The sequence below is a fragment of the Longimicrobium sp. genome, from assembly GCA_036389795.1.
Taxonomy (GTDB): domain Bacteria; phylum Gemmatimonadota; class Gemmatimonadetes; order Longimicrobiales; family Longimicrobiaceae; genus Longimicrobium.
Genome location: DASVWD010000153.1, coordinates 1 through 42,031, shown reverse-complemented (window position 1 = coordinate 42,031; position 42,031 = coordinate 1). Strand labels below are relative to the sequence as shown.

Annotated in this window: 37 protein-coding genes; 11 read left to right on the top strand and 26 right to left on the bottom strand. The window is 72.8% G+C overall.

Translation table 11 applies throughout. From position 1 onward, the window contains the following. Positions 1-255: 255 nt before the first annotated feature. Both VF746_20935 and mqnB read right to left on the bottom strand, forming a co-directional pair. Positions 256-1,113, bottom strand: a complete 858-nt coding sequence (locus VF746_20935) for a 1,4-dihydroxy-6-naphthoate synthase (protein HEX8694906.1) — start codon at positions 1,111-1,113, stop codon at positions 256-258. A 154-nt stretch (positions 1,114-1,267) separates the two neighbouring features. Next, positions 1,268-2,029, bottom strand: coding sequence for a futalosine hydrolase (mqnB, locus tag VF746_20930; protein ID HEX8694905.1), 762 nt, complete (start codon positions 2,027-2,029; stop codon positions 1,268-1,270). A 99-nt stretch (positions 2,030-2,128) separates the two neighbouring features. On the opposite strand from mqnB, the gene VF746_20925 reads away from it, so the two are divergent. Both VF746_20925 and VF746_20920 read left to right on the top strand, forming a co-directional pair. Further along, positions 2,129-2,431, top strand: coding sequence for a YciI family protein (locus tag VF746_20925; GenBank protein HEX8694904.1), 303 nt, complete (start codon positions 2,129-2,131; stop codon positions 2,429-2,431). Then, positions 2,428-3,117, top strand: a complete 690-nt coding sequence (locus tag VF746_20920; protein HEX8694903.1) for a hypothetical protein — start codon at positions 2,428-2,430, stop codon at positions 3,115-3,117. The genes VF746_20925 and VF746_20920 overlap by 4 nt, the downstream gene beginning before the upstream one ends. Before the next feature lie 509 nt (positions 3,118-3,626). Here VF746_20920 and VF746_20915 read toward each other — a convergent pair. Further along, positions 3,627-4,967 (bottom strand): metallophosphoesterase, encoded by a 1,341-nt coding sequence (locus tag VF746_20915; GenBank protein HEX8694902.1) that lies wholly within the window; start codon positions 4,965-4,967, stop codon positions 3,627-3,629. A gap of 216 nt (positions 4,968-5,183) precedes the next feature. On the opposite strand from VF746_20915, the gene zapE reads away from it, so the two are divergent. Next, positions 5,184-6,260 carry a cell division protein ZapE gene (gene zapE / locus VF746_20910; protein ID HEX8694901.1) on the top strand — a complete coding sequence of 359 codons (1,077 nt, stop codon included), beginning with the start codon at positions 5,184-5,186 and terminating at the stop codon, positions 6,258-6,260. Positions 6,261-6,695: 435 nt separating this feature from the next. Here zapE and VF746_20905 read toward each other — a convergent pair whose 3' ends face one another. The 3 genes from VF746_20905 to arfB all read right to left on the bottom strand — a co-directional run bounded on the left by VF746_20905 (position 6,696) and on the right by arfB (position 8,322). Continuing rightward, positions 6,696-7,214, bottom strand: a complete 519-nt coding sequence (locus tag VF746_20905; GenBank protein ID HEX8694900.1) for a ferritin-like domain-containing protein — start codon at positions 7,212-7,214, stop codon at positions 6,696-6,698. 42 nt (positions 7,215-7,256) lie between these two features. After that, a complete protein-coding gene (locus VF746_20900) occupies positions 7,257-7,517 on the bottom strand; it encodes a GlsB/YeaQ/YmgE family stress response membrane protein (protein HEX8694899.1) in 261 nt (86 codons plus the stop codon). A gap of 370 nt (positions 7,518-7,887) precedes the next feature. Then, a complete protein-coding gene (gene arfB / locus VF746_20895) occupies positions 7,888-8,322 on the bottom strand; it encodes an alternative ribosome rescue aminoacyl-tRNA hydrolase ArfB (GenBank protein HEX8694898.1) in 435 nt (144 codons plus the stop codon). A 191-nt stretch (positions 8,323-8,513) separates the two neighbouring features. Between arfB and mpl the strand changes: the two genes are divergently transcribed. Further along, complete coding sequence (gene mpl, locus VF746_20890) at positions 8,514-9,968, top strand: UDP-N-acetylmuramate:L-alanyl-gamma-D-glutamyl-meso-diaminopimelate ligase (protein HEX8694897.1); 1,455 nt, start codon at positions 8,514-8,516, stop codon at positions 9,966-9,968. Between the two features lie 141 nt (positions 9,969-10,109). On the opposite strand, the gene VF746_20885 is transcribed toward mpl, so the two are convergent. Beyond that, positions 10,110-11,489, bottom strand: a complete 1,380-nt coding sequence (locus tag VF746_20885) for a hypothetical protein (protein HEX8694896.1) — start codon at positions 11,487-11,489, stop codon at positions 10,110-10,112. A 279-nt stretch (positions 11,490-11,768) separates the two neighbouring features. On the opposite strand from VF746_20885, the gene VF746_20880 reads away from it, so the two are divergent. Beyond that, a complete protein-coding gene (locus VF746_20880) occupies positions 11,769-12,977 on the top strand; it encodes an SDR family oxidoreductase (GenBank protein ID HEX8694895.1) in 1,209 nt (402 codons plus the stop codon). 91 nt (positions 12,978-13,068) lie between these two features. Here the strand turns inward: VF746_20880 and VF746_20875 are convergent, their stop codons facing one another. Then, positions 13,069-13,521, bottom strand: a complete 453-nt coding sequence (locus VF746_20875; GenBank protein HEX8694894.1) for an NUDIX domain-containing protein — start codon at positions 13,519-13,521, stop codon at positions 13,069-13,071. 182 nt (positions 13,522-13,703) lie between these two features. Between VF746_20875 and VF746_20870 the strand changes: the two genes are divergently transcribed. After that, positions 13,704-15,515, top strand: coding sequence for a hypothetical protein (locus VF746_20870; protein ID HEX8694893.1), 1,812 nt, complete (start codon positions 13,704-13,706; stop codon positions 15,513-15,515). A 191-nt stretch (positions 15,516-15,706) separates the two neighbouring features. On the opposite strand, the gene VF746_20865 is transcribed toward VF746_20870, so the two are convergent. Further along, on the bottom strand, positions 15,707-16,963 hold the full coding sequence (locus VF746_20865; protein HEX8694892.1) for a hypothetical protein: 1,257 nt from the start codon (positions 16,961-16,963) through the stop codon (positions 15,707-15,709). A gap of 11 nt (positions 16,964-16,974) precedes the next feature. Continuing rightward, positions 16,975-17,856 (bottom strand): ferritin-like domain-containing protein, encoded by an 882-nt coding sequence (locus VF746_20860; protein ID HEX8694891.1) that lies wholly within the window; start codon positions 17,854-17,856, stop codon positions 16,975-16,977. 297 nt (positions 17,857-18,153) lie between these two features. Between VF746_20860 and VF746_20855 the strand changes: the two genes are divergently transcribed. Together VF746_20855 and VF746_20850 are read left to right on the top strand one after the other, a co-directional pair. Then, a complete protein-coding gene (locus tag VF746_20855; protein ID HEX8694890.1) occupies positions 18,154-18,660 on the top strand; it encodes an LEA type 2 family protein in 507 nt (168 codons plus the stop codon). A gap of 305 nt (positions 18,661-18,965) precedes the next feature. Continuing rightward, positions 18,966-20,672, top strand: coding sequence for a M20/M25/M40 family metallo-hydrolase (locus VF746_20850; GenBank protein ID HEX8694889.1), 1,707 nt, complete (start codon positions 18,966-18,968; stop codon positions 20,670-20,672). Positions 20,673-21,293: 621 nt separating this feature from the next. Here VF746_20850 and VF746_20845 read toward each other — a convergent pair. From VF746_20845 to panB, 7 genes are all read right to left on the bottom strand, one after another. After that, positions 21,294-22,469, bottom strand: coding sequence for a heparan-alpha-glucosaminide N-acetyltransferase domain-containing protein (locus VF746_20845; GenBank protein ID HEX8694888.1), 1,176 nt, complete (start codon positions 22,467-22,469; stop codon positions 21,294-21,296). Between the two features lie 432 nt (positions 22,470-22,901). Continuing rightward, the gene (locus VF746_20840; GenBank protein ID HEX8694887.1) at positions 22,902-23,387 is read right to left on the bottom strand and encodes a LytR C-terminal domain-containing protein; all 486 of its coding nucleotides are present in this window, start codon (positions 23,385-23,387) and stop codon (positions 22,902-22,904) included. After that, positions 23,371-23,961: an HD domain-containing protein gene (locus tag VF746_20835; protein ID HEX8694886.1), complete on the bottom strand. Its 591-nt coding sequence runs from the start codon at positions 23,959-23,961 to the stop codon at positions 23,371-23,373. Before VF746_20835 ends, VF746_20840 begins: the two co-directional genes overlap by 17 nt. Then, a complete protein-coding gene (locus VF746_20830; GenBank protein HEX8694885.1) occupies positions 23,939-24,769 on the bottom strand; it encodes a hypothetical protein in 831 nt (276 codons plus the stop codon). The genes VF746_20835 and VF746_20830 overlap by 23 nt, the downstream gene beginning before the upstream one ends. Before the next feature lie 3 nt (positions 24,770-24,772). Next, complete coding sequence (gene panD / locus VF746_20825; GenBank protein ID HEX8694884.1) at positions 24,773-25,147, bottom strand: aspartate 1-decarboxylase; 375 nt, start codon at positions 25,145-25,147, stop codon at positions 24,773-24,775. A gap of 33 nt (positions 25,148-25,180) precedes the next feature. Continuing rightward, complete coding sequence (panC, locus tag VF746_20820) at positions 25,181-26,080, bottom strand: pantoate--beta-alanine ligase (GenBank protein HEX8694883.1); 900 nt, start codon at positions 26,078-26,080, stop codon at positions 25,181-25,183. Continuing rightward, positions 26,077-26,862, bottom strand: a complete 786-nt coding sequence (gene panB, locus VF746_20815; GenBank protein HEX8694882.1) for a 3-methyl-2-oxobutanoate hydroxymethyltransferase — start codon at positions 26,860-26,862, stop codon at positions 26,077-26,079. The genes panC and panB overlap by 4 nt, the downstream gene beginning before the upstream one ends. Before the next feature lie 141 nt (positions 26,863-27,003). Here panB and VF746_20810 point away from each other — a divergent pair, with 141 nt between their 5' ends. The 3 genes from VF746_20810 to VF746_20800 all read left to right on the top strand — a co-directional run bounded on the left by VF746_20810 (position 27,004) and on the right by VF746_20800 (position 29,783). Then, the gene (locus tag VF746_20810; protein ID HEX8694881.1) at positions 27,004-28,686 is read left to right on the top strand and encodes an NFACT RNA binding domain-containing protein; all 1,683 of its coding nucleotides are present in this window, start codon (positions 27,004-27,006) and stop codon (positions 28,684-28,686) included. Positions 28,687-28,753: 67 nt separating this feature from the next. Then, positions 28,754-29,044, top strand: a complete 291-nt coding sequence (locus VF746_20805; GenBank protein ID HEX8694880.1) for a hypothetical protein — start codon at positions 28,754-28,756, stop codon at positions 29,042-29,044. Next, on the top strand, positions 29,037-29,783 hold the full coding sequence (locus tag VF746_20800) for a nucleotidyl transferase AbiEii/AbiGii toxin family protein (protein HEX8694879.1): 747 nt from the start codon (positions 29,037-29,039) through the stop codon (positions 29,781-29,783). The genes VF746_20805 and VF746_20800 overlap by 8 nt, the downstream gene beginning before the upstream one ends. 47 nt (positions 29,784-29,830) lie before the next feature. On the opposite strand, the gene VF746_20795 is transcribed toward VF746_20800, so the two are convergent. From VF746_20795 to trpB, 9 genes are all read right to left on the bottom strand, one after another. Next, positions 29,831-32,443 (bottom strand): ABC transporter permease, encoded by a 2,613-nt coding sequence (locus tag VF746_20795; GenBank protein HEX8694878.1) that lies wholly within the window; start codon positions 32,441-32,443, stop codon positions 29,831-29,833. Then, the gene (locus VF746_20790) at positions 32,440-32,787 is read right to left on the bottom strand and encodes a helix-turn-helix transcriptional regulator (GenBank protein ID HEX8694877.1); all 348 of its coding nucleotides are present in this window, start codon (positions 32,785-32,787) and stop codon (positions 32,440-32,442) included. The genes VF746_20795 and VF746_20790 overlap by 4 nt, the downstream gene beginning before the upstream one ends. Positions 32,788-33,181: 394 nt before the next feature. Continuing rightward, positions 33,182-33,607: an HIT family protein gene (locus tag VF746_20785; GenBank protein ID HEX8694876.1), complete on the bottom strand. Its 426-nt coding sequence runs from the start codon at positions 33,605-33,607 to the stop codon at positions 33,182-33,184. Then, the gene (locus VF746_20780) at positions 33,607-34,098 is read right to left on the bottom strand and encodes a CAP domain-containing protein (protein ID HEX8694875.1); all 492 of its coding nucleotides are present in this window, start codon (positions 34,096-34,098) and stop codon (positions 33,607-33,609) included. The genes VF746_20785 and VF746_20780 overlap by 1 nt, the downstream gene beginning before the upstream one ends. Before the next feature lie 10 nt (positions 34,099-34,108). Beyond that, positions 34,109-36,229 (bottom strand): methyl-accepting chemotaxis protein, encoded by a 2,121-nt coding sequence (locus VF746_20775; GenBank protein HEX8694874.1) that lies wholly within the window; start codon positions 36,227-36,229, stop codon positions 34,109-34,111. A gap of 44 nt (positions 36,230-36,273) precedes the next feature. Beyond that, positions 36,274-37,095, bottom strand: coding sequence for a tryptophan synthase subunit alpha (gene trpA, locus VF746_20770; GenBank protein HEX8694873.1), 822 nt, complete (start codon positions 37,093-37,095; stop codon positions 36,274-36,276). Further along, a complete protein-coding gene (locus VF746_20765; GenBank protein HEX8694872.1) occupies positions 37,073-38,557 on the bottom strand; it encodes an HD-GYP domain-containing protein in 1,485 nt (494 codons plus the stop codon). Before VF746_20765 ends, trpA begins: the two co-directional genes overlap by 23 nt. Then, on the bottom strand, positions 38,554-40,245 hold the full coding sequence (locus VF746_20760; protein HEX8694871.1) for a HEAT repeat domain-containing protein: 1,692 nt from the start codon (positions 40,243-40,245) through the stop codon (positions 38,554-38,556). The genes VF746_20765 and VF746_20760 overlap by 4 nt, the downstream gene beginning before the upstream one ends. 392 nt (positions 40,246-40,637) lie before the next feature. After that, on the bottom strand, positions 40,638-41,846 hold the full coding sequence (trpB, locus tag VF746_20755; protein ID HEX8694870.1) for a tryptophan synthase subunit beta: 1,209 nt from the start codon (positions 41,844-41,846) through the stop codon (positions 40,638-40,640). Positions 41,847-42,031 lie beyond the last annotated feature (185 nt).

Below are 42,031 nucleotides of genomic sequence, written 5' to 3'. Positions count from 1 at the left end.
AACAGATTGGCATCACACAGAGGACACGGAGGACACGGAGAGAACTTCAATCTCTCCGCTGTTCCTCTGTGTTCTCTGTGCCCTCTGTGTGAGACCTTTTCAGGGCTGATACCCGAACGATTCCCTGCGAAATGGTATGAGGCCCTCACCCGGCCGCCTCAGGGCGTCCACCCTCTCCCGACTTCGGGAGAGGGTACTTTGCGGATCGGTGCGGAGCCTGCCTTGCGCGGTGGTTATCCCCGGACGTGTCGGGGCTCAGTCCGCCAGGAACGGCGAGGGGACGTCCTCCGCGATGATGCCGGCGGCGCGGGCGCGGGCGAAGATCTCTTCGATGGCCCGCTCGCCCTCGGGGCCGACGTCGGCGGAGAAGTGGTTGACGTAGAGGTCGATGTGCTGCTGCGTGACCGCGTCGTCCAGCTCCTGCGCGTGGGCGCGGACGTAGGCGCGCGAGGCGGCGGGGTCGGCGAAGGCGTGCTCGACGGAGCGGCGGACGGCGTCGTCCACGGCGCGGATCGTCCCGGCGCCCAGGCCGCGCCGCGCCAGGATGCCGCCCAGGGGGATCGGCAGCCCCGTCGTTTGCTCCCACCACTCGCCCAGGTCGATCACCTTCGCCAGCCCGTGCGCCGGGTAGGTGAAGCGCGACTCGTGGATGATGAGCCCCGCGTCCACCTCGCCGCGCGCCACGGCGGGCATGATGTCGCTGTAGACCATCTCCACCCCGGCGGCCGCGTCCGGCGCGCAGAGCCGCAGCAGCAGGTTGGCCGTGGTGTTCCGCCCCGGGATGGCGATGCGCTTCGTCCGCAGCTCCGAGGGGTCGGCCTCCTCCCGCGCCACCACGAGTGGCCCGCACCCGCGCCCCAGCGCCCCGCCGCTGCGCAGGAGCACGTAGTCGCGTACCAGGTGCGGGATGGCGCCGTAGGACACCTTGGTGACGTCGAGCGCCGCCTCCTCCGCCAGCCGGTTCAGCGTCTCCACGTCCTCCAGCCGCGGCTCGAAGGCGAGCCCCTCCGCCCGCACCGCCCCGTGCACCAGCGCGTGGAAGATGAACGTGTCGTTCGGGCACGGCGAAAACCCGAGCGACAGCGTCCTCACCTCGTTCGTCGTCTCCACCATCTCTCGACCTGATCCCTTCGTCGGCCTGCGACGCGCCCGCTCCCGCCCCGGTCCAGGGCCCGGTTCCGCAAGCCGTTGAAGCCTCGCGCGCACCGAGTTCTCGACTGCGCCGATCCCTGTCCAGGCGAGGCTTTCTGCAGTTGTTGCCGCGGCTTCAGCCGCCCCTGGCCCCCCCGCCCTCCTCGCCCCCCCACCCTCCCACCACCACCCGCACCGCCTCCTGCGCCGCCTCCGCCGCCTCCCTGAGCCGCCAGCGCGAGAGGTCGCGGTCCTCCACCCGGTTGCTGATCGCCCGCAGCTCCAGGAACGGCACCTCGTAGATCGCCGCCACGTGCGCCAGCGCCGCGCCCTCCATCCCCTCGCACAGCGCCCCGAAGCGGCGGGCCAGCTCCGTGCCCCGCGCCGCCGTACCCGAGCAGGCGGAGACGGTGACGAACGGCCCCACGCGCACCCGGAAGCCCGCCGCCTCCAGCGCCGCCCGCGCCCGCCCGGCGAGGGCCGGGTCGAGCGCGATCTCGTTGAAGACGCGCTCGCCGCCGCGCTCCAGAAGCGGGATGCCGATCCCCTCCGTCGAGAGCCAGCCGCCCGGCGCCTCCACCCCCTCGTCGCCGTAGACGGCGCGCGAGGCGACGGCGACGTCGCCCACCTCCAGCCCCGAGCCGGGGTACGCGCCGCCCACGCCGAAGCCGAGCACCCCGCGCACCTCGCGCCTCTCCAGCAGCGCCGTCAGCCCGTGCGCGGCGTTGGTCTTGCCCATTCCCGCGGGGAAGACGATCACCGGCGCGCCGCCCAGCACCCCGCTCCACGCCGCCTTGCGGCCGACCTCGACCGGCGCGGCGTCCGCGAGCCAGCCGCGGAGCCGCTCGCACTCGAGCGGGACCGAGCAGACCAGGGCGAGCGGGGCGGGCGCGGGCAAGATCGGGGCGCGGAAGCCGGGGTCGGGTTGCGTTTCGGCCGTGCGCGCCGAATTTATCGCCTGCATCCCCCGACGGGAAACCAGACCCCCTGGACCGCGATGTCGACCGGAAACTTCGCCATCTTCTACCGCCCCACGCGCGAGCGCCTGGTGGAGACCATCACCGAGCAGGAGATCGCCACCGTGCAGCGGCACTACGACTACCTGCGCCGGGCGCTGGCCGCCGGCCGCCTCTTCCTGGCCGGCCGCTGCGAGGACGCCTCGCTGAACCTGGCGGTGATCAACGCGGCTTCCGAGGAAGAGGCACGCGCCTTCATCGACGGCGACCCGTGCGTGCGGGACGGCCTCTTCCGCGCCGACCTCAAGCCGTGGCGCACCGTCTTCACCCAGCTGGCCGCATGACGCGCCGCCTCGCCACGGCCGCGCTCGCGCTCGCGCTGGCGCTGCAGGCGGCCTGCGGGGGGCCGCCGCCGCGCCGCCCGGCGCCCGTCCCCGCGCCGCCGCCGGCCCCGCCCCCACCCCCGCCGCCCGCCTTCACCGCCACCGACGCGTGGACGCGCGAGCCGGGGCTGGTGCTCCGGAGCGACTCCGCGCCCACCACGCTTCCGCACATGTTCATGCGGCTGCAGGTGCTGCGGGCGGACTCGGCGGGGCTCCTGGTGCGCTGCATCGTCTGCCGCGGCCAGCCCACGGGGTGGGTCGACAGCGCCCGCGTGGCCTACGCCCCGCTCGCCCCCGCCGACGCCCGGCGCCTGGAGCTGGCCGACTTCGCGCTGGCCGTGCGCGACGCCGCCGTGCGGGGCGACCTCGAGGCGCTGCGGGCGGTGATGTCGCGCGACTTCGTGCACTCGCTGGAGGGGGCCGAGGGCGCGCTGGAGGCGATCGGCGCGTGGCGGGGCTACCGCGCCAACGACCTGCGGCGGCTCCCCTTCCTGCTGGACCGCGGCATCGCCGGCGTGCGCGGCACCCCCGTCTGGGCCGCCCCGCCGGAGTACGCCACGACCCCCAACTACCTCGACCTGCGCGCCGGCTTCCGCCGCGGCCCCGACGGCTGGGAGTGGATCTTCCTCGTCCGCTCCGGCCTGTAACGCCTGAGTGCGAAGTACGAAGTCCTGAGTGCGAAGTGCTGGATCGGCCAGTCCGATCTCCCGCACTTCGCACTTGCGGTTTGGGCGTGTCCCTCCGCTGCGCTCCGGGCCGGGCTGCGCGCGCGGTAAGGCAGCAAACCACGCTGCCTAACCGCGCCGGGCCACCGCCGCCACGATACCCCTGTGGCGGCGGCGTCCCGGCCCTGTCGGGCGCGCATCCCTCACGCGGGGTTTCGTCGCGCGCAGCACCGGGGGGTCTCGTAGGGGCGAGCCTGCGAGTCCGTGCGGAGGTGGCATTGGCACATTGCCCCGCCTCTCGCGCAGGGGCCGACCCCCGCCGGTCGAGGCAGGCCTCGCCCCTACGTTTTCACGCGAAATCCCAACCTCGCACACCGACCCGTAAAGTCCACCCTCTCCCGAAGTTGGGAGAGGGTTGCCGCTCTAAGGCGGCGGGTGAGGGCCCCGCGGCGGCGCCAGAGCCTGCCGTCAGCGCGCGGTCGGACCCCGTGTCACCCCGCCGCCGGGTACGTCTCGCTAAGCATCTCCTGGTACGCGCCGCCGGGCGGGACCTGGTAGTAGGTGACCGTCGCCTGCTGTGCGTCCAGCGTGAGCATCGCGAAGCCGTGGTAGTACTCGACCCCGTTGTTGCCCAGCTCGTGCGAAGGGTCCATCTGCGGCACGTCGATGCCGTCGACGCCCTGCAGCGTCGCGTCCTGCCGGTACGGGTCCTGGATCACCATCATCGGCACGGCGGCCGAGCCGATGCACCGGCCCGGCGGCACGCCCTGCCGCGGCTGGAAGACCACCGAGTTGTGCTCGTGCCCCCACAGCCACACGGGGATCTGGCCGAAGTACGGCCGCACCTGCTCGTAGAGGAGCGGGTTGATCCCCCAGCGCACCGTCTGCCCGCCCTGGTCCTGCTCGCCGACCGGGCCCGCGCCGCTGTACAGCTGGTGGTGCGTGAGCAGGATCGTCCTGCGCCCGCCGGCGCTCCCCATCACGTCCGCCAGCCACGCCACCTGGTCGTCGGTGAGCGCGGTGATGTTGCTCTCCACCGTGAACGGGTCGCGGTCGTTGTAGCCGGTGTCCAGCGCCACCACCTGCCACCCCTCGCCGCGCAGGCAGAAGTAGCTCCCCTTCTGCCGCCCCAGCTGCCCGATCAGCCAGGTGAAGCCGGTCCCGCCGGAGTAGTAGTCGTGGTTGCCGGGGATCACGTAGACGGGGAACCGGCCGGACCTGGTGCCCGGGAAGTACTGCTCGACCACGTCGAGGAAGTAGGCCTGCTGCTCGGCCTGCGTCCCCGCGTAGTAGACGTCGCCCATGTGGATCAGCAGGTGCGGAGCGAGTGCCTTCGCCTGCGCCAGGACGTTCTTCGCCAGGTCGTCGCCCGTCCCCCAGTCGGCGAGCAGGGCGATGCGGAGCGGGCTCGCGTCGACCGGGAAGGGGCCCACGTCCTCGCCGGGCTGGAGCCCCGTGTAGCTGACCCTGCCGCCCTCGCAGTGGACGAAGTCCTCGTAGGCGGTGATCGCCTCCAGCCACAGCGGGTCGCACACCGAGAACTTCAGCTCGTCGTAGAGCTGCTGCGCCTTCTGCTCGTGCCCCGCGAAGCGCGCCGCCACGTAGTCCAGGTACAGCTTCAGGCACTCGTCGGCCACCTCCTCGGTGGTGTCGGCGCCCGGGGCCGGGCTGCGCGGCCCGGTGAAGCCCCGGCCCAGCTTCACCAGCTGCTGCATCTTCTCGTGCCCCGCGCTCAGGCTGGCCGTGTCGGGGTGCCCCTGCCGGACCAGCGCGTGGTGCAGCGCGGCCTGCGCGGCGGAGACGATCGGGTTGTGGAAGGTGAAGATGGACATGGTCCAGCCCCCGGTGGAAGCGGAGGGATGAAGGAACCGCGTGGGAGAGACACAATACGACATGATTCAGCCGCCCGCATCAACTCGCGTGCACGGCCGGGGCCGACGGAAGACCACGGTTCGCCCACTCCGTTCGTCCGGCCTTGTCCCGGCGCCGGCGGCGGCTAGGTTGGGGCCGCTCCCGACCGACCGTGACACCCGGCGCACGCTTTCGTTTTGCTCGACCTGCAGACGGTTCTCCGCGAGATCCCCGCGCGCCCCGACCCGGGCGAGCTGGTGGCCGGCTTCGTCCCGCCGCCGCGCTTCGCGGACAAGCGCTTCGACGACTACCGGCCCGACCCGCGGCACCCCTCGCAGGCCGAGGCCGTCCGCCGGCTGCGGGAGGTCGCGGACGAGCTGCGGGAAGGGGCGCGGCCCGGGCTGGGCGGCCTGGTGCGCGGGCTCTTCGGCGGGAGGCGCGCGGGGAGCGGCGTGTACCTGGACGGCGGCTTCGGCGTGGGGAAGACGCACCTCCTGGCGGCGCTCTGGCACGAAGCACCCAGGCCGAGCGCGTACCTGAGCTTCGACGAACTGGTCTACACCATCGGGCTGCTGGGGGTGGAGGGCACCCGGGCGGCGCTCGGCGGGATGCACCTGGTGGCGGTGGACGAGTGGGAGCTGGACGACCCCGGCAACCTGAAGATGGCGCTGGCCTTCGTGCGCGGCACGCTGGCCGGCGGGGTGCGCGTGGCCACCACCTCGAACACCGTCCCCGACGAGCTGGGGCGCGGGCGCTTCGACCAGAAGAGCTTCACGGCCGAGATCGAGGAGTTGGCCTCGGCCTTCGAGGTGCTGGAGGTCGCGGGCGAGGACTACCGCCACCGCCGCTTCCAGGCGGACCCGGGCCGCGCGTACTTCCTGGACGACGCGGCCATGGAGCGGAGGATCGCCCGGGCGGACGCCCGCACGCTCGTCGCCGGCTTCGGCGAGCTGATGGCGGGGCTCGGGCAGGTGCACCCGATCCGCTACGCCGCCCTGGCCGGGCGGATCGGGGCGCTGCTGGTGCGGGGGATCGAGCCGTTCGCGCACCCGTACGACGCGCTGCGCTGGGTGCACCTGGTCGACAAGCTCTACGACGACTCGGTGGCCTTCGCGGCGACGTCCGAGGCCGCGCTCGGGGAGCTGTTCCCCGCCTCGTTCCTGGCCGGGCCGTTCGGGAAGAAGTTCTCGCGCTGCCTGTCGCGGATGGAGGAGATGCTGGGAGAGAGCGCGGAGGCGGACGCCGACGCGAGTGCCGACGACGCGAGCGCCTGAAGACACTCGCTGGAACCACGGAAAGCCTCGCAAACGGCGCGAGGCTTCAACCGCGATCGGTGGCGGGGTTCGAGGTGCGAGGCGGCCACGCGTGTGGCGGCGGGCGGGGCGGTCGAGGCAGGCCTCGCCCCTACGGGGGTTTCGCCGTCGGGGCCGAATTTGCGTGAGGGATGCGCGCCCGGAGGGCCGGGACGCCGCCGCCACGGGGGTATCGTGGCGGTGGCGGCCCGGCGCGGTTGGGCAGCGTTGTTTGCTGCCCTACCGCGCGCGCAGCCCGGCCCGGAGCGCAGCGGAGGGACACGCCCAGATCCGTAGTCGCAGTCGCAGCTGTCCGGTTTGTTCGGGCGGTGGCGTGCTGGTGCCGTTCGCAAAGCGGAGCCCCCGCCGGCGCTCGTCCGGCGGGGGCTCGCGTCTGGCTGAGCCAGGACCGGCGGGTCAGGCGGACTTGCCGCCGCCGCCGCCCTGCTGCGCCAGCTTCTTGAGCGAGCGGAGGGCGTTCTTCTCGAGGAACTTGGCCATGGCCTCCTCCTCGAGCAGGTTCTCCTGGAGGAGCCCCGCGCACCGGTCCTCGCCGAGCGCCGTCGCCATGGTGATGGCGGTGCGATACGCGGCGATCTCGTAGTGCTCCACCCGCAGGCCCGACCCCAGGTCGAAGGCCTCGAGCATCGGCTTGCTGGGCTTCTCCTCGGACTTGAAGGAGTCGTGCTCTTCCTTCAGCCCGATGATCCCCTCGCACTTCTCGGCCTTCGCCTTCTCGCCGATGGCCTCGAACGCCTGCTCCAGGCGCTCGATCTGGCCTTCCGTCTCGCCGTGGTGCTCCTCGATCCGCGTCTTCATCTGCGGGTCGGACACCTCCCTCGCCATGGTCTTGAGCATGGTGAGGATGCGGCGCTCGGCGTACAGCAGGTCGCCCAGCTCGTGCTTGAGGACTTCCTTCAGCTCCGTGACCGGCATGACTGCTCCGTTCGCTCAAGAAGAAGTGGTTGCCGCGCCTGGTCAGATGCGCGTGGTCCGGCGGCCGACCATCATCCGGTACAGGAAGAGCAGGATGATGGCGCCGATGATGGAGCCGATGAGGCCCGCGGTCATGTCGCCGTCGCCCACGCCCAGCATGCGGCCCAGGAACCCGCCGAGCAGCGAGCCCGCGATGCCGAGCAGGATGGTGACGATGATGCCGCCCGGGTCGCGGCCGGGCATGATCAGCTTCGCGATGGCGCCGGCGATGAGGCCGAGGATGATCATCCACAGGATCGACATGGCTTTACCTCACGGGTTGAGTTTCCGCCGCGACGTCCCCCTCGGACCGTCGTCGGGCCGTGGGGAACGCAAACTCGGTGCCGGGGCGGAGATAGTGTAGGTACGGCAGTGCGAAAGTACGGAAGTACGAGAGTACGAAAGTGCGTTAGTGCGTTAGTGCGTTAGTGCGAAGGTAGCGAGAAGCCTCGCCGCTCCGAATCCGTTCCCGCGATTCAGGTCGGCGAGGCTTCTCGTATTTCCAGCCGCGGGTTCACCCGCATTAACCCCACCCGCATTCGGCGCCCGCGTTCGCCGTACCTCGCACTTTCGCACTTTCGCACTTTCGCACTTTCGCACTTTCGCACTTTCGCACTCACGCACTCACGCACTTTCAGTCCTCCGGCAGGCTCCGGCGCAGGCGCTTGACCTCGGAGCGGCGCTTCTTGGCGTGCAGGCGGGCCTCGCGGGCGGCCTTCGAGGGGCGCGTCTTCTTGCGCGCCTTGGGCACCACCAGCGCCTGGCGCACCAGCTCGGCGAAGCGCTCGGTGACGGCCTCGCGGTTCTGGTGCTGGCTGCGGTGCTCGCTGGCGGCCAGCAGCAGCACGCCCTCGGAGTTGATGCGGTTCGCCAGCTTCTCGCGGATGCGCGCGCGCTGCTCCTCCGTCAGGCTGGGCGAGCCCTCCACGTCCCACGCCAGCTCCACGCGCGTGGACGAGGTGTTCACGTGCTGCCCGCCCGGGCCGCCGGAGCGCGTGGCCCGGTAGGTGAGCTCCGCCCGGGGCACCCAGAGCGAGTCGTTGATGGCGAGTACGCCTTCGTCGGTCATCGGCTGCGTTTGGCGCGGGAGAAAATCAGGGGATAGGTTACAGGGGACAGGGAACAGCAAGCAAACCGCATGGCCGTTGCAGGCTGTCCCCTGTTCCCTGTCCCCTGTACCCTCGCAGTTCGGGGGCATGCTCTTCGCAAGAGCCCGGCCCGACCCGGAAGCCCAGCCAACGCAGGACGTTACGGAACCCGATGACAGCCCCCCGCCCAGAGGTCCGGACCTCGCACCCGAAGCACTACCACCTGATCGGCATCGCGGGGACGGCGATGGCCTCGCTGGCGGGGCTGCTGCGCGCGGCGGGGCACCGCGTCACCGGCTCCGACGAGAACGTCTATCCCCCCATGTCCGACCAGCTCCGCGAGCTGGGGATCGACTACGCCGTCGGCTTCAGCCCCGACAACCTGCGGCCGCGCCCCGATTGGGTGATCGTGGGCAACGCCATCTCGCGCGGCAACGCGGAGCTGGAGGCGGTGCTCGACGAGCGCATCCCCTACACCTCGGCGGCCGGCACCGTGAAGGAGGAGTTCCTGCGCACCCGCAGGCCCCTGGCGGTGGCGGGGACGCACGGGAAGACCACCACCACGTCGCTGCTGGCGTGGGTGCTGGAGAGCGCGGGGCTCGAGCCCAGCTTCCTGATCGGCGGCGTGGCCGAGAACTTCGGCTCCTCGTTCCGCCTCACCGACTCGGAGTGGTTCGTGGTGGAGGCCGACGAGTACGACACGGCGTACTTCGACAAGGGCCCCAAGATGTGGCACTACCTGCCCTTCGCGGCGGTGGTGAACAACATCGAGTTCGACCACGCCGACATCTACCGCGACGAGGAGGCGTACCGCTGGGCCTTCTCGCGCTTCATCAACCTGGTCCCCCGCAGCGGCGCGCTGGTGGCCGGCTGGGACTCATCCATCGTGCGCGAGCTGGCGCCGAAGGCCTTCGCGCCGGTCGAGTCGTTCGCCTACGGGGAAGAGCTGCCCGCGGACGGCGAGCACCCGCGCTGGACGGCGGAGGGGGTGAGCTTCGGGCCCGAGGGGACGCGCTTCACGGCGCTGCGCGGCGGCGAGCCGTGGGGCGAGGTGGTGACGCCGCTCACGGGCGCCTTCAACGTGCGCAACTGCCTGGCGGTGATCGCCGTCGCCGAGTTCATCGGCGCGGACCGCGAGGGGGTGCGCGAGGGGCTGCGCACCTTCGCCAGCGTCAAGCGGCGGATGGAGGTGCGCGGCGAGGTGAACGGCGTGGTGGTGATCGACGACTTCGCCCACCACCCCACCGCCGTGCGCGAGACGATCCAGGCGGTGCGCCAGCGCTACGGGAGCCGGCCGCTGGTGGCCGTCTTCGAGCCGCGGAGCTACACGGCCCAGCGCCGCGAATTCCAGCAGCCGTACCAGGACGCCTTCGCCGATGCGGACGAGGTGATCCTGGCCGGCCTCTTCCACCCCGAGCGCTACACGGCCGAGACGGCGCTCAACCCCCTCGAGCTGGTCGCGGCCTGGCGCGCCGCGGGGAAGGAGGCGCACTTCATCCCCGCCCCCGACGACATCGTGGCGCACCTGGCGCCCCGCCTCTCCGGCGGCGAGGTGGTGCTCGTCATGTCCAACGGCGGCTTCGGCAACATCCACCAGAAGCTGCTGGACGCGCTGGCGGGGGGGTAGGCGGAAGCTCCGGATCGATCGGACGTGTAATCAGGCCTTACCTCGCTCGGAACACCGGGCGACATGCCGAAGCTTTCAACCTACCATTCAAGAAACGAGGTGGCCTGCCATAGGGCCATCATCGGTCAACAGTCGACATGGTCAGCCACCCCCGGTACCAAGCTCAACGATGAACTCTCCGGTCCGCACCGATCCTGCGGACGTCACCAGTTCGATGTTCATCAAGACATCCCCCAGAAGGCCACCTTCCTCGGATGCGATTTGAAGCTCGAAACTGACATGCCCGCGAGCGGGAATCACTGGGGTAGGGTTCTGCAGCGTCCGCCTGGCGGGTGGCGCTACCAGAATATTGCCGGCGCGGTCACGTCGAAGGCTACCCTCATCCCATCCGAACTCGGACGGAAGCGGAAGACTGGGACGGTATGCTTGCCTCGGACCCGTACCCGGCATCACCCGTATCGTGTGAGCGTACGTTGCGACGGGGAAGAGAGAGTAAGCAAACATTCCGGCCCCGGCCTCCCCTGGACTGGCGGCGATCACGTAATAACGAACGCTGGGAACCGAGACTTCGTAGCTGTTCGGATTGTACAGCGTGATCGTGAAAACAGGGAAGAAAATCCCTACGCAGCCACGCATCCAATCCAGGATCACATCGCGATCAGCAGCGTCGACGCGGTGCCAGTCGCCACCTCTCGGCATGATCTGCCTCAAAACAGGGTCGCCGCTGCTCGCGAGTGAATTCAGGCTGTTCGTCGAGGTAAGATACCGCAGCATCGCCGGGCGACCCGCCCGCTGCACGAACCGGCGGAGGCCTTCGAGAACGCGAACGTCATTGTAGAGGGTGCAAGGACCCCAGTTGTCGGGTATCGAGAAGCGACGCAAGTTGCGCAGCTCGACAGGCTCGCCCGGGTCCGAGCGATTTCGCGGCTGTCCCCGGTCACCGGGCGCTTCCTCTTCGTAAGACGTCTTGCGCTCGCTCAGGTCAAAGCTGGTGATCCGAGGAACCGCCGCTCTGCGTCCGAACAGGCTCAGGAGCGGGAGCATGCTCTGCTTGTGAAAGTTTTGCTCCAACTCAGCGGGGTAAACAGGCTCCATGCCCGTCCCTGACCCGACGGTCCTGGGGCGTGTACGCGGGCCCTGGTTTCTTACGGTGTCGGCATAGTTGATCGGAGGACCCGAGGATGTAGACGTGGAGTCACCCGGAACGGCTTGCGTGTCGACCACGAGCGCCGGAGGGTTCACGGAGTAGACGACCAGGAACAGTGCCAGCGCTCCGCTCGCGCGAAGAGTGAATTGGAGAAGCTTGCCCTCTACGTGCAAAAGGCCGGGGATGATCGCCCCGACTGCCGCCGCTGCCAGTGCGAGCGTAACGCGAAATACGAGAATCTGGAATTGAGACGGTTGGGGAAGAGCAACCGCGAGCACCAGGATCAGAACGAGGAACACGACGCCGAACACGACGGCGAGGCGCAACTGAGGTGCGAGTCGTTCGCCAGGAGGAGATGACGGTGTATCGGCCATGAGGGCTGGTTCGGTGATCGTTGGGGGCGGACTGAAGAGAGACACCAAAATGGGTACTAATTTGTTTGTCGCAAGCCCCGGATGTTTCCTCTGGGGGCGAGACGATGGCAGTGGGGCAATTCCACATGGTCGTGAGAACTTCCGATCCTGGATTTGCCGTAACCCCTGTAGATGGAAACGCAACCCCGTGCTCGGCGCTCTTCCACCGCTCCGGCCCACCCCTTGCAGCCGCCTTCCTCCCCCTGGACGACGTGGTCCAACTGCAAGGGAGAAAAAGAGATGCGCATCAAGTTGAAGCCGATCGACGAGCAGGTGATGGTGATCACCGGGGCGGACAGCGGGATCGGGCTCGCCACGGCGCGGGCGGCCGCCGAGCGGGGGGCCAAACTGGTGATCAACTCGCGCAACGAGGAGGAGCTGGCCAGCATCGCCGCCGACCTGCGCAGCGAGTTCGGCGCCCAGGTGGAGTGGCACGCCGGCGACGTGGCCGACGCCCACGCCATGCTGGAGGTGGCCGAGGTGGCGATCCGCGCCTTCGGGCGCATCGACACCTGGGTCAACAACGCGGCCGTCGCCGTCTACGGCGAGCTGGAGCGGGTGCCGGTGGACGACGCGAGGCGCCTCTTCGAGACCAACTACTGGGGCGTGGTGAACGGCTCGCTGGCGGCGCTGCCATACCTCAGGGCCCAGGGCGGGGCGCTCATCAACGTCGGCAGCATCCTCTCCGACCGCGCCATCCCGCTGCAGGGCCACTACTCGGCCACCAAGCACGCGGTGAAGGCGTTCACCGACTCCCTGCGCATGGAGCTGGAGCACGAGGGGGCGCCCGTCTCGGTGACGCTGGTCAAGCCCGGGGCCATCGACACGCCGTACCCCGAGCACGCGCGCAACTACATGGACGCCGAGCCGCGCCACCCGCAGCCCGTCTACGCCCCCGAGGTGGTGGCCGACGCCATCCTGGAGTGCGCCCAGCACCCGAAGCGCTCCATCACCGTGGGCGGCGGCGGGCGGATGATGGCGATGATGGGCGTGCTGACCCCGCGCCTGGCCGACCGGTACATGGAGGCCACGATGTACCGCCAGCAGAAGCGGAAGAAGCCGGGCTCCCTGCCGCAGGACGAGGCGCTGTGGGCGCCCTCGCCGCTCTCCGGCCGCACCCGCGGCGACCAGCCGGGGCACATCATGAAGTCGAGCCTGTACACCAAGGCCGCGCTCCACCCCGGCAGGACCGTGCTGGCGCTGGGCGCATTCGGGCTCGGCTTCGCGCTGGTGAAGACCGCCGGGCAGCTCATCGGCGAGCGCCGGGCGATGGAGGACGCGGACATCGAGGTGCAGGTGCGCGGCCCCGGCGAGGGCGTCCCGTCCACCGAGGAGCGCTACGCCCACGCCGGCCTCGACCCCGCCCCCGGCGACGGCTACCGCCCCGACGCCGGCTCCGACCCGGCCGGGAGGTACGGGAACGGCAACGGCTACGGCTTCGGGATCTGATCCCGGCCGACGCCGGATCGAACGTCGAAGGGGACCGGAAGCGACTCCGGTCCCCTTCGACTTCGACCAGCCTGGCCTGGTGCGGGGCCGACTAGCGGGCATCGACCTGGAGACCCAGCCACCGGGGAAGCCGGCTCTTCAGCTCCTCGGGATACACCGTCTCCGCCGTCCTCTCCACGTCGGCCACGCTCCACCATCGGTGCTCCTCGATCGCCTCGGGCGACGAATTCCGGACGACCGGGGACACCTCGTCGACCCGCACCAGGAAAAAAGTCTCGGCCTGCTCCACCCAGCCTTGCGGCGATTCCCACTGGAAGCGCCGCCGCCAGAGGAGAGGACCGATCGCCTGCCGAAGGCCCGTCTCCTCCCGGAGCTCGCGAGCGGCCGCGTCTTCCAGCGACTCGCCGGGCTCGACACTCCCTCCCGGCGTGGCCCAGTACCACCGGCCGCTCACCCGATGATCGCGATAACGAACGAGCAGGATCGAGCCCGCGGCATCCACCACGATCAGGCGAGCGGTCTCGCGAACGGGTAATCGCTGCATCTACGTTCTGATAAGGCGCACAGCCTCGTCGTCTCCACGAATCGCTCGCGGCAGAAGCTGCGGCAGGCGCCGACGTTCGTGCAAGCTGGAAACCGCCGGGTTGCACGCCTCCGTGCGCCGCCGCTAACCTTCCGCGCTCGCACCTCTTCCCGACCCGTCTTCCCTGCGATCCCCCGCTCCCGATGCCGCTCACGCCGCTGCGCCTGGCCGCCCTGGTGGGGGGCGTCGTCTGGCTCGCCGCGCTGGCGCTGGCGGACCGGCGGCTGGCGGGCGACCGGCGCGTCCTGTTCCGCTGCGCCGCGGGGGCGGCGACGCTCACGCTCTTCCACGCCGCGGTGCAGCGGCTCACGTTCGGCGGCAACGTCGCCATGGACACGGCGAAGGTCGCCGTCGTCGCGGCGGCGCTCGCGTGCGTGGTCTACGAGCGGCACCGCGCGCGGGCCGGGCGGCCGGTGGCGCCGCGGGTGAAGCGGCGGGTGGGGCTGGCGCTCGCGGCGGCGGCGGTGGCGGCGTACTTCTCGGGCGCCCTGTACTCGTACCGCGGCTTCTACCACGTCTGGGACCAGTACCACTACTTCGTGGGCAGCCGCTACTTCCGCGAGCTGGGCTACGACGGCCTCTACCGCTGCGCCGCCGTCGCCATGGACGAGCTGGGCGCCGTCCGCTACCCCGGCGAGCGCGGCCGCCCCGCCGTGGCCGACCTGCGGGCCGAGGTGCGCGCCCCCGGCCGGCTGATCCGCAACCTGGGCGTGGACAACACGCTCGTCCCCGCCGCCCGCGCGCTGGCGGAGCCCGCCGCCTGCCGCGCGCGCTTCACCCCCGCGCGCTGGGCCGCCTTCCGCGCCGACGTGCGCTTCTTCCGCCTGGCCGCCGGGCCGGCGGACTGGGAGCGGATGCAGCAGGACCACGGCTACAACCCGCCGCCCGCCTGGACGCTCGCGGGCGGCGCGCTCGCCGGCCTGCGCCCGGCGGGGACGCGCTGGCTGCAGGCGCTCGGCGCGCTGGACGTGGTGCTCCTGCTGGGGATGCTGGGCGCGCTCGGGTGGGCGTTCGGGTGGCGGGTGGCGGCCCTGGGCGCGGTGTTCTGGGGGTGCCAGGCGTGGTCGACCTTCTACTGGACGGGAGGCGCCTTCCTCCGGCAGGACTGGCTCTTCTTCCTGGTGCTCTCCGTCTGCCTGGCGCGCCGCCGCTGGTACGCCGCCTCGGGCGCGGCGCTGGCGTGCTCGGCGCTGCTGCGCGTCTTCCCCGTGCTCCTCCTGGCCGGCCCGGCCGCCCTGGCGCTCTGGAGCCTGGTGCGCACGCGGCGCATCCCCCGCCCCGTCCTGCGCTTCGCCGCGGGCGGGGCGCTCGCCGCGGCGGTGCTGGTCCCCGCGAGCCTCGCCGTCGTCGGGCGCGGTTCCTACGCCGGCTTCGCGCGCCACATCCGCGTGCACGAGCGCACGCCGCTCACCAACCACGTCGGGCTGCGTACGCTGCTCGCCGCCGGAGTGGGCCGGGGCCCGGGGTCCGCCCGCCTCGAGTACCTGCGCGACGAGCGGGCGCCCGACCCCGTCGCCCCATGGAAGGAGGCGCGGAGCGCGCGCCGCGAGCGCACCCGGCCCCTGTTCTGGCTCCTCGCCGCCGCCGCGGGCGCCTGGTTCCTGGTGATCCTGCGCCGCGTCCGGCGCCTGTGGGCCGCGCAGGCGCTCTCGCTCGCCTGGCTGGTGCTGCTGCCGGAGCTGACCTGCTACTACTACTCGTTCCTGGTCCTCGCCGCGCCGCTCAGCCGCCTGCGCCGCCGGCTGGAGGTCCCGCTCCTGGCTCTCGCCGCGCTCTCGCAGGTCGCCTGGAGCGCCTTCTGGTGGAACGACGACCGCTACGCCACGCTCAGCCTCCTCGCCGTCGCCTTCACCATCGTCCTCCTGGCCGCCTTCACCCCGCGTCGCCGCCACCGTCCGGCCGCCGCTTCCGAGCGCGCGCACCAGCCTCCGCTCTCCACCCCGGCGCCGCACTGATCCCAGGCCAGAAAACAGCAAGCCTCACGCAGAGGAAGCAGAGGGACCCACGAAAGCGATGAGTTCTCTGCTTCCTCTGCTTCCTCTGCGTGAAAAAAGCTGTTGTCTTCGCAGGGAATCCCAAAGAAGCGGGCGCCGGGATCTCTCCCGGCGCCCTCCCTCGAACCGCCATCGGCTTCCGCCGGCCCGGCTCACGTCGCCGGCGGGCGGCGCTCGAGGTCCACCTCCACCCGCAGCTCCTCCCCGGCCCGGGGCGCGGAGCCCATCTCGCCCTCGGTGAACGGGTAGGTGCTCCCGGGCCGCGACTCCAGGTCGACTTCCACCTCCGTGCCCGCCGCGCCCACGGGCGAGGCGTACGGGGGCGGCGAGGGGGCGGCCGTGTACGTGGGCTGCGCCGCGTACGACGCCTGCCGCTCCAGCTCCACCTCGACGTCCAGCTCCCGCGCCTCCCGGCGACGGCCGGTGACCAGCCTCGCCACCGCGGTCGCCACCACCGCCGTCAGCGCGGTGCCGACCAGGCCCATCAGCACGGGCTTGCGGCCGCGCCCCTCCTCCTCCAGGTCCACCTCCACCTGCATCTCGCCGGCATGGTGGTAGTGGTGCTCCCGCGGCGGGCCGCTGTAGTACGGGTGCGGCGTCCCGTGCGCCGGCTCCAGGTCCACCTCCACCTGCAGGTCGCCCTGCGGCTGCGCCGCGTACGACGCCCCGGCCGTCCCCTGCGCCTGGCCGCCGTACAGCGTGTCGGTCGTCCCCCGCGGCTGCTCCAGGTCGACCTCCACGTCCATCCCGCCGCCGCCCGTCAGGCGCGACACCACGCCCGCCACCGCGCCGGAGAGGCCCGCGCTCACCGCGCCGAACAGCCCGCCGCCTTCCTCCTCTTCCTCCGCGCCGCCGCGGAGGGTGCGGATCTCCTCTTCGTGGCGGAGGCTGGCCTTCTGGAGCTTGCGCGCCCGCTTCTCCCACTTCTTCGCGCGCCGCTTCCACCCGCGGTCCTCCGAGTGCTCGGTGCCGTCGTCGGTGTCCAGCCCGATCTCCATGGTGGGCACGGCGCGCCGGTGGTCCTCGTCGTCGCCGCCGCCGGTGAGCAGGCCCAGCGCCAGCCCGGCCGCGAAGGTGCCGCCCACGTACAGCCAGGGCTGCTCGCGCACCCGCTCGCGCACCGGCGCGGCGACGTCGAGCCGCTCCTCCAGGCGCTCCTTCTTGCGCAGGAGCACCTCCTCGATGGTGTCGATCGTCTCCGACATGCGGGCGCGGGTGCGCTCGATCTCGTCACGCACCACGTCGGGGTCGCTGCTGGCGGCCACCGTGCCCGGCGTGCCGCGCCCGGCGCGCTCGGGGAGCAGGTGGTCGGGGTCGGTCTCGGGCGTGCGGTTCACCCCGGCCGGCGCCGCCCCGGCGGGGAGCGTGGCGTCGGGGTCGCCCTCGTGCGAAATGCGGATCTCTGCCATGGGTCCTCCGTTTAGCGTAGCAGCCGGCCGATGATGAACCCCGCGAGGCCCGCCACCAGCAGCGTCTGCACGGGCTTCTCGCGCACCCTCTCCTCGAACGTCACCGCCGCGCCGCGCGCGCCGTCCACGCCGCCGCGCACCCGCGCGGCCGGCCCCGACAGCGGCCCCTCCTCGGTGTCGAGCAGCCCGGAGATGCGGTTCCTCACCGCCCCCGCGCCCCCCGCCACCCGCTCGCGCACCGAGCCCGCCAGGCTCGACGCTCTCTCGCCGACCGAGCCCGCCACGCCGCTCACCGCCTCGCCCACCGCGCTCGCCGCGTCGGCCACGGTCTCCTTCGCCCGGTCCACCACGCCGCCGCTCACGTTCGCCTGCTCGCGGGCCGCGTTCATGGCGTGCACCTGCGGGTCTTCGCCGTGGCCCACGCCCATGCGCTGCAGCACGTCGGCCACCCAGGCGTAGTGCCGCTCCTCGTCGAGCGCCGCGCCGTCGATCACCCGCTTCACGTCGGGCGGCCAGAGCATGGCCCGGCTGGCGTAGTGGTCGTACTTGGTGCGCACCTGCAGCTCGTTGGTGCGCCAGGCCAGCAGGAGCCCCTTGTCGCCCGCCAGGCCGCCCAGGCTCTGCATGGCCGTCTTGAAGGGCCCGGTGAGGTGCGGCTCGTTCTTCGGCGTGCCGCCCAGGCGCAGCACCAGCTCGTTCAGCTCGCGGATGTGCCGCTCGTGGTCGCGGCGGAAGCCGGCGATCTGGCTGGCGTGGTCACGGTCCTCCAGCTTCTCGATCGCCACGTCGTACGCGGCGATCGCGTCATGGTCCAGCTGGAGCAGGTCGTTCAGCCCGTCGAGCACCTCCGCGAGCGCCGGCGCCGGCTGTCCGAGGGTCGTGTCGGTATCCACCGGGTACCTCCTTGGGGCAGACTGTGGGTGCCGTCTCCTGGTCCGGTCCTGCTCGTTCCGACCGTCCTCGCGCCGGGTGGCGGAGTGTCGTCCGGCGGGGACGGGAGCCTGGGCCGGGTATGCACTATCCATTCCACCCCGGCGGCCCGGCCTTCCCGCCGCGGCGCGGAGTTTCCGGCCCCCGCCGGCCCCGGCTCCCGATTTGCATATCCGCATGCCGCGCATGGAGTTGCGCCGGCATCGGCCGCGCCTCCGCGGGGGGTATCGGGAAAGACGAGTCAGACGAGGGAGATGACGATGAAGGTGCTTCGACGCGGGGCGCTGCTCCTGGCGGTGGTGGCGCTGCCGGGGTGCGCGACGCTGGCCCAGCTGGGGATCCAGGCGCCGCAGTTCCGGGTGGACGGCGGCCAGCAGGCGCAGCTGAGGCTGCTGCCGCCGGGGCCGGGCCGTCCGTCGGGCGGCGCGGTGGTGCGGCTCTACGCGCGGGTGAGCAACCCCAACCCGGTGGGGATCACGCTGGCGCGGCTGGCGGGCGGCCTGCAGCTGCAGGGGCGCGACGCCGCCCAGGTGGACTTCCCGCTGGGGGTGCCGCTGCAGCCCGGCGGCGAGCAGATGGTGCCGCTGGACATCAGCGTGAACTTCGACGACCTCCCCACCATCGGCAGCGTGCTCCTGCGCGCCGTCACCGGCCAGTCGATCAACTACCGGCTGAACGGCACCGTGGGCGTCGACGCCGGCCTCCTGGGCCAGCCCACCTTCGGCCCCATGACGCTGCTGGAGGGCGACGTCCGCGTGTCGCGCTGAGCGGATCGGCCGATCAACAGACACGTAGGCGAGGCGGCGGAGACGATCGATCTCGCCGCCTCGGCTTTCTTCTCTCATCAAATTCCTCAAAAAGCTTTTCTCACGCAGAGGAAGCAGAGGTAGCAGAGGAAAACCGCGCCGGGGGTGGACCCGGCGGGCGGCCCGGCGGTAGAATCCCCCCTCCCGGGCCATCTCCCCGCGATCGGGCCGGCCGACCGGCCCCGGTCGCGCGCGCCTTCTCCTCGCGTCTGCCCGATGCGGCGCGGGCGACGGCGCCGAACCGCACCTCCGAAGGAAGGACCTCCGTGACCCGCAGCCGACCGATCGCGCCGCTCGCCCTGGCGCTCCTGGCCGCCGCCCCCGCCGCCGCGCAGACCGGCGAGCCGCCGCGCACCCACGCCCCGCGCCCGACGACGGCCGCGATCACCCCCGCGGACCTGATGACGCGGCTCTACGTCCTCGCCGACGACTCCATGCGCGGCCGCGAGGCGGGGAAGCGGGGGAACGCGATGGGGACCGACTACGTCGCCGCCGAGTTCCGGCGCCTGGGGCTGGAGCCCGCGGGCGAGAACGGCACCTTCTTCCAGGCGGTCCCGCTGGTGGTCAACGCGCTGGAGCCCGGCGCCGCGCTCACCGTGGACGGCGCGCCGCTCCGGCCCGGGGAGGACTTCTTCCCGGTGCCGCGCTACGGGACGATCTTCCCCTTCGGCCCCGCCTTCGCCGCCCAGGGGGCCGACGTGGTCTACGGCGGGCGGATCGGCGCGGAGATGATCGACCCCGGGCGCGCGGCGGGGAAGGTGGTGGTCTTCGCGCCGCCGCCGGGGCAGGACGGGCGGGCGAACTACCGCTTCTGGGCCGGCAACCCGGGGCTGGAGCGCTACGCCGGCGCCGCGCTCGTGGCCGTCGCCTCGCTCGACGTCTCCCCTCCCTCCCTGCTCGAGTTCTTCGGCGAGGAGCGGATGGAGATGGACCGCGGCGAGGGCGCCGGCGCGGGCGCGGCCGGCGTGCTGGTGAGCGCCGCGGCGGCCGAGCGGATGCTGGGCGTGCGGCTGGCGAACGCCCGCGTGGGCGCGGCGGGGAAGAAGGTAGGGGGCGGCTTCCGCTTCGCCGCGCGGCCCACCGAGGCGCCGGCGCGCAACGTGGTGGCCGTGCTGCGCGGGCGCGATCCCGCCGCGCGCGGGGAGTACGTGGTGGTCAGCGCGCACAACGACCACGACGGCGTGCTCCCCGAGGCGTTCGACCACGACTCGGTGCGCGCCTACAACCGGGTGATGCGGCCGCGCGGCGCCAACGACGACCCCGGCGAGCCCAGCAACGGGCAGTGGGCGCGGATCACCGCCATCCGCGACAGTCTGCGGCGGGCGCACGGCGGGGTGCGGATGGACTCGGTGATGAACGGCGCCGACGACGACGGCAGCGGCACCGTCACCCTGCTGGAGATCGCCGAAGAGCTGGCCTCGCGGGGCGAGCGGCCGCGGCGCTCGATCCTCTTCGTCTCGCACACGGCCGAGGAGAAGGGGCTCTACGGCTCGGAGTGGTTCACCGACCACCCCACGGTGCCGCGCGAGTCGATCGTGGCCGCGCTCAACATGGACATGGTGGGGCGCGGCCGCGCCGAGGACGTCCCCGGCGGGGGCCCCTGGTACCTGCAGATGATCGGCTCGCGGCGGCTCTCCACCGAGCTGGGCGAGCTGATCGACGCGCTCAACGCCGGCCGGCCGAACCCGATGCGGGTGGACTACTCGTTCGACGCGCCGGGGCACCCGCTGAACCGCTACTGCCGCAGCGACCACTTCATGTACGCGCGCTACGGCATCCCCATCACCTACTTCTCGCTCGGCTACCACGTGGACTACCACCAGGTGAGCGACGAGCCGCAGTACATCGACTACGACCACATGGCGCGCGTGGCCTCCTTCGTCCACGACGTGGCCGTGGCCGTGGCGGAGCGCGAGCGGCGCCTGGTGGTCGACAAGCCCAAGCCCGACCCGAAGGCTCCCTGCCGGCAGTGAGGGCGAGGTAGAAGACTTACTCACGCAGAGCAGCAGAGTCAGCAGAGGAACACCTCGTTCTCCGCTGACTCTGCTGCTTTGCGGGCAGTGGATGTCATCCTGAGCTCGACTTTGTCCATTCTGAACACGTTCAACGTGAACTTGAACAGTGTTCAACTTTTCGGGCTGTGTCGCAAGCGCTTATGGAAATTGTACTTACAATCATTCGCAGGAGCTGCTGACACACAGCGCGTTAGCTGCCACTAAGACCGGGCGGAATTCTGTTGCACTCCGGTTTCTCGAAGGAGTACGACAGTATTCGAATCTCCGTCGCAGGTGCCGCTAGGAGCGATCTCGTGGCCTTCCTCCCACCTGATTCCGGTGCGAGGAAAAAAGGCCAAAGTCGAGCTGAGGGAGCCGCTGCGCCGAACCTGCCTCGGCAACGATGCTTGGCGGCGACCGAAGGATCTACTCACCCCGGAGCGAGGCCGGCTTCTGCGCGCTGCATCTGGCCACCAGACACGCGGAGTAGATCCTTCGGTCGCGTCCCACCATCTGCGCGGGAGCGAGTTGCGCGCGGACGCTCCCTCAGGATGACTTCTCGTGTGGCGTGGAATGCGCAGCCGGTTTCGGAAGGTGGTGTCACACCTTGATGAACAGCCTGCGGCGGTAGAAGACCTCCATCACGCCGATCCAGAAGAGCACGAAGCAAAGGGCGAAGGCGAGCGACGCGGCGTGCGGCGGAAGCCACGAGGCGAAGGCGCCGTCGAAGATCCACCCCTTGAGCGTCTTCCCGCCGGGCACCTTGATGAGCGTCAGCAGGCGCGCCATGACGCCGGAGAGGAAGAACGCGGCGATGGCGTTCACGCCGAAGACCACGAACGGCCGCGTCCAGCGCTTCCACCCGCGCACGTCCACCAGCCAGTAGGTCATCGCCAGGACGTGCAGCGCCACGCCCCCGGTGAAGAGCACGTACGAGCTGGTCCACAGGTTCTTGTTGATCGGGAACGCGGCATTCCAGACAAGTCCGGCGACGAGCAGCACGTTGGCGGCGGCGAACAGCCCCACCGCGCGCTCGGCCGGGGTGCGCCCGCCGCGGAGCCACCGCCCCGCGAAGACGCCCAGCAGCACGGTGGCCACGGCGGGCAGCGTGCTCAGCAGCCCCTCCGGGTCCCACGTCTTCGCCTGCGCCCACAGGTGGTCGGTCCCCAGCACCATGCGGTCGACGTACGCGGCCAGGCTGCCGTCCTTCGAGAGGTCGCCCGCGCCGAAGCCGGGGACGGGCACCAGCGTCATCGCCGCCCAGTAGCCCAGCAGCAGCGCGGCCGCGACGCCGACCTGCGCGCGCAGCGAGGTGAAGAGGACGACCGTCGCGGCGAGGAGGAAGGCGAGCCCGATGCGCTGCAGCACGCCCATGACGCGCAGGTGCCCGGGGTCGAGGTTGTAGTAAGGGAACGCGGCGAGGAGCAGGCCGAGCAGGAAGAGGACGGCCGAGCGCCTCGCCGCGCGCGCCCAGACGCGGCCCGGCGAGGCGCCCTTCGCGAGCTGCGCGTCGAACGAGAAGGTCATCGCCACGCCGACGATGAACAGGAAGAACGGGAAGATGAGGTCGGTGGGCGTCCAGCCGTGCCAGGGGGCGTGCTCCAGCGGGTCGTAGACGGCGCTCCACGTCCCCGGGTTGTTCACCAGCAGCATCGCGGCGACGGTGAGGCCGCGGAACACGTCCAGCGACAGCAGCCGCCCCGGCGCGGCCGCCGGCGGCTGCGCGACCTCGACGGCGGGGGCGGCGGGGCGTGGCGCGGCGAGGGTGTCGGTCATGGGGGCACCGCGGTTTGGGGTGGGGGATGGTGAAGTGTGCACGGCGCCCGGCTCCGGGGCAACCCCGGAGGCCCTCACCCGCCGCCTTAGAGCGGCAACCCTCTCCCAACTTCGGGAGGGTGGACTTTGCGACTTCGGTGCGTGGGGGCTGGCTGTACCCCGTCCCTCGCCGTTCGCGTGAGGGATGCGCGCCCGGAGGGCCGGGACGCCGCCGCGACACGGGGTATCGTCGCGGCGGAGGCCCGGCGCGGTTGGGCACGGTCGTATCGTGCCCTACCGCGCGCGCAGCCCGGCCCGGAGCGCAGCGGAGGGACACGCCCAAAACCCAAGTGCGTTAGTGCGTTAGTGCGTTAGTGCGTTAGTGCGTTAGTGCGTTAGTGCCGTAACTGTTCCGGTCCCAACGCACTCACGCCCACTCACGCACTCCTTTTCTTACCGCGGCTCGGCGAGAGTCGAATCGGGGGCGGGCTGCCGCCAGTCGCGGCCCAGGACGACGGTGGCGTCGAGGTAGAGGTTGGAGTCGGGGCGGGCCAGCACGCGGCGGATGGCCAGCGCGTCGGCCACCTGGCGGGCGGCGTCCATGCGGCCCACGCGGTCCAGCACCTGCGAGGTGTCGGGACCGAAGCCGCGCGCGTTGCCGAAGGAGACCACGTCGAAGCCGCGGTCGCGCAGGATGCGCGTGGCCTCGCGCGCCAGCCCGGGGCGGCCGGAGGCGTTCAGCACCTCCACGCGCACCCGGCCCACCGGCGCCGGAGCGGAGACGCTGGGGGCGGCGCCGCGGCCCGCGCCCGCGCGGCGGCCGAAGAACGCCCACGCGGCCGAGCCGACCAGCGCGGCCACCGCCAGCAGCGTCAGGAAGAGGCCGACGGTCTTGAGCCGGCCCCCGCCGCCCGCGCGCCTGCTACGCGAGCGCGTCATGGAACGCCCGGGTCTCGGGGTGCAGGGTGGCGCCGGACGCGGACACGTGGGCCACGCGCGAGCGCACCACCTCGCGCAGCACGGCGTCCATCTCCTCCGGCATGCGGCGCCGGAGCGACTCGGTCCACTCGGGGGCGAAGGTGCGGCCCGGCTCCAGGAAGTCGGCCAGGTAGAGCGCCCGCCCCAGGAGGCCCCAGCGGGGCGAGCCCAGGGTGTGCCAGCGCACCGCCTCGCGCAGCTCCAGGTCGGCGTGGCCGGCCAGGCGCTCGGCGGCCGCGGGGCCGTGCAGGAGCTTGCCCTTCAGCTCGCGGAGCTCCTCCGGCACCAGGGGGCGCAGCTCGTCGGGGTCGGCGTCGCGCAGGGAGTCGTGGAGCCACGCGGCGGCGGCCCAGCGGGCGACGTCGTCCGGGCAGAGGCCGAGCGAGCCGGCCCACTGGCGCATCAGGGCGGCGACGCGGCCCATGTGCTCGCGCCGCCGGGGGCCCGCCCGCGCCCAGTCGGGGAGGCGCCCTTCCGCGGCGTCGCGGACCAGGGGGGAGAGCCCGGCGGCCTCAGTCGAACCCGCGGCGGACATGCGGCTCCAGGATGGCGCGGTTGCGGATGGAGGTGTGCGAGACGTAGTTGAAGCCCTTCAGCTCGACGCCGCTCCCGACCCAGCTGTCCACGATGCGGCAGCCGGGGCCGATCACCGTCTCGTCGCCGATGGTGGTCTGCCCCTCGAGCACCACGTTCGGGTAGACGACGGTGTCGCGCCCGATGCGCACGTCCACGTCCACCAGCACGGTGTCGGGGAGGAGGAAGGTGGCCCCGGCGTCCATCAGCGCGCGCACCAGCCGGTCGCGCACGCGCGCGGTGGCGCGGGCCAGCTCGGCGCGGCTCTCCACCACGAAGCCGTCGGGATCGACCTGTCGGGCGCCGGGCGGGACGGCGGCGCGGAACGCCTCCAGCCCGCGCGCCGCGTCGGCCGGCGCCGCGGCGACCCAGGCGGCGAGCGGCCTCCCCCGCGGGTCTTCGAGGAAGAGCGGGGGAGGCGCCTCGACCAGCCGCTGGAGCGCGGGCCCCAGCGCCGGCGCCGCCGCGTCCACGGCGAGCACCGGCCCGCCGCCGGCCAGGCGCGGCCCCAGCGCCGCCCGGGCGTCGTCACCCTCCGCCGCGACGCACTCCACCTCGACGTCCAGGCCGGGGAAGCGCTCGGGCTCCAGCTCGGGCGCGCCGACCACCAGGACGCGGCCCGGCGCCGGCCGGAGCGACGCCAGGGCGTGCAGGGTGTGCCAGGCGAGCGGGCGCCCGGCCAGCGGGTGCAGGTACTTGGAGAGCCGCGAGCCCAGCCCGCCGGCGCCGGGCGCCGCCGGGGCGAACGCGACGGCCGTCCAGCCCCCCATCCCTCAGGCGCCGACCGCCCGCAGGCCGTCCCGCGCGATCCGGTTGTGCTCGTCGACGAAGATGAAGACGGGGCGGTAGCGCTCCATCTCCTCCTCGGCGTACTGGCCGTAGCTGATCACGATCACCCGGTCGCCCGGGTGGGCGAGCCGGGCGGCGGCGCCGTTCAGGCAGATCTCGCCGTTGCCGCGCACCCCCGGGATCACGTAGGTCTCGAAGCGCGCGCCGTTGTTCACGTTCACCACGTGCACCTGCTCGAACTCCAGCAGGTCGGCGGCCTCCATCAGCTCGGGGTCGATGGTGATGGACCCCACGTAGTTCAGATCCGCGCCGGTCACGGTGGCCCGGTGGATCTTCGACTTGCACATGGTGCGGTACATGAGTCGATCCTCTGGGCTCTCACACAGGTTCGTTCAGGGCAGGACCGCGTTGTCGATCAGCCGCGTCCCGCCGACCCTGGCCGCCACGGCGCACACGGCGCCGGGCACGGCCCGTACCACCGCCTCGAGCGTGCGGGGGTCCACCACCTCCGCGTACTCGGGCTCCACGCCCGGAACCGACATCCCGCTCCAGAGCGCGGCGGCGAGCGCCGCCGCGTCGGTCTCTCCCGCGGCGAAGAGGTCCCGCGCGCGCCGGAGCGAGCGCGAGAGCACCAGGGCGCGCTCCCGCTCGGGGGGCGAAAGGTACACGTTGCGCGAGCTCATCGCGAGGCCGTCCGCCTCGCGCACGATCGGCGCCACGTCGACCTCGAGCCCCATGTCGAGGTCGTCCACCATGCGGCGGATGAGGGCGGCCTGCTGCCAGTCCTTCTGCCCGAACACCGCCACGTCGGGCCGGAAGATCCCGAACAGCTTGGCCACCACGGTGAGCACGCCGCGGAAGTGCCCGGGCCGCGACGCGCCGCAGAGCCGCCCCGCGATCGCCTCGTCGGGGACGACGGTGACGCGCGGCTCGCCGCCCGAGTACATCTCGGCCGCGGAGGGGGTGAAGACCAGGTCCACGCCGCGCCGGGCGGCCAGCGCCAGGTCGCGCTCCAGGTCGCGCGGGTAGCGGGCCAGGTCTTCGCTGGGCCCGAACTGCAGCGGGTTGACGAAGATGGACATCGCCACCCGGTCCGCCCGCTCCCGCGCGCGGTCCACCAGCGACAGGTGCCCGGCGTGCAGGTACCCCATGGTGGGCACCAGCGCGACGGTGCCGCCCGCGGCCTTCACCCGGCCGACGGCGTCGCGCACCTCGGCCTTCGTGGAGACGACCCGCATCTCCCGCCCCGCGGACGCGGGCGACGCCGCGCCTGCAAACGTCGCGACGCTCATGCGAAGGTGTGCTCCGCGCCCGGGTACTCGCCGTCCTTGACGGCGCGCACGTACGCACCGACCCCCGCCGCGGCCGCCTCGCCCACCTCGGCGAAGCGGCGCAGGAACTTCGGGCGGAAGTCGACGTTCAGCCCCAGCATGTCGTGCAGCACCAGCACCTGCCCGTCGCACCCCGCCCCCGCGCCGATGCCGATGGTGGGGATCGACAGCATCGCCGTGAGCTCTTCGGCGAGGGCGCCGGGGACGAGCTCCAGCACCACGGAGAAGGCGCCGGCCTCCTCCAGGCGCCGGCACTCCTCGACCAGCCGGGCGCGCGCGGCCTCCTCGCGGCCCTGGACCTTCACGCCCAGGACGTTCACCGACTGCGGGGTGTAGCCGACGTGCCCCATGACGGGGATGCCGACCTGCACCAGGGTGCGGACGGTCTCGGCGATGTCGGGGGAGCCGCCCTCGAGCTTGACGGCGGCGGCGCCGGTCTCCTGCAGGACGCGGCCCGCGTTGCGGACGGCCTCCTCGCGCGAGACCTGGTAGGTGAGGAAGGGGAGGTCGACGACGAGCAGGGCGCGCTCCACCCCGCGGCGGACGGCCCGCGCGTGGTGGATCATGTCGCCCAGGGTGACGGGCAGCGTGGTGTCGAGGCCGAGCACCACCTGCCCGAGGGAGTCTCCGACCAGCACGACGTCTACCCCCGCGCCGTCAACGAGCTTGGCGAAGAGGTAGTCGTATGCGGTCAGCGCGGCGATCTTCTCTCCACGCCGCTTCATCTCCCGGAGGTCGGACACACCGACCCTCCGGACGCCATTCCCGCGCTCTGTGGACATTTTCCCGTTTCTCCGGGCCCGGCCTTCCAGGCGCCGCCGGGCCGCACACAATGTCCGTGTCAGCGGGTTGACGTGCCGGTAACGTAACCAGACTTTGCAGGCGTGTCAAACGCCGTCCGCTACGACCCGCCCCTCGTCCGCGCGCTGGCCGCCGAGCTGCACGCGCGCCTGGCCGGCCGCCTCGCGCACCCCTCGCCCGTCTTCGACCGCGACCTCTCCGCGACGCTCTTCCTGGACCGGGGGGAGTGCCTGCGGTTCGACCTGCACCCGGCGCGGGGGTGGATCCGGGTGCTGAGTGCGAAAGTGCGAGAGTGCGAGAGTGCGAAAGTGCCTCCCGGGGAGATGACGGCGCGGATCGTCCGGGTGGGCGCGCCGCCCGACGAGCGGATGCTGCGCGTCGACCTGCACGAGGGGGGGCGCTTCCGCGGGGGGACGCGCTCGCTGGTCGTCGAGCTGCACACCAACCAGTGGAACGCGCTGCTGGTGGACGGCGACGACCGGCGCATCGTTTCCGTCCTGCGCGCGCGCGAGGCGGGCGGGCGCGTGCTGCGCACCGGCGAGGTCTACCGCCCGCCGGAGCCGCAGCGGCGCTTCGGCGCGCAGGGGCACGCGCGCGAGGTGGCGCGCGACGAGTGGATGGCGCGCCTGGGACCGCTCCCCCCGGCCGAGCGGCGCGGCGAGCTGCTGCGGGGCTTCGCGGGGACGAGCCCCGTCAACGCCGCCGCCCTGCTGGGGGACGCGGCGGCGTCGGACGACCGCGAGGCGCTGGAGCGGGCGTTCGCGCGCTGGTGGGCGCTGGCGTCGGGGACGGACGCGGAGCCGGTGCTGCTGGAAGCGAAGGGCGGGCCGCAGCCGTATCCCGCGCCGCTGGAGGGGATTCCGTCCCGCTGCTTCCCTTCCCTGCTGGCGGCGATGGATGCGGTCGCGGAAGCCGGGGAGGAGGACGCGGCGGCGCGGGACCGCACGGGGCTGCTGGAGCGGGCGCGCAGGCGGCTGGAGGGGGCGCGGCGCCGGGTGGAGCGGCTGCACGCGGAGCGCGCCGGCGTGGGCGAGGCGGAGCGGCTGCGCGCGCGCGGCGACCTGCTCCTGGCGCACCTGCACCTGGTGCCGGCGGGCGCGGCCGTCGTCACGCTCCCCGGCTTCGACGGCGGCGAGGTGGAGGTGCCGCTCGACCCGGCGCTGCGCCCGCACGAGAACGCGGAGCGCTGGTATGAGGAGGCGCGCCGCCGCGCCCGCGCCGAGGAGCGCCTGCCGGGGCTGATCGAGCGCGCGGAGGCCGAGGCGGCGCGCTGGGACGGGGCGGTGCGCGCGCTGGAGGCGGGCGAGGCGCCGCAGTGGGTGGAGGCGGCGCTCGGGCGGGCGGAGGCGCGCGAGCCGCGGGCGCAGGCGGCGCCGGAAGCGCGGAAGCCGTTCCGCGTCTACCGCACCTCGGGCGGGCTGGAGGTGCGCGTGGGGCGCACCTCGAAGGACAACGACCGGCTCACCTTCGGCCACGCGGCGCCCGGCGACGTGTGGCTGCACGCGCGCTCCGTGCCGGGCTCGCACGTGGTGCTGCGCTGGGCGGGCGAGGGCGCGCCGCCCGCGCGCGACCTGGAGGAGGCGGCGGTGCTGGCGGCGCTGCACAGCAAGGCGCGCTCGTCGGGCACCGTGGCCGTGGACTGGACGCGCCGCAGGTACGTTCGCAAGCCCCGCGGCGCCCCGCCCGGCCGCGTCACCCTCCTCCAGGCGAAGACGGTCTTCGTCGAGCCGGACCCCGCCATCGAGGAGCGGCTGCGGGAGACTTGAGCCGGCGCGGCTTTCGCACACAGATTCAGGCTGCGCACGACCGGACCTTCAGCGCGGACGAACGCAGATGGCGAGCACGGCTGAGCGAAAGGACACGCACGACCCGCCGCGGTACGGCGACTACCCGGAGCTGTTCTGGGACATGAAGCCGGAGGAGCCGATCCTGGCCGATCACCCCATGATCGTCGCCCGTCTCCTGCGGGAAGGAAGTCTGAAGGCCATCTTCGACCTCGTCCCGTTCGACGTGCTGGAACGTCAACTTCCCGAACTGGTCATTCCCGAGCACACGCGCCTGTTCTGGAGCCGTGTTCTGGAGTTCCGGCGCGCGGAAAAGTCCCGGCGAGCCGCCCGTGCTTAGGCACGATCCTGAAGTTATCGGTGAGTTGCACGTTCAGGTGTTGCGAGCGGTTGCGCGCGCCAATGATGCGACGGAGGTGCCGGATCTTCGGCTGGACGGCGGTACGGCGCTCGCGGCCTTCTATCTGAGCCATCGCCAGTCGGAGGATCTGGACGTCTTCGGAGGACTGACGCTGAACGCGCGAGCGCTCGGTGAGCGGGTGCGAGACGAGCTCGCGCGTGAGGGGGTGGACTTTGAGGTTGCCGGGCCACAGACGGCGGGTTTCGCTCGTTTCATCGCCCGCGAGCGTGACGGCGGCGAAGCGACTGGAGTGCGGGTGGACTTCGCTGCTACCTCACCATTCCTGCTCGAATCGATTGAGCCTACCGAGGAGGGGATTGGAATCGCGTCTTTCCGTGACGTCTGCGCGGGGAAGCTGCACGCGCTCTGCGACCGGTTCGAGGCACGCGATTACGTGGATCTGCACGCGATCCTGCACCGCCCCGCCGGTAATGAGCCAGTCGACGAAACCCTCCTGCGTACCCGGTTCCGCACTCTGCTCGACGACCTGATCCTGATCGATCCCGGAATCGACGCCCGGTACGTCGGCCAGGGATTCGCTCGTGCGATGGACAAGCCCCTCCTTTCACTCTTCCCGCTTCGTCTGCTCAAACCACTCACGGACGCCGAGATCCAGGCAACACTGCGTCTGTGCTTCGACGAGTGCGCTCGGATCGTCAGCAAACTTTCTCCAGAATGACGCCGCCGCCCGGTCCCCGGCCGCGAGCCGGGCGCCTGACGCGCGCGTCAGGTCCCGCCGCGCAGCGCCTCGGTCGGGCTGACGGCGGTCGCGCGGCGGGCCGGCAGCAGCGACGCCAGCGCGGCCACGGCGCCGAGCAGCGCGCCGACCGCGAGCAGCGTCGCGACGTCCACCGCCGGCACGCCGACCAGCAGCGAGCGGATGCCGCGCGCCAGCGCCACCGACCCGGCGGCGCCGAGCGCGACCCCGGCCAGCGCGAGCCGCGCCCCGTCGCGCATCACGAGCGCGAGGACGGCCCCCTTCTCCGCGCCGAGCGCCATCCGCACGCCGATCTCGAAGGTGCGCTCGGAGACGGCGTAGCTGATCACCCCGTAGATCCCGATCCCCGCCAGCACCATCGCGAGCGCCGCGAACCCCGCGATCAGCCCCGTGGTGAAGCGCCGGTCCGCCGTCGCCGTGCCGACGACGGCCTCGAGCGTGCGCACGCTCGAGACGGGCACCATCGGGTCCAGCGCCCGCACCGCGGCGCGCACCGGGTTCGCCACGCGCGCCGGGTCGCCGCTCGTGCGCACCACCAGCGACATGGTCCGCGGCACGAAGTAGCTGCTCGTGGCCGCCTGGGCGTGCGGGAAGTACATCGTGGGCTCCGGCTCGTCGGTGAACCCGCGCGCGCGGATGTCGCTCACCACGCCCACCACGGCGACCCACGCCGAGTCGAGGCCCCCCAGCCGGAAGCGCCGCCCCAGCGGGTCCTCGCCCGGCCAGTAGCGGCGCGCGAACGACCGGCTGACCACGGCCACCGGCGGCGCCCCCGCGCGGTCGTGCTCCGTGAAGTCGCGCCCCGCCGCGACGGGCATCCCCATGGCGGCGAAGTACCCCGGGGTGACCTCCTGCGGCACGGCCACGGGCCCCTGCGCCGGGGGGAACGTCTTCCCCTCCACGCGGATGTCCCACAGCCCGCCGGCGTCCACCACCGGGAGCCAGCGCGCCGCGCCCGCCGCCCGCACGCCCGGGACCGCGCGCACGCGCTCGAGCACCTGGGAGTAGAAGAGCTGCGTCCGCGCGTCGTCGTACCGGCTGGCGTCCAGCGACACCTTCGCGGTGAGCGCGCCGCCCGGGGTGAACCCCACGTCGGAGTCGTGCAGGTGCACCAGGCTGCGCACCAGCATCCCCGCCCCGCTCAGGAGGACCATCGCGAGCGCCACCTCCGCCACCACCAGGACCTGCCGCGCGCGGCCGGAGCGCGCCTGCTGCGCGCTCCCCTTCCCCGCCGCCCGGAGCGAGTCGGCGGGCTCCTCGCCCGCGGCCCTGAGCGCCGGCACCACCCCGAACAGCAGCGCCGCCAGGAGCGATACGGCGAGGGCGAACGCGACGACGATCCAGTCGACGCGGACCTCGTCGAGCCGCGGGAGCGACGCCGGCGCGAGCGCCACCAGCACGCGGCTGCCGCCCCAGGCGAGCGCCAGCCCGGCGGCCCCGCCGGCGAGCGCGAACACGCCGCACTCCGTGAGGAGCTGCGTCGCCAGCCGCCGCCGCGACGCGCCGAGCGCCAGCCGCACGGCCAGCTCGCGCCGCCGCCCCTCGCCGCGCGCGAGCAGCAGGTTGGCCACGTTGGCGCAGACGATGAGGAGCACGAACCCCACCGCCCCCATGAGCGCGACCAGGTACGGCCGCGCCGGCCCCACCAGCTGGTCGCGCACGGCCACGATCTTCGGGGCGAGCGGCGTGGCCGGGTCGAAGTTGTCCGGGTGCTCGCGCATGATCCGCCGCGCGATCCCCGCCGCCTCGGCCCGCGCCCGGGCGACGCTGGCGCCGGGGCGGATGCGCCCCACCAGCGACAGGTAGTGGTTCGCCCAGCCGTCGAGGCTGTCGGCCGTGAGCTGCCCGAACGGCGTGCACGCGCGCTGGGAGCAGATCGGGAGCCAGAGCTGCGTCTCGCGCGACGGGTAGTCGAAGCGCTCCGGCATGACGCCGACGACTGTGCGCGGGAGCCCGTTGAGGGTGAGCGTCTGCCCGACGATGCCCGCGCGGCCGCCGAAGCGCCGCTGCCAGAGCTCGTGGCTCAGGACGACCACGGCCGCGGGGCGCACGGCGTCCTCGCCGGGCGCGAAGGTCCGGCCGAGCGCGGGCGCCACTCCCAGCGTGGCGAAGAAGTCGGGCGTCACCTGCGCCGTCGCGATGCGCTCGGGATCTTCCGCCGTGGCCAGGGTGCCCTCGCCCGTGGTGAACGCCGCGAGCGACGCGAACGAGCGCAGGTAGCTCCGGTACTCGGCGTACTGCGGCTCGGAGACGAGCCACTGCGGCGGCTCGTGGCCGAACGACACCAGCCGGTCCGCCCGCGGGTACGGCAGGGGGCGGAGGAGGACGGCGTTGATCACGCTGAAGATCGCGGCGTTGGCGCCGACGCCGAGCGCGATGGTGAGGATGACGACGGCCGCGAATGCGGGGCGGCGCGCGATGCCGCGCAGGGCGTAGCGGACGTCGGGGCCGATCGAGTGCATCTGCTCCGCCAGGGCCGAGGTGACGTGGTCGGCGACGATGCGGGCCCAGCGGGGGCGCCGCTCGCGGACGCGCTGCTCGTGGAAGGCGCGGATCTCCCGCCCGAAGCGGGCGCGGAACTCCTCCGGGTAGAGCCGGAGGAGGAGGTCGATGAGCTTCATGGGCCCGCCGGCGCCAGGATGCCGCGCGCCTCCGCCAGCCGCACCAGCTCGCGCAGCCGCTGCATCTCGGCCGCGAGGACGCGCCTGCCCATGGGGGTGAGGCGGTAGTAGATGCGCCGCTCGTCGGTCTCCCCGGGCGGCGCGGGGGCTTCGGCCACCAGGCCGTCGTCCGCGAGGCTCCTGATGTGCCGGTACAGGTGCCCGGCCTCGATCTCGATCTGCCCGCCGGTCTGTTCGAGGATGTCCTGGCGGATGCCGTAGCCGTGCCTGTCGCCGCCGGACAGGACGGTGAGGATCATCAGCTCGGCGGGCTTGAGGGGCAGGAACGCTCGCGCGTCGCGCACGGTGACCTTTCGTCTATAGTCAAAAATACTATAGTCGTTTGACAATCATCCGCGCAAGGGGAATCGTGGCGCGGGACGCGGGCCGGCGGATCGGCACCGTCAGCGGGGGGATTACTTCTGGATCCGATTTTACTGCGGAAGGGCCTCACACGGAGTTAACGGAGTCAACGGAGAAACCCCTTTGCCGTTCCTCCGTTAACTCCGTTGACTCCGTGTGATATCGGCCGCGTCTCCTCGGTGCTGGCCGCGAAGGAGACGTGCGTGATGAGCCGCACCAGGTATGAGACATTCAGTTGCGGATCTCGATCCCGAACGATCCTCTGCACAATGGCATGACGTCAGGCCCCGGGGCGACCCCGCACCATGGGCTCGTTCTCTGCGACCAGCACCGGGCTCAATTCAGTTTCCGGCGGATGGCTTCGGCCGCGACGTCGAGGGCGGCGCGGGCGGGGAACTCGCGGTCGCGCGGGCCGAAGCGCAGGACGAACGCGTCGCCGCGCCAGCGCGGGATGACGTGCAGGTGGGAATGGAAGACCTCCTGCCCGGCCGCCTCGCCGTCGGCCAGGAACAGGTTGACGCCCTCGCAGCGCAGGCCGCTCGCGGGGAGCGCGGCCGCCACGCGCCGGGCGATCCGCATCATCTCCCCCGCGGTCTCCGGCGGCACGTCCGTTAGGGAGACGGCGTGCTCGACCGGGATCACCAGCACGTGGCCGGGATTGACGGGCTGGATGTCCATGAGCGCCACGCACCGCTCGCCGCGGTGGACCCAGCTCACGGGCAGCTCGCCCGCGAGGATGCGGCAGAAGACGCAGTCGGACATCAGCGCACGAAGAGCTGCGTGTAGTAGAAGGCGCCGTCCGGGCCGCGCGCCACGCCGACGCCGGTGAGCGCGTAGTCGCCCTCGAGGTTGCGGCGGTGCTTGCGGCTGCCCACCAGGCCCTTGACCGCCATCACCGGCGACGCGCCGCGCTCGAAGACGTTCATGGCCACGTTCTCGGAGATCCGCTCCGCCGGCCGCAGGGCGCGCACGGCGCGCGCCCGCCCCATGAAGCCGCGGTGGCCGAACGGCGCCTTCCCCCGCGCCATCTGCAGGCTGTGCCGCCGCGCGATCTCCGCCAGCACGGGGTCGTACACCAGCGGCGGGAGGCGGCGCGCGGCGCGGTGCCGGTTCACCAGCTCGAACATCCGGTGCTCGAGGTCCGCGTAGCGGTCGCGCCGCACGAACGGCACGCACCCCCCGAGCGCGCAGACCGCCAGCGCGAGCAGCAGGCGCGCGGGCGGTCGCAGGCGGTTGGGGCGCGGCGGAGTCATCGCCGGCCGCTCACGTCATCGCGTGGAGGCGGGCGATGTAGGAGTTGAGGCGGCCCGAGACCTCGCCCAGGGCGGCCGCCGCGCGCTCGATCTCCTCCAGCGTCTCGGCCTGGGCGCGCGCGGCCTCGGCCACCAGCCCCGCCTCCTCGCCGTTCTGCTCGGCGATCAGCGAGACGGCGGCGATCTCGTCGCGCACGGCGGCCAGGCGCGCCTCCTGCTCGCCCGCGCGCTCGGCCATGCGCCCGGTGAGCTCGGCCGACTCGGCCGCCGCGGCCACGATGCGGTCCACCGACTCCAGCGCCGTGCGCGAGAGGTCGCCCACGCCCGCCACGCGGCTGGCCCCCTGCTCCATCCGCCCCACCACGGCCGACATCTGCGCCCGCACCGCGTCCACCATCTCCCGCGCCTCGAGCGCCGCCCGCGCGCTGCTGTCGGCCAGCTTGCGCACCTCGTCGGCCACCACCGCGAAGCCGCGGCCGTGCTCGCCCGCGCGCGCCGCCTCGATCGCCGCGTTCAGCGCCAGCAGGTTGGTCTGGTCGGCGATCTCGTGGATGCTGGCCACCACCTCGGAGATGCGGTCCGACGACGCGGCCGCCTCGGCCAGGTCGCGCGCCTCCTCGTCCACGAAGTCGCGCAGCGCCACCAGCCGCTCGATCGCCTCGCGCATCGCCGCGCGGTTCTCGGCCGCCAGGCGCCCCGCGTCGCGGCTGGAGCCGGCCGAGCGCGCCGCGTCGGCCGCGGTCTCGGCGGCCGACGCGGCCAGGGCGGCGGTGGCCTCCAGCCCGCGCGCGGTGCGGCGCCCCTGGTCCTCGATCCGCTCGCCGATCTGCGCCGAGTGCGCCGCCACCCCCTGGCCGCTCGCCCGCAGCTCGGAGAGGCGCGCGCCCAGCTCGCGCAGCTCCTCCTCCATCTCCCGCGCGCTCACCGTCATCGGCCGCACCAGCGCGTCCAGCTGCAGCGCCAGCGCCACCTGCCGGGCGAAGCGCTCGATCAGCCGCACCTCGTTCGGCCCGTACGTCCGGGGCCGGTGGTGGGCGATCTCCAGCACCCCCAGCGGGAGCCGGCCGTAGCGCAGGGGCTGCAGCACCAGCGAGCGCACCCCCTCGCCCACGCCGCCCACGCGCGGGTCGCGCCGGGCGTCCGGCACCAGCGTGGCCTCCTCGGCCCCGGCCGCCCGGGCGCGCAGCCCGTCCACGCCGGGGAGCGCGCCGGGGCCCGAGGGCGGGTAGATGGAGACCAGGCGCTCGGGCGGGCCGGCGTAGATGTGCAGCCAGCTCCACTCCACCAGCCGCGCAGCCAGCTGCTCGATCTGGCGGAGCGACTCGCCCAGCGGCATCCCGGCGGCGATCACCGCCTCCATCGCCACCACCTTGCGCAGCTCCTCCGAGGCGATCGCCTCCATCACCAGCGCCCGCGCCAGGAGCCCCGCCGCCACCACGAACGCCGCGATGAACGGCCACCCGGGCCCGCCGCCGTAGAAGTGGAACGCCGCCGCCAGCGCCAGCGCCCCCACGATCCCCAGCGCGGCCGAGACCACCTCGTAGCGGAAGATGATCATCCACTCCGCCGGGGTCAGCTTGCCGCGGTACGCCAGCGAGAAGTAGAAGAGCCCGCGCGAGAAGACGAACCAGGCCAGGAAGAAGGCCACCAGCGCGGGGATCCCCTCGGCCGAGAGCGCCGGCGCCGGGCCGCCCCACCCGGCCGCCTCGGGGAGCGCGGTGAGGTGCGCCACCAGCGCGTAGACCCCCGCCGCCCCGGTGGCCGCGAGCGCCTCGCGCCCCGCGTTCACCCCGGCGGGGAAGGCGTCCTTGCGCCGCGCCAGGTCGCCCAGCAGCGTGCCGAGCCCGGCCGCGAGCACGGCCGCGGTGGGCTCGCCGAGGAGCGTGAGCACCCCGACGGGGACCACCGTCATGGTGACGTACGAGAACTTGGAGAGCTGGACGGCCCCGTAGCGCAGCGCCGCCACGGCGAGGATGCCGACGGCCGCGGCCAGGTGCCCGGCCGCCGACGGCGGGGCCCAGAGCCAGGCGGCGCCCAGCACCAGCAGGCCGCCGTAGAGGAGCGCCCGCGCGTAGACGCGCAGCACCGCCACCAGCACCCGCGAAGCGGAAGGGGAGATCGAAGTCGACACGACGGCCGGCGGGGAAGGACGATCCAGCAAGAGGAAGAACGATGTCAGTCGGCCGCGGCGCGGGCGGTGGCGCGGCGCAGGCTCCGGACGAAGGCGCGGGCGCCCTCCAGCCCCTCCCGCGCCAGGCGGTCCACCAGCGCGCTCCCCACCACCACCCCGTCGGCCAGGCGCGCCACCTCGGCCGCCTGCTCCGGGGTGGAGACGCCGAAGCCCACGGCCACGGGGACGCCGGTCGCCGCGCGCACCGCGGCCACCTCGCGCGCGAGCCCCGCCGCCAGCTCCTCGCGCGCGCCGGTGACCCCCGTGCGCGAGACGTAGTAGAGGAAGCCGCGCGCCGCCCGGGCGATCTCGCGCACCCGCTCGGGCTTCGTGGTGGGCGCGACCAGCCGGATCAGGTCGAGCGGCGACTCGCCGAAGCGGCGCTCCAGCTCCGGGTCGGCGCCCACGGGGAGGTCGGTGAGCAGCACCCCGTCGGCCCCGGCGCGCGCGGCGTCGTCCAGGAAGCGGTCCACCCCGTGGCGCAGCACGGGGTTCAGGTAGGTGAAGAGCACCACCGGGGTGTCGTGCTCCCGCCGGAAGTCCGCCAGCACGTCGAGCGCCCAGCGCAGGTCGACGCCCTGCGCGATCGCCTCGAACGACGAGCGCTGGATGGTGGGCCCGTCCGCCAGCGGGTCGCTGAAGGGCACGCCCAGCTCGATCACGTCCGCGCCCTCCTCGGCCAGCATGGAGAGGACGGCGGGGAAGACCTCGGGAGACGGGTGTCCGGCGGTGACGTACGGGACCAGGGCGGCGCGCCCCTCGGCGGCGGCCGCCGCGAAGGCCCGCGCCAGGGCGGCGGCGCGCTCAGACGAAGTAGTCGCCGACATTGATCCCGTAGCGCTCCGGGTCGGTGGTCTTGATGATGGCGTGGCGCGGCTTCCCCGTCGCCGGGTCGATCTCGGCGAGCTCGACGGTGCGCGGCGGCGAGAGCGGGATCCCCATCGAGTCGTAGATCACCTTCACCGTGGGCTGGTGCAGCTGCTCGGGGTTGGGGTTGGGCGCCACGACCACCGCCAGCTCGAACGAGTCCAGGATCACCACGCTCCCCACGGGATAGATCCCCGTCATGCTGATGAACGCCTTCACCACCAGCGGGTCGAAGCCGCGCTGCGGGTTGTCGCGCATCTCGCGCAGCACCCGGTCGGGCGTCCAGGGCTGCGCCTGGTAGCTGCGCTTGGTGGTGGCCGCGTCGAAGCCGTCGGCCACCGCCACGATCCGCCCGAAGAGGGTGGTCTCGCGCGGGCGCACCGAGCGCGGGTACCCCGTCTGGTCCACCTTCATGTGGTGCTCGTAGGCGATCAGCATCGCCCTCAAAGGGAGCTCGGCCAGGCCGCGCATCTCGAAGAGCGAGAGCAGCCCCTCGGCGGGGTGCTCCTGCAGCACCGCGAACTCCTCCGGGGTGAGCGGGCCCGTCTTGTTGATCAGCTCCCAGGGCATGCGCACCTTGCCGACGTCGTGCAGCAGCGCCCCCAGCCCCAGCTCGTACAGCTGGTGCTTGTCGAAGCCCAGCTTCTTCCCCAGCGCCACCGAGAAGATGCACACGTTCACCGAGTGGGTGAAGGTGTACTCGTCGTAGTCGCGCAGCGTGGTGAGCCCCACGATCGAGGTCTCGTTGGTGAGCACCTGGTCCACGATCGACTGCACGGCGCGCTTCACCGGCCGCAGGCTCACCCCCTTGCCCATCCTCAGGCCCGTCATCGCCTCGCGCGCCACCGCCACCGTCTGCGCGTAGGTGCGCCGGGCCAGCTGGCGGGCGTCGTCGTCCCTGCTGTCGAGCTCGCTGTCGCGGTCGGCGCCCACCGACAGGTGCAGCACGGCCGTCCTCCCCAGCCGGTCGAAGAAGCCGCCGAAGGGGTCCTCGGGGTCGGGCTCGGCGTTCACCAGCGAGAGGAGCGCCGTCCACTCCACCGTCTCCACCCCGCGGAACACCTCCACCTGGCCGATGCGGTGGCGCGAGAGGGCGCGCCCCACCGAGCCGAAGGTGGCGTAGCTCGCCAGGTCGATGCGCAGCCGCACGTCGTTGACGAAGAAGAAGTCGCCCACGAAGCGCACCACGATCTCCTCCTCGGTCTCCAGCAGCGCCCGCGCCGCCTGGTCCAGCTCGGCCAGGGCGTTGCCCACCGCCTGGTTCTCCAGCGGGTAGAGCTGCAGCGCCCGGAGCGCCGCGGCCAGCGCGAAGAGGAGCTCGCGCCCCTTGCGCTGCAGCCCCCGGTCGTCGCCGGAGGAAAGCGGCACCGCGCCCGGGCGCGGTGCCTCGGCCGCCTGGGGGAGGGTGGCGTCGACGCTCATTGGCGCACCGCCTTGAGCGCGCGCCCCACGGCGCTCCTCACCACGGGGTCGGGGTCCGCCGCGGCGGCGTTCAAGGCCTTCTCCGCCGCGGGGTGGGGGATCCTGCCCAGCCCCAGCGCCGCGCACGCCCGCATCTCGGCACTTTCGCGCCGGCCGAGCCAGCTCTTGCCGTTCAGCGTGCGCTCCAGGAGCGGCACCCCCTCGGCCCCGGCGAGCGCGCCGTACGCCTCGAAGAAGGCGATCCGCTCGGAGAGCTCCGCCTCGCGCAGCCGCTTGGAGTCGAGCGCCGCCTCCAGCTTCGCCTTCGCGGGCGCGTAGCGCAGCGCGGCGAGCGCCCGCGCCGCGCCCACGCGCACCTCGCGCTCGGCGTCGTCCAGCGCCGCCTCCAGCGCCCCGGCCGCGTTGGGCGAGCGCAGCTCCGCCAGCGCCTCCACCGCGGTGAGCCGGAGCGCCGGCTCGGGGCGCTGCAGCAGCCGCGCGATGTCCGCCGCCGCGCCCGCGACGCGCAGCCGCCCCAGGATGCGCGCGGCACCGCCGGCCACCGCCGGGTCGGCGTCGCGCGCCAGGGCGGCGGCGTGCTCGCGGGCGGCGTCGGCCAGGCGCTCGGCGGCGGCCAGCACGGTGCGGCGCACGGCCGGCGAGGCGCTGGTCTCCCCCGCCTTCAGCAGCGGCGCCAGCGCGTCGGGGGGGAAGTACGTCAGTAGCGCCCCCAGCGACTGCTCGGAGATGAGCGGGCCCGCCTGCTCCACCGTGCGCACCAGCTCCTCCACCGTCTCGGGGCGGGCCAGCTGCTCGAAGAGCGTGCGTAAGCTGCGCATCACCGGCGCCGGCATGCGGCGGCCGCCGGTGGCGATCTGCACCAGCTCGCCCAGCACGCGCGCCGCCAGGTCCAGCTTCCCCGCGCCCAGGAGCGTCGGCAGCACGTCGGAGAGGATCCCCACCGCCTGCTCCTGCCTGAGCGGCGCGCCGTCCTCCAGCCGGTCGAAGAGCGCGTCCAGCACCCCCGTCCACAGGTCGCGCCGCATCTCGCGCTGCAGCTCGTCCTCCAGCCGCCTGAGCTCCGCCGCGTCCAGGAAGTAGAGCGCCCCCTGGAAGTCGTCGGGCGACACCGTGGCGACGGCGGCCGCCTCCACCTCCTCGCGCACCTGGATCGGGCCCGGCGCCTCCTCCGACTTCGCCGGGAGCACGGCGCCCTCGGCCAGCGGCTCCACGTAGCGGTAGCGGAAGTGGCTCCAGTCGTGGTCCCAGAACAGCGTCAGCAGGTCTTCCTGCTCCTCGCCGCGCGCCCTGTGCACCCGCACCAGCAGGTCGATCAGGACCCCCAGCTCCTCGTCCTCGAAGCCGCGGTAGAGCGAGATCTCGCGCACGCCGTCGCGGTAGAGGAGGAAGGCCAGGCTGTCGCGGTCCTCGCCGTGGTAGACGGGGAGCCCCTCCCAGAGCAGCTCGCGCTCCTCGACGGCGAGGGTGACGGAGGGCTTCTTCCGCCAGAGCGCGCGCATGCCCTGCGTGAGCTGCTCCAGGAAGCGGTCGAGGGCGGGGCTGCTCCCCTCGTAGAGGAGGTGCGTGCGCAGCGCCTTGGCCAGCCCGCGCGCGACCTCCTGCACCTCCACGCGCAGCTCCTCGCCCGCGGCGGGCGCGCCGGGGGCGGAGGGTGGGTCCAGCAGCGGATGGAGTGTGGAGTCGGTCATGTGGCGGAGGGACGGTACCGGCGGAGGGACGCCAAGGATGTTAACGCCTAAGCGCCGCCCCGACAATGCTTTTCTGTGCCGCGGCGGCCGCCGGGCGTCCAAAACTCACCCTCTGCTACGGCAAGGCGTCTCAGTGCCATTCGCAGCGGGGCGAAAAGGGTCTACACTTTCGATCCCCGACGCTGTCATCCTGAAGGAGCCGCCGCGCAGAACCTCTTCGAACGCGGATGCCTGGCGGCGACTGAAGGATCTGCGGGTCGGGTCCGAGCGTGAGCCCGGCAGACGCGCGAGTCCCCGCCCGCAGATCCTTCGGGCGCACAAGCTCTTGCGCAGACGCGGCTTCGGTGCGTGCGCCCTCAGGATGACAGCGTTGTGGTCGTGCGGGCCCCCTCTCAGACCCCCATCGCGGCCACCTGGGCCACGTCCTTGTCGCCGCGGCCGCTCAGGCAGACCACGACGGGGCCGGCGTCCTTCCAGCGCGCCCCCTCGCGCAGCAGGAAGGCGATGGCGTGCGCCGACTCGAGCGCGGGGATGATCCCCTCCAGCCGCGCCAACCGGGCGAAGGCGTCCAGCGCCTCCGCGTCGGTGACCGAGGTGTAGCGGGCGCGGCCGCTGTCCTTCAGGAACGAGTGCTCCGGCCCCACGCCCGGGTAGTCGAGCCCCGCCGAGACCGAGTGCGCCGGCGCCACCTGCCCGTGCTCGTCCTGGAGGAGGTAGCTGAGGCAGCCGTGCAGCACCCCGGGCCGCCCGTGCGTGAGCGTGGCCGCGTGGTGCCCCGTCTCCACCCCCTCCCCCGCCGCCTCCACGCCGACCAGCTCGACGCCGCGGTCCTCGACGAAGGGGTGGAACATCCCGATCGCGTTCGACCCGCCGCCCACGCAGGCGACCACCGCGGCGGGAAGGCGCCCCTCGACGGCCAGGACCTGCTCGCGCGCCTCGCGGCCGATCACCGACTGGAAGTCGCGCACCATGCGCGGGTAGGGGTCGGGGCCGACGACGGAGCCGATGATGTAGTGCGTGTCGGCCACGTTGGTCACCCAGTCGCGGATCGCCTCGTTGGTGGCGTCCTTGAGGGTGCGCGTGCCGCTGGAGACCGGGCGCACCTCCGCGCCCAGCAGGTTCATGCGGTAGACGTTGAGCGCCTGGCGCCGCACGTCCTCCTCGCCCATGTAGACGATGCAGTCCAGCCCGAAGAGCGCGCACGCCGTGGCCGTGGCCACCCCGTGCTGCCCGGCGCCCGTCTCGGCGATGATGCGGCGCTTGCCCATCTTGCGCGCCAGCAGCACCTGGCCGAGCGAGTTGTTGATCTTGTGCGCGCCGGTGTGGTTCAGGTCCTCGCGCTTGAGGTACACCGTGATCCCGCCGCACGCCTCGCCCAGCCGCGCGGCGCGGTAGAGCGGCGTGGGGCGCCCCACGAAGTCGCGCCAGAGGGCGTCCAGCTCCTCCCAGAACGCCGGATCGGCCGAGGCCTCCGCGTACAGCTCCGTCAGCTCGTCCAGAGCCGCGATCAGCGTCTCGGGGACGAAGCGCCCCCCGTACTCGCCGAAGCGCCCCGTGCGCACCTCCGGCGCCGCGTCCACCGTCCCCGCGAAAGACGTCACAACGACTACCTCGTCGATTGAAATGCTCGAACAGCAACTACGGATTCGGGCGTGTCCCTCCGCTGCGCTCCGGGCCGGGCTGCGCGCGCGGTAGGGCACGATACGACCGTGCCCAACCGCGCCGGGCCACCGCCGCGACGATACCCCGTGTCGCGGCGGCGTCCCGGCCCTCCGGGCGCGCATCC

Excerpts from the sequence above, each read along its gene's own strand:
- VF746_20765 (HEX8694872.1), bottom strand. The coding sequence starts at position 38,557 with ATGAGCGTCGACGCCACCCTCCCCCAGGCGGCCGAGGCACCGCGCCCG.
- VF746_20875 (HEX8694894.1), bottom strand. The coding sequence starts at position 13,521 with ATGCAGCGATTACCCGTTCGCGAGACCGCTCGCCTGATCGTGGTGGAT.
- panC (HEX8694883.1), bottom strand. The coding sequence starts at position 26,080 with ATGAGCGTCGCGACGTTTGCAGGCGCGGCGTCGCCCGCGTCCGCGGGG.
- arfB (HEX8694898.1), bottom strand. The coding sequence starts at position 8,322 with ATGACCGACGAAGGCGTACTCGCCATCAACGACTCGCTCTGGGTGCCC.
- VF746_20840 (HEX8694887.1), bottom strand. The coding sequence starts at position 23,387 with ATGACGCGCTCGCGTAGCAGGCGCGCGGGCGGCGGGGGCCGGCTCAAG.
- VF746_20785 (HEX8694876.1), bottom strand. The coding sequence starts at position 33,607 with ATGTCCGACTGCGTCTTCTGCCGCATCCTCGCGGGCGAGCTGCCCGTG.
- VF746_20870 (HEX8694893.1), top strand. The coding sequence starts at position 13,704 with ATGCCGCTCACGCCGCTGCGCCTGGCCGCCCTGGTGGGGGGCGTCGTC.
- mpl (HEX8694897.1), top strand. The coding sequence starts at position 8,514 with ATGACAGCCCCCCGCCCAGAGGTCCGGACCTCGCACCCGAAGCACTAC.
- VF746_20805 (HEX8694880.1), top strand. The coding sequence starts at position 28,754 with ATGGCGAGCACGGCTGAGCGAAAGGACACGCACGACCCGCCGCGGTAC.
- VF746_20865 (HEX8694892.1), bottom strand. The coding sequence starts at position 16,963 with ATGGCAGAGATCCGCATTTCGCACGAGGGCGACCCCGACGCCACGCTC.
- VF746_20835 (HEX8694886.1), bottom strand. The coding sequence starts at position 23,961 with ATGTCCGCCGCGGGTTCGACTGAGGCCGCCGGGCTCTCCCCCCTGGTC.
- panD (HEX8694884.1), bottom strand. The coding sequence starts at position 25,147 with ATGTACCGCACCATGTGCAAGTCGAAGATCCACCGGGCCACCGTGACC.
- VF746_20935 (HEX8694906.1), bottom strand. The coding sequence starts at position 1,113 with ATGGTGGAGACGACGAACGAGGTGAGGACGCTGTCGCTCGGGTTTTCG.
- VF746_20925 (HEX8694904.1), top strand. The coding sequence starts at position 2,129 with ATGTCGACCGGAAACTTCGCCATCTTCTACCGCCCCACGCGCGAGCGC.
- VF746_20855 (HEX8694890.1), top strand. The coding sequence starts at position 18,154 with ATGAAGGTGCTTCGACGCGGGGCGCTGCTCCTGGCGGTGGTGGCGCTG.
- VF746_20845 (HEX8694888.1), bottom strand. The coding sequence starts at position 22,469 with ATGACCGACACCCTCGCCGCGCCACGCCCCGCCGCCCCCGCCGTCGAG.
- VF746_20795 (HEX8694878.1), bottom strand. The coding sequence starts at position 32,443 with ATGAAGCTCATCGACCTCCTCCTCCGGCTCTACCCGGAGGAGTTCCGC.
- VF746_20830 (HEX8694885.1), bottom strand. The coding sequence starts at position 24,769 with ATGGGGGGCTGGACGGCCGTCGCGTTCGCCCCGGCGGCGCCCGGCGCC.
- VF746_20885 (HEX8694896.1), bottom strand. The coding sequence starts at position 11,489 with ATGGCCGATACACCGTCATCTCCTCCTGGCGAACGACTCGCACCTCAG.
- VF746_20780 (HEX8694875.1), bottom strand. The coding sequence starts at position 34,098 with ATGACTCCGCCGCGCCCCAACCGCCTGCGACCGCCCGCGCGCCTGCTG.
- trpA (HEX8694873.1), bottom strand. The coding sequence starts at position 37,095 with ATGTCGGCGACTACTTCGTCTGAGCGCGCCGCCGCCCTGGCGCGGGCC.
- VF746_20900 (HEX8694899.1), bottom strand. The coding sequence starts at position 7,517 with ATGTCGATCCTGTGGATGATCATCCTCGGCCTCATCGCCGGCGCCATC.
- VF746_20760 (HEX8694871.1), bottom strand. The coding sequence starts at position 40,245 with ATGACCGACTCCACACTCCATCCGCTGCTGGACCCACCCTCCGCCCCC.
- VF746_20880 (HEX8694895.1), top strand. The coding sequence starts at position 11,769 with ATGCGCATCAAGTTGAAGCCGATCGACGAGCAGGTGATGGTGATCACC.
- VF746_20905 (HEX8694900.1), bottom strand. The coding sequence starts at position 7,214 with ATGCCGGTCACGGAGCTGAAGGAAGTCCTCAAGCACGAGCTGGGCGAC.
- VF746_20915 (HEX8694902.1), bottom strand. The coding sequence starts at position 4,967 with ATGTCCATCTTCACCTTCCACAACCCGATCGTCTCCGCCGCGCAGGCC.
- VF746_20920 (HEX8694903.1), top strand. The coding sequence starts at position 2,428 with ATGACGCGCCGCCTCGCCACGGCCGCGCTCGCGCTCGCGCTGGCGCTG.